Raw genomic sequence first — 57,671 nt, forward strand, 5'->3', positions numbered from 1 at the left:
GGTCAACGTGACCGATTGTGCCCACGTTTACGTGTGGCTTATTACGTTCAAACTTAGCCTTAGCCATGTTTATAGTCCTCGTTTACGTCGAACACAATTCTGAGTAAGACCCAGCATCGACATATCGCCTAAAAAATCAAACACCCAATACTTGAAAAGCAGACTAATAAGCCTGCTTTTTAAATCTTTGTAGAAAATCTACTAAACTGTATCTGGAGCTCTTATCGAGATTTGAACTCGAGACCTCTCCCTTACCAAGGGAGTGCTCTACCACTGAGCTATAAGAGCGATTATCCTTCGATGGAGCGGGAGACGAGGGTCGAACTCGCGACATGCAGCTTGGAAGGCTGCCGCTCTACCAACTGAGCTACTCCCGCACGATGCTGGTATACTTAGCACTTCAATCGAAGTTAATGGTGGTGAGAGAAGGATTCGAACCTTCGAAACTTTCGTAGCGGAGTTACAGTCCGCCCCCTTTGACCGCTCGGGAATCTCACCATATCACACTTATTTCAGTGTTATCCTTTACACAACAACTCAACACTCTTAAGATGGTGCCGGCACACGGATTCGAACTGTGGACCTACTGATTACAAGTCAGTTGCTCTACCAACTGAGCTATGCCGGCTCTTCTTAGTGTTTCGTACGTTTCGTATCGGAACGGTGTGCAGTTTAGCAAAACTTCCAAACGATGCAAGCAGTTTTTTAAAAAAAACTGCTAAAAACTCATAAAATCAATCCGTTTGATGATAATTCAACCGCTTTGATCACTGCGCGAGCTTTTATTTGGGTTTCGTTCCATTCTGATTCAGGATTTGAGTCTGCAACCAAGCCTGCTCCAGCCTGCACATACACTTTTTTATCACGGATAACACAGGTGCGGATTGCAATCGACATATCCATTTCACCATGCCACCCTAGATACCCTACTGCCCCGCCAAAAACCCCTCGTTTAACAGGCTCAACTTCATCAATAATTTCCATTGCACGAATTTTTGGTGCGCCAGATAAAGTACCTGCTGGAAAGGTTGCCTTAAATACATCTAGTGCATCGATATCATCGCGTACTTCACCTTGTACATTTGAAACAATGTGCATGACATGTGAATAGCGCTCAATGACCATTTGATCAGTCACTTGGACCTTACCAATTTTAGAAACTCGCCCAACATCATTTCGACCAAGGTCAATCAACATTAAATGCTCTGCGATTTCTTTCTCATCAGAAAGTAAGTCTTTTTCTAAAGCGATATCTTCTTCTTTAGTTTTTCCACGTGGTCTTGTACCAGCCAACGGGCGAACTGTCGCAATACCATTTTCTAGACGAGAGAGAATTTCAGGTGATGACCCTACAATATGGAATGGTTTTTTATCTGTAATTGTTTGACCCTGCACCAAGAACAAATAAGGTGAAGGGTTTAAATGACGCAGAGCACGGTAAACCTGTAAAGCCTCTCCATCAAAGTCAGAAACCATGCGTTGTCCAGGCACAACCTGCATAACGTCACCCGCACGGATGTATTCTTTAACCTTTTCTATGGTCTCAAGGAATTTCGCTTTACCCGTAATTGATTCAAAATGAGGTGGTGTATGCGGCTTAGCTTGCAAGCTAACTGGTGTAGCCAACAATTGCTCTAATTGATCTAGCTTTTGCTGAGCATCTTCGTAGGCATTTGGCTGTGCAGTATCGGCATGAACAATTAAAAATAAAGTATCTTTCAAATTATCAAAAACAATCACTGTTTTTGATAGCATCAACCACAAATCTGGTAACGCAATAGGATCAGCCGCAGGAACATTCTTTAAGCGCGGCTCTATGTAGCGAACTGCATCATAGCCCAAATAACCAACCAGCCCGCCAGTAAAACTTGGTAAGTCTGGTAAAAGCTCAGCTGATGGAACTGTAAATTGCTTCTGAAATTCACGAATATATTCAAATGGGTCTAAACAATCTTCTTGTGTGACCGAACCATCAGCATGTTGTATAGACAACACTCCTGCATTACATGAAAAAACTGTCGACTCACCTAAACCGATCATGGAGTAGCGCGCCCAGTTTTCACCACCTTCAACCGACTCAAATAAATAAGCTTGTTTTTGCTCCTTAAAACGAGCAAAAACAGATAACGGTGTTTCCGTATCTGCCAAACGCTGGCGATAAACTGGGATCGTGTTGTAACCTGATGCCTTAAGTTGTTCAAATTGCGCTAATGTAGTCATGAATTTTTCTCTAATATGGTTTCGATTTAAAACGGTGTTTTTCTAGTTTCGATTTAGACACGCCATCGAAAAACCATACGCTTATTCATGCTGATCTCCATTTCACTCATTAGACAATTAACTCAGCCAAACTATCAACCACTTGCTGAGGTTGGCAATCATAGATATTTTCTCCATGATTATAGCCATAGCTAACCACAATACAATCAATTCCCGCACGGCGTGCAGCTTCTATATCATTACTTGAATCGCCAATCATTAATGATTGCGAAGCAGATATCTTTAAACTTTGCATACAATGCAACAAAGGTAATGGATGTGGTTTTCTCTCTGGCAAACTATCTCCCCCAAGCACGACTTGAAAATAAGGAGAAAGCTCCAATGCATCAAGTAATCCTTGAGCAAGTTGCACAGGTTTATTGGTAACACATGCCATATGTATATTCAAATTTTTACAATGCTTTAAAAACTCAGTGACTCCAGGATAAATTTGAGTATTCACACAAAGCTCGGCACTGTAAATAGCAACAAATTTCTGTAGTAGGATTTTATGCTGTTCAGCATCTAATTTCCCAAAAATATGAAACAGAACACTTTCACAAAGTTTAGATACTCCTTTACCGACCCATTCTCGTATCTGGGCTTCTGTTATTAAAGGCCAGCCTAATTCTTGTAAGCTTAAATTCATTGATCTATATAAATCAGCAGCAGAATCAACCAGTGTTCCATCTAAATCAAATAAAATTAAATCGCGCTTATTTAGTTGTGCAACAGACATCTTGTTCTTCTCAAAATTAAAAAGGCATGCTTTTAGCATGCCTTGATTGTAAAAGCAGCAAAGGATTATTTAAAGAATAACCATGCCAATAAAGCTAAGATTACTAAAATAATAATAGTGATTAAACCAACCGATGCATTCTTCTGTTGCTCTTTTTCTTCAGCAACACGAGAAACTGGCTCATCAAAAGCAATAGGCGTTTGCTGTTGTGCATTAATATCCACACCTTCTGGAATCGGTGCAGGCTTTGGAATAGAAATATTCTGCGGCATACCATCGCGACGAACTTCTACTTCTGCAGCGCGCTCTGCAAGGCTCGGCATTCCTTGATCGCTTAAATCTGGAGAAGTTGTTGTATTTACAGGCTCAGCTTCAATTTCAGGTAATTCCGTGATTTCCTGTGCAGGCGCTAATACAGAAAATTTAAAACTAGCGAACTGAACAATATCACCATCATGTAGCTGCTTTTCTTGTTCAATACGAATATCGTTTACAAATGTGCCATTCGATGAATTAAGGTCTTGCACCCATAGCGCTTGATCTTTTAAAAGCAATGCCGCGTGACGTCGTGAAATTTCAGCAGCTTGTAACAACAAATCAGCATCTTGATGACGCCCTACCAACATATCACGATCGACACTAATTTCTTGGCCCGTAATTTCACCAGTAATTGCTTGTAGTTTCCAAGTCATACGTATGTCCCATTCATTTTTTATCAATCATAACATGCTACTACTGTGCTGTGTTTGGGCGCAGTGTCGTTGTTGTTACTGTATTTTTAGTACGATTAATTTCAGGTTCAGGCAACTGTAAGGACTGTTTTCGAACCGCTGGTTCTACTGCTACAGGGGTTGTTACTGTCGAGCTTTTGCCACCTGAAGGAACTTGACTGTAATTTTTTGGCTGAGAGGTAATGTTTGGCGGAGTCATTTTTTGATTATAGACATCATCAACCTGTTCAGGCAATTTGGCAAAGTTGCCATTTCTATCCATCGCCAATTGCAAGCTGTAAAGCTGGTTGTAGCGCTGCTGAGACAAACGACGCACATCATTCGCATCACCCACAATTGTTGGGTGAATAAAAACGAGAAGATTACGCTTCGTATTACTTCTACTGTCTGATCGGAATAACCTACCTACGTATGGAATACTGCTTAAACCAGGAATACCTTGACGACTCAGCTCAACATCATCAGACACCAAACCACCTAAAACAACTGTTTGTCCATGTTCGGCCAATACAGCAGTTTTAATCGCACGTTTATTGGTAATTAAATCGGCCGCTTGCCCTTTACTAGTCTGAACATTCGAAACTTCTTGCTCTACTTCAAGACGAACCGTACCGCCTTCACCGATATGTGGAACAACTTTTAATGTCACACCCACATCTTTACGTTCAACAGTTGTATATGGATTGATACCTGTACTATTCGTAGTGACTGACCCTGTTACAAATGGAACGTTCTGACCGACAACAATATAAGCCTCTTCATTATCCATCGTCACAATAGATGGGGTCGACAATAAGTTTGATTTAGTGTTGCTTTTAAGTGCTTGAATCAAGGCACCGTAAGCCTTACGGGAATTCTCAAAATTACCCAAAGCCAAAGTTGCGCCGTTACCTTTATTAGCTCCACCAGCAATAGCAGACGCTGCTCCAGCCGAGCCACCCGATAAATAACCAGCAGCAATAGAAGATAAACTAGCACCAACATTACTAAAGCTAAGCAAACCAATCCCACTAGATAAATCGCCTAGCGCCCATTGGATTCCAAGTTGATCCGCATCATCCCCTGAAACTTCAATAATTGCAGCTTCAATCAGAACTTGCTGACGGCGAACATCTAGCTGCTGAATAGCAGATTCAATTTCGCGCATTAATTGAGGATCGGCTTTAACCACTAACGAGTTTTGGGCATTATCCGCAATAATGCTCACACCATTTTGGCTAAAGCTAGAGATACTGTTCTGATTACTATTATTTGAATTACCATTTAGGTTAATAGATGGTGTAGAAATTGAGCTACCATTTGAACCAGAGGTATTTGAACTGGAATTCTGGTTATTACCCATCAAATTATTGATCGGATTCGATGAGTTAGAAGAATTATTGCTATTTGACGAAGAAACAGATTGTCCTGTTACGAGGCCTTGCAAAATCTCAGATAAATTTTTTGCACTTGCATATTTTAATCGAAAAACTTTTAAGCCGCCTAAGCGGTCTGCTGAAGGTACATCCAGCATTTCGATCATGTGACGAATACGCTTACGTGTTTCAGGGTCACCCTTTACTAAAATACGATTGGTTCGGTTGTCTGCAATAATACGGATACGGGCCCCGTTAAAATCTTTAGATGCCCCCGTTGCACTCATTGCCTCAAGTTGAGTAATGATTTCTTCCGCTTGGCTCGATTGGAGACTTATTGCTTCAATATCATTTTGTCCCGTACCGTCGAGGTTACGAATGATATTTTCAAGTTGGTAGATATTCGCAGCTCGGTCCGAAACAATCAGCGCATTCGTGCCTGCTATCGCAGCCATATGTGCGAATTGAGGCATTAAAGGGCGAAGTGCTGGGATTAAATCATTTGGATTTGTATTTTCAAGCCAAATGACTCGAGTAACGATTTGATCACCACGCACTCTATTTCTAGAGTCGTAAGGAATTCCCGAATTCTTAACATTGCTATCTGGCACCAGTTTGATGGTATTCCCAGAAGGTATTGCCACCACCCCATTTACATTTAGGACCCCAAGGAAAAGATCATAAACTTCATCTTTGTTGAGTGGCTTATTCGATATTACTGTGACATTGCCACGCACTCGCGGATCTACTGCAAAGTTTTTCCCCGTAATGTCTGCAACTTCATTAATAAATGCAGTTAAGTCAGCATCACGTAAATTGATCTTCCATGTCTGGGCATAGACGCTGCTGCTCACTGTCGCAATCAATGGGGCTGCTGCAAGTAATGCCCAAAGTGGACGTTGATGATTCAATAAAGCCATAACTTGCGATAATTCCTAACTCTTATGGTGACGTGTTATCACTAAAAATTTTGTTGTATGGTCATCACTTGATCACCACGTTTTATTTCTATTTTCACTTGCCCAGCTCGACGAGCTTGTTCAAGTAACTGCACATCCGTTTGTCCTTGCCCAACCGTTTGACCGTTTAAAGAAACAATCCGGTCACCCGGCCTTAAACCTAACTTATTTCGAAGCGCAGTAGGTGTACGTTCTGTAACTTCAAAACCTTCGCTTGAGTTCCCACTTACCCCCATATCTTTGAGGTACTGCTCTCGGTTCCCCTGCATTTGCTGAATAGCCTGTCCTAACGCCTCTTGAGTCGTATTAACAGGTGCCGATGACTGAGGAGCCGTCGCAGCTGGTTGTGAAGCATCTGGTGTCATAGGTTGATATAAACCGTTTGGCAAACCTTTAAACTGAAGCTCACGCGTACTTCCATTACCTTGACGTAATATCACGTGGTCCCAATAAACTTCTGCTAACTGGTAAGATGTAGAAGCGATTGTTTCACCCACCCGATACCGGTCAGCAGTATTATCAAGCTTAATAACAGCCGAAGAAAAACGGTTCGGATAACCCAGCATCACGCCTTGTAATTCTAGGTTGACATTTTCCTGAGCTGCATTGGCTGAAGGTTCATTAAAAAGCGAAAAAGTACTAATGTTAGGAATCTGCGGTTGCTGTGATCCTAACTCTACCCGATCAAACTGCATCATTTGAGGAGGTGCAATCACCCACCAAAATAATGAAGCCAATTTCCAACACAACCATAGAATTAAAACGGCAAATACAACCACACTTAACCGATCTAATTTTTGCCATTGTAGATGCTGTAATTTCTCAATCCACACTTTCATTAGTTACCCCCTTGTATTAAGGGCTGACGAGAACTAATGACAAAAGTATCTAAACCAGCTTTCCCATCGTAAGATGGAATATTCAGTAATAATCTTTGCGTAAGCTGTACATCAAGCATCATGTTGGCATCTAATAAAAGGTTTGCCATTTTTTGACTGCGTTGATCACGTATATCAATCTGTAATTGACCATTTTGATCCGTTAATTGCCCATTTAAAGAAGGCATGTTCATCCGGTCTTGACGGTCACCAATATTATAAATTAAAGCACCACCACCCCAATGCAATTGGCCATCAACTGCAGCAAAACCTTGCTCTTTTTTATAATTAAAATCAATATCTTTTAACTGGATGCTGTTCACAGGCCATTGCCAGTTCACAATTTGTTTTAATGTTTCAGGCGCAATTTGACCATTCATTGCTCTTACTAATACTTTTTTTCCAACACCATAGGCCATTACCCCAGATAATTGGGTATTTCCACTATGGATATCTACATCAGCAGCGAACCTTAATAAAAATAGGTCAAGAGGTCTAGTTTTCCAATGAATCGAGCCTCTCAAAGTACCGCGCCGCCAATCTGCTTGGCCTTGCCAGATATTTCCACTTACATTGTGTAGAGTTTGATTATTCTTTGAAAATTTAGAAATAAGCCACGTCGCCGGGATCTGTAAAATAATAAAAATTAAAAATGCAATGAGGGCAAATAACCACCACTTCCATTGCTTAGACTTTTTCTTCATTCAGCCTTACCAACATGCAAATTATCATCCTTATTTTGAGAGTAGCTCCCTAGTCTGACATTATGCATACTTTTTCAACATCGCCAATTCACTTCATATAAAAAAACCAAGCAATCGGGCTTGGCTTTGGTATTAAGACTATAAGGTGAACGTATGACAAAATCATGAAAACCCAGTACTAAAAGAACTAAATGCACATTTGATCTCAACAATGTATTTAAAGATGACTTTAAACACTCAATTTCTTAAATAATATTTACAGCCCGCTTTAGATATTTTCACGCATAAAAAAGCCAGACAAATTTGTCTGGCTTTTTTAAATCGGCAATACAATTAGATTAAGAAATCTTCAAGTTTTGCGCCTTTTTCAATTTCAGCAACTAACCAGCGTGGTTGTTTACCACGACCAGTCCAAGTCTCTTCAGAATTGTTTTTGTTACGGTAACGCGGTTCAACAGATTTACGTGTTGTTTTCTTACGTTTTTGAGCACCAAACTCAAGAAGTTGTTCAACACTAAAACCTACATTTTCAGCGATCTCGATAATTTGATTATAAGCATCTTCGATTGCTTGATCTTTTTTACTTGCAATTAAAGCTTCCGCTTCTTCTTGTAAGCGTTTTAACTCTTCAACAGATAATTCACTGATATCCGGTTTCATTAATAAATACTCCAGTCTTACAGACAATTCAAAATAATACAGACAAAATTTAAAAACATAAAATCAAGACCAATATTATTTATAATCTATTCAATAAGCAATAGTTTGAAAGCCGTGTTCATCAGAATAACCCAAAAAATTACCTTTTAATTACATTATCAATTATAAATGAAATATATTTTATTAATATTTATTTAAGATAAATGTATTAAGTCATGCCCAACATTTTTTTCTAGCTCAATAATTTTTTGTTTTATTTCCTGTGGTATTTCACATTTTTGTTCTGTTAATTTATTGACGCAGACCATAACCGCTTCACCAGTAGCCACAATTTGTTGTTGGGTTTCGCTCCATAATATATAAGCCATACGGAATGCACTATTGCGGAGCTCCTCCACGCGAACACCCACTTTCAATACATCTGGATAAAGAACTGGCTTTAAATATTTACATTGGCTGGAAGCTACAACGGTATATAATTGTGGGGTTAATATATTTATCGCTTCCATATATAAAATACGTGAGCTTTCAATATATCGATAATATTGGACATTATTGACATGACCAAAAGCGTCCATATCTCCCCACGCTACTTTCTGTTCATATATTATCGGGTAGACAGACAGTTCTTTCATTTTTGCCTCATATTTTAAATTTTAAAAAATTCGCATCATTTTCAAAGATTAGGTTTAACTGTTTGATTAACACCTCATCTTCATTAAGCGTAGACTTAATACGCAAATAGCTCATTAAAATATTATCTGGATATAATGTTAATAATGTTTCAGCCTCTGCTTGACGTCCAGTTGCCATATAGACATGCCATTTTGCAAAGGTTAAAACTGGCAAATTCATATATTGATTTTCTAACTCAATAATTTTTTCTTCGACATCAGCATAGTCTGGAACCTGTTTAAGCAATTGTTGCTGAAACCACAGGTAAAACACTTCTGGATCAAATTGCTCTTTTAATAGGTGTAGTGTTAAGGCTGCATGCTGCATGCTCATATCAGGCATACGCGCCAGTAATTTGAGCCATAACAACTTACTGCTATAAGGTCGAGTTTGAATCTCGGACTCTAAATCCAGATAACGTTGTTGCAAAGCATGCAAGTCATCAATAGAAGCTTCATCAAATTGCTGAAGAAGTTGCTGCAACCATAAATCACGGTGCTCAGCATCTAGCAGACCATACTTCATTGACCGCAAATATACCCATGGATGTTGCAGCGCCAATTGCCCCCATAGAGCAGTTAATCGCTGCTGGTAAGCGGTTTCTATTTCTTCAAGCCATGGTGACAACTGATGCTGGTATAAAAATTCAAGATGAGTTAAGGCACGGTCAGCTTCGTTTTGGGCTAAAAAGATTTCGATTCGCTCTAACTCTGCCAATTCAAATGCCATGGGTGGAGACTGATCTAAAGCAGCCAATGCTTTTGGATAGTCTCCACTTAAAACCAGAAACTTGGCATCAATAATATTTTTTAAAAGTCCTGATTGAGTAAAAACACGTTCAATAAATACACGCTGATCTTCGGCAGCCTCTAGTAACCACACAATACCTAGTTGTTCATAAGGATGAAGGTTTTTAAACTGGAAGATATTTTCACTTTTCCTCTGCTCACGAGAGGAATATCGTTTAATCCAAAGCCACACCAGTTGAGCAATAAAACTCAACACCACAAAAGCAAGGGTTAATCCCCAGACATTTGTTTGCAACTGCAATTGTCGCCAGTAGATATAGACATACCCCATTCCATAGCCATAACTAAATAAAGCTAAAGCTGCAAAGAGTATTAAGCTGATTACGAAATAAACCGATAGGGGGTGTTTCATATCTCCTCCTTATGAGCCAATTAGACCAAGTGTAGATAATTTAGGAACAGGTACGACAGATAAATGAGCCACTTTAGCAATACGTTTTTTTAACTGCTGACTCGCTCCATCAGGCATTTCATCTAGTTTTTGCATAACAGATTGCAACTCGTTTTGGTACTCTGTCATTTTCCCTTGATTGAGTGCCTGTTCAGCAATTAATAATCTTAATTGCACTTCTTTAAGCACCACACTTCGATTCATTAAATTAATAGACGGCGTTTCTACTTTTTCTATACGGAACCATTTTTTCCACCAAGACACAGACTCAGATTGATCCATCTCAAGCTTAGGCCGCGCTAAAGCTTGCTGAATATTTTTATCAATCGTCTGTAATAAATCGTCAATCAATTGATGGCGTTGATTTTGGGCCAAACTGAATTGTTGAACTGCTTGCTTATCCTGCTCCAGCGATTGATTTAAGCTATGTTGCAATGCTGGAGCAATTTCATAATGCACAAGAGATTGCTGTAACTGGTTTAATTGATCAACTGCGTAAATCAGCTGCTGCTGATCAATTGCAAATTGAATTAAATCTAATTTTTGTTTTATTAAAACTGTAGGGGCAATACCCATCGGCGGGGCTTCTAGATTGCCGTCAGCACTCAGCTTATTTTCTGTATTTACAGGTTGATTCTGTAATTGTCGCTGTAAAGCAACCAACTGATCATTTAGATTGGCATAGTGCTGTTCTGATTGAAGCAGGCTTTGCTTAAGCTCGGGAACAGTACGAGAAATTTGCCACATATCGTAACTGAGCTTAGCCAACCAAGCCATGCCCAGTATAATGATGATAGAAACAAGTTTTCTCATATGAATCCTTATAATGCCTGAATGAGATGAATCATCCCCGAAGGCGATAAATTTTCAAGTTGAATAATGTGAAAATGAGCATGTTGCTGATCGCGATATTCTTTAACAATTTGAAAAAGACGTGGCCCTAAAACCAAATATACACAATCAGGTTGTACATTATTTTTTGAACAAAGCTCTAACCAATACTTCCAGCTGGCCTCACTGGTAATTAAGACTAGCCATTTGTTTAAATTATAATTTGAATTGTGTGTCAGATGTTTGAATGTAGAATATGAAGCTTCTGGGCACTGCCGATGATATAAAACGAAATTTAAAATCTGAATTCCTTGCTGCTGCAAGGTCTCCATCATAAATTGACGTCCACCTTCTCCTCGCCAAAAAGCGACGTTACCTGCCTGCTTCATATTATGAAGAATAGGTAGATTTAACATCCCCTCAGAGGTTTCAACATCTGGAATATGTGCTTCTATTCCATACTCATTTAGACAATTGGCCGTTGCCTGCCCCACAGCAATCCACTGAATATGCTTCAAGTCAGCTAGTTTTAAGCCACTTTGTGCCAAATACTTCATCCCCACATCAACAGCGGTGGGGCTAACAACAACAATAGCTTGTGCCTTAACCAATCGTTGGTAAAGCTGAAGTAAATGTTCTGAAAAGGGCGTCGCAACAAGTTCTAAAAGAGGTAAAGACTCAACCTGATAACCTTCATTTTGCAAAGTATCTGTTAATTCAGCTGCACGAGAATCAGGTCGAGTATTAATAAACAACATGGTTTAATAGAGAGCCTTTAATAGCTCGCCCGCACCTTGATCAAGTAAATTTCGAGCAAGGTTTTCACCCAATTGATGAGCATTGCTGGCTTCATCTATCAGTTCAGCACGTAATAATGTTTGGCCATCAGGGCTTCCGACCCGCCCTTCAATATGGATTTGTCCATTTTGTAGTGTTGCATAACCTGCAATTGGGACCTGACAACCACCTTCAAGATAGGCATTAAAGGCACGTTCAGCACGCACACAAACGTCTGTTTCTTCGTGTAATAATGGTTGAATTAAAGCTAATACGTCTTGGTCAGCTGCACGGCATTCCAAGCCCAATGCGCCTTGACCCACAGCAGGCAAACTAATGTCTGGTGTTAAACAATGACGAATGCGTTCTGACAATCCTAAACGCTTCAAACCAGCACTCGCTAAAATAATCGCATCATATTGACCATCATCTAGCTTCGCTAAACGTGTCCCAACATTTCCACGCAAGTCAATAATTTGCAAATCAGGACGTTGTTTTAAAATCTGAGATTTACGACGCAAGCTTGATGTACCAACTTTTGCACCTTGAGGTAAGTCAGCAAATTTTTCAAATTGATTTGAAACGAAAGCATCTAATGGATCTTCACGTTCACAAATTACTGCCAAGGTTAAACCTTCTGGCAAAGCCATCGGCACATCTTTCATTGAATGCACAGCTAAGTCTGCACGCCCATCCAAAAGTGCTGCTTCCAACTCTTTAACAAACAGCCCTTTACCACCAATTTTTGCTAAAGGTGTGTCTAAAATTTTATCACCCTGCGTGACAAATTTAACCAACTCCACCGTTAAATCTGGGTGAAGCTCCTGTAATCGGGCACGAATATATTCTGCCTGCCAAAGAGCAAGTGGGCTTTGTCGTGTAGCAATTTTCAAGGTTTTCATAAATTCAAGCATGGGCTGGTCAAACAATACACCCTAAACTTAACTTGATCCCTTAAAATTGCAAGTAAAATCTCGCATGTCCAAGCTAACTCTTTTTAAGTTTAGAGCTGATGAATTCGCTCTCTAAGCGTAGATAAATGTCGACGACTCACCGAAAGTCGCTCGTCCAGACCACGTAATCGAACCTGATATTGCCCCGAACTGACCAATTCCAGTCCATCTAAATATGCAACCGCAACCAACGCATTTCGGTGAATACGAATAAATTGATCTGCAAATTCGGTTTCGAGTTCTTTTAAAGTTTCATCAATTAATACACTGCCATTTTGATGGCGCACCGTGACATATTTCTGATCTGCTAAAAAATAATAGATATTCTCAACAGGAATCAGCTCAACCCCACGATAGGTTTTTGCAGCAATTTGATGTCGCTGAGTTTTTAGATCGTGTAAAAAATCATGTTGTGGTAGAGCATTGAGCTGTGCTTGAGTAAGCTGAGTCAGTTGACTAAAAACTTGTTCAAGTTCTACTGGATCAATTGGTTTAAGAAGATAAGCTTGAGCCTGAGATTTAAATGCTTCCAATGCATGTTGATCATAGGCGGTACAAAATACAATCGCAGGTCGAGGATTTAGCTGACTTATCTGTTCTGCACAGACAAGACCATTCATACCTGGCATTTGAATATCAAGTAAAATTACATCCGGTTGATGAAGCCGCGCCTGTTCCAAGGCTTCTTGTCCATGATGAGCCGTTGATACAACTTCATGTCCCATCTTTGAAACTAAACGTGATAATCGCTCCACTGCAAGTGGTTCGTCATCACAAATCAGCACCTTCATTCATCCTCCTTGTCACCGTTAACTTGATCCATTTTTTTATGGTTAACTCTGACTAACTTATTATTTTGTTTGATATTGATAGCTCATAATGGTGGTATATAAGGCTTTACCTTTATAAACCTGAAATCTAACGGAGTTCCCATAATATGCTTTCAGGCGTTGTTTTACATTTTCAAGCGCGATTCCATGCCCTTTCCGTGAATTTATTGTATCGTCTGTATATGGGTTGGTAATGACTATACTGACCTGATTTTGCAATATTTCAACCAATACCCCTATGGTTGCTTTCCCCATCATTGGTTCTACCCCATGAAAAATACTATTCTCTAACAAAGGTTGTAATGTCAATAAAGGAATAGTGACCTGTTTTAATTGCACAGGTGAAAGCTCAATCTTCCAATCTACTTTTAAACGTTCCCCCAAACGCACCTGTTCAATCATTAAATACTGTTTACTCAGCTCGATTTCTTCATGCAGACTTACCAATTTCAACTCTTGGAAGCTGGCACGAAATAAACGTGACAGGCTAATCAACATACCTTCTGCTTTATCTGGGTCTATCGCAATTAAACTCACCACATTATTTAAACTATTAAATAAAAAATGAGGATGAATTCGCGCTTGCATGGCCTGAATACGGGCATTTAACTCTGCATTTTGTTGATGTAACCACTGTTCTCTGAGATATAAATAACGTAAGCAGAAAGCCCCTAGCAATATTCCATAGCTTAGATATAAAGGTACATTGGTAAAATAAATGCTCCAGCTCTGTGTTAAAGAAGTATGTTTATTTAAAAGACCAAACTGAAAAAAATTACTCATTAAAGTGGATAAAACAACAATACCTTGCAACATGACAAAACCGATAGCCAAGGCAAATTCTTGACGTAAGCTGCTAAAAAAATCTTGAAGGCGTTCAACCAAAGCAAAAAACGACAATATCACCCAATTAATAAAAACGATGTATTGTAAAAGGCGTCCACCGCTTAATGCTTGCCAAGACTGCGCTTCAGCCAATGCCAAAACCAGTGCCAAAACATTACTTGCAACAATTAATTCGAATAAGTGTTGCCAACGCCCGTTTTTCGTAAAAAAATAGGAAGAATTTTGATTTCGGTATGCTGTAGGAAACAACTTTGTTTGTTGAGCTTCGGCAAGTGATATACTCTTTTTTATTTTACTGAGCCACCATGACCACATCTTCAAATCCCCCTAATTCAGTAACCCCAGACCAAACCTCAGGTATGTGGGGTGGTCGTTTTTCTGAAGCGACGGATGCTTTTGTAGCTGAATTTACCGCCTCTGTTCAGTTTGACCAGCGTTTTTATAAACAAGACATCGCGGGTTCTATTGCGCATGCTACCATGCTTGCTAAAGTTGGCGTACTCACAGAAGCAGAACGCGATGACATTATTGAAGGTTTAAGCACCATTCGCTCAGAAATTGAGGCTGGAAACTTTGAATGGCGCATCGATCTTGAAGATGTTCACATGAACATTGAATCACGTTTGACTCAACGTATTGGCATTACAGGTAAAAAACTACACACAGGTCGTAGCCGTAACGATCAGGTTGCAACGGATATTCGTCTTTACCTACGTGACGAAATTGATGACATTTTAAAATTATTAGAACGCCTACAAAAAGGCTTGTTAGGCTTGGCAGCCAAAAACGTAAATACGATTATGCCGGGCTTTACACATCTACAAACTGCTCAGCCTGTAACTTTCGGTCACCACTTGTTAGCATGGTTTGAAATGTTAGTGCGTGACACCGAACGTCTTCAAGACTGCCGTAAACGTGTTAACCGCCTACCACTTGGTTCTGCCGCTCTTGCTGGTACAACTTATCCGATTGATCGTGCTTATACAGCAGAACTTTTAGGCTTTGAAGCTGTATCTGAAAACTCTCTTGATGCTGTATCTGACCGTGACTTTGCCATCGAATTTAATGCAGCTGCAGCACTGATCATGATGCATTTATCACGTATGTCAGAAGAACTTATTCTTTGGACTTCTGCACAGTTCAAATTTGTGAATATTCCTGACCGCTTCTGTACTGGCTCATCAATTATGCCACAGAAGAAAAACCCGGATGTTCCAGAACTTATTCGTGGTAAATCTGGCCGTGTATTTGGTGACTTAATTAGCTTACTTACGCTCATGAAAGGACAACCATTGGCGTACAACAAAGACAACCAAGAAGACAAAGAACCTTTATTTGATGCAATCGATACGGTTCGTGGTTCACTCATGGCTTTCGCAGACATGATTCCTGCATTGGTTCCAAATATTGAAATCATGCGTGAAGCTGCACTTCGCGGATTCTCTACTGCAACCGATCTTGCAGACTACCTAGTGAAAAAAGGCGTTGCCTTCCGTGATGCGCATGAAATTGTTGGTAAAGCTGTTGCATTAGGTGTTGCTGAAGAAAAAGATTTATCTGAGTTAACACTTGAGCAGTTACAACAATTCTCTGACTTAATTACAGCAGATGTATTTGATAAAGCTTTAACACTAGAAGCTTCTGTAAATGCACGTGATCATATTGGCGGAACTTCACCAAAACAGGTTGAAGCTGCGATTGCTCGTGCCCATACACGTTTAGAACAGTTATACGCTTAAGGATAAAACATGAGTCGCCAAGTATTTTGCCGCAAATATCAAAAGGAAATGGAAGGTTTAGACTTCGCTCCTTTCCCTGGTGCTAAAGGCCAAGATTTTTTTGAAAATGTTTCTAAACAAGCATGGCAAGAATGGTTACAACACCAAACTACGCTGATTAATGAAAAGCGCTTAAACGTGTTTGAACCAGATGCGAAGAAGTTTCTTGAAGAACAACGTGAGAAGTTCTTTAACAATGATGAAAGTGTAGAAAAAGCTGAAGGCTGGAAACCAGAATAATCGGTTTGTTTTAGCTGATTCATCATTAAAAAAGGCGGGTCTATATACATAGACCCGCCTTTTTTTACGTGAAACTTACACAAGCATAAAAAGCCTTACATAGAGCGAACAGGACTCTACATGACATCAAAAAGCTAAAAACTTAATATCAATTTATAGCAAGAAGAACACGATCCCTGTCGTGTTTATGCACTTGATTTTCTGTCCTGAACTTCCCCCCAAAGTTCGGGACATTTTTTTATCTATTATTTTAAAAATAAAAAAGCCTCGTTTTAAACAAGGCTTTTAAGTATTTCAGCTTAAGTCTTACTTTTCGTGGACCTTAGCTTCAATTTCTTCAATTTTGGTATGACGAGCATCAAAGCCTTTTGCCATATAAATCACTTGTTCGGCAATATTACGCGCATGGTCGCCAATACGTTCTAAAGAACGTAAAACCCACATAACGTTAATCACACGTGCAATATGGCGTGGATCTTCAATCATATAGGTCATTAATGTACGTGTTGCTGATTGATATTCACGGTCAATGTCAGCATCGGCTAAAAGTACACGTAAAGCTTGGTCTGCATCTAAACGCGCAAAAGCATCAAGTGCATCATGAATCATGACACGAACCTGATTACCAATATGACGTGTTTCCATGTAGCCACGAGGCGAACCGCCCTCTTCACAAAGGTTCTGTGCAATGCGTGCAATTTTTGCAGCTTCGTCACCAATACGCTCAAGGTCAGTATTGGCTTTGCTCATGGCAATAACCATACGCAAGTCGATCGCTGCCGGATGACGACGGGCCAAAATTAACGTCAAGCCCTCATCAATATCACGTTCGTATTGATTGACTGCATTATCTTTAAATTGAACATCAATCGCTAAATTTGCGTCTGTATCAAGCAAAGAATGAATTGCATTTGCGACCTGTTGTTCGACCAAGCCACCCATGGTCATAAACTTTGTGTTTACATCTTGCAAATCTTCATTAAATTGAGAAGAAATATGATGGGTTAACACCGGATTACTTGGACTCAAGGGAAGCCTCCAACATGATGGCGCAGGAATAAAATGATTGAGCATTAGAACACAGCAATCATTAAGTTTTTATGACAAAATTAAATTTCAGATAAAAGCATTTTATTACTGATACATTAACCAGCTATTGAGCTCGACCAGATCTTTTTCGCCTAACTGGCCTACCGCAGCTTTTAAACGAAGTACATTCAATAAATAGTCATATTGAGCATTAAGATAATCCTGTTTTGCAGAAAAAGCATTACGCTGCGCCAATAAAACATCAACCATACTTTTTAAGCCTTCGTTATAGCTCGCTTTCGAGGCTTGAGAAACCAAAGAAGATGAATCCATTGCAGCTTTTCTTGCTTCGAGTTTGGCTTGGTCTGTATCGACCTGCATAAAGGCACTTTTCACATCAACATTGGCACGGCGAATGGCAGCATCAAGTTGTGCCTGCGCTTTACTGGCTTCTACAGTCGCTTTTTTAATTGATGTTCGGGTCCGTCCACCATTAAATAAATTCCAGTTCATTTCTACCCCAACCTGATCAAATTTTCCATCAGTCGAGATGAGTGTCTCTGGTGTCTGTTTGGTATAACCATAACTTGCAACAGCATCAATTTGAGGATAAAGCGCTGCCTTTTCTACACGACGTTGATCTTCGCTATATTGTTGCTGTAAACGGGCTTGCTGAATCTTTAAGTTTTTTTGCTGGGCCAAAGAAAGCCAATCATTAAGCTCTGCAGGATAGGGCTTTTGAAAATTGAAATCACTTCGTAATACAGCAAGTTTATCTTGATAAGAACCAATATATTCAGAAAGCTGCTCTTGAGCTAAAAGTAATTGAACATTAGTTGAAATACGATTGGCTCTGGCATTTTGGTATTGAGCATTTGCTTCACTCACATCACTACGTGCCACCAAACCTTCTTTGAGTTTGGCATTCATCATATTGAGCTGTTCAAGCAAAGCCTTTTCTTCTTGTAAGTATGCAACACTCAACGCCTGCTGACGCAATACATTAAAATAGGCTTCTGCCACATTTAAAACATGATCTTGTTTTTGCAGTCTTAAGGTAATTTCACTTAAGGCAACCGAAGTTTTAACTTGTTTATAACCTTCCCAAGCATCCATACGAAATAGTGGCTGACGTGCAGTTAAGGTCGCTTGGCGGGTGGTTGAAGTATTACTCACTAAAGCATCTGAAAGGCCTTCTTGATCAATACCCGGAAAGTTTGAACGTTTTACAGTTTGTCGATTACGAGTAATGTTTCCAGACAGTGTAACGGTGGGTAATAACGCTCCAGTTGCCAAGCCCAAGTTCAGTTGATCTGCTTCAAATTGTTGTTGATTGGCCTGCCATGTCGGGTCATTTTGTTTTGCGCGCTCATAAGCTTCAACCAAATCTAGAGCAAAACTCGAAGACGCAAAACTCCAAAGGCCAACGGCGACCATTAATTTTATTTTCATTGTTCAAATCAACGATAAAACTTGCCCTTAAGACTAAGAAAAATTCGAATCAAACTCAAGCCATTAAAAGTTTTAGTTTTTTTAAGTGTTCTTAGTTTTCGATAATATTAAAATACAAATAAAAATCAAAAACATGCCTATCCAGCCCACCCATGAAACATGCTCACCTACCAACACAATCGCAAAAATCGCAGCAACTAAAGGTTCAAATAAAGTTAAGGTGGTCGCTTTACTAGCATTTACTGTTTTTAGTCCAAAACCGAAAAGTAAATAACCCAAAAACATAGGAATCAGCATCATATAACCAGCCACAAGTAAATTGGTTGAACTGTGTAATAACCCACCACCTGTAACCAACAAAGTAGGAAGCAAAATAACTGCCCCACCACCCATAATCATGCCCATTGCAGCTTTTGAGGCAATACCTCGATCTATTAATCTTTTTGCAGCCCATGAATAAAGTGAATAAGTTGTAGCTGCGACAAGCCCAAGAAAAATACCGAAGTATTTATTCCATTGATTTGTATCGTCTAGAACCGCATGACTTTCACCCATCGACAACATCGTTACGCCAAGCACACCGCACACAAAACTTAGGAACCAGATAGCAGTCAAAGCTTTGCGATCAAAGAATCGTTCTAAAATTGCTGCGATTAGTGGAGCAGTACCAATTGAAACCACAGTACCAATCGTAATGCCGGCATAATGCATTGAGGAATAAAAAGCCAAAGGGTAAATACCCACCGCCGCTACACCTAAAAGCAGTATTGAAAGATTTTCCCTTATAAATTGACGGTTTTCCCGTATCGCTCTTGACGCAATCAAAGCTTGTAAGAGACCTCCACCGCCCATCGCTACAGCGCCAATAGCAAGTGGGCCAAGTGTCGGAGCAAATGCGGCCGCAGTACCTGTTGTTCCCCACAAAACAGAAGCAACTAAAATCGCAATTGTGCCTCCATAGCTACTATTTTTAATGAGGCTAATCATGTGGACATTCTCTATTTAAAATGTCTTCAGCCATTTGTTTTGCTAATAGAAGTTGACGACTGTTTCCTTCTAAGCCTGCTCTTGCCATAGAACCTTCTAAAAGAAAAGAAAGCTGCGTAGCCACATAGTTAACACGCTGTGAGTCGGGTATTAATTTTTTTAAATGCTCAGCAACAATAGCCTCAACTTCTTCTTTATGCTGTCTTACCGAACTTCGCCCTGCACTATTGGCCGGAAACTCAGCCGCAGCGTTCAATAACCCACAACCTCGAAAGCCTTTTTCATAGGCGAATTCTGCATGGTCTTGATAGGCATCAAACACAGCTAAAATGGCTTGTTTCGCTGTTTTGGTTCGTTCTAAACGTATTTGGTAGAGATCAAGCCACTCTTGATGGCGCGCAGCAATGTAGGCATCGACAAGCTCACCTTTTGAAGAAAAATTATTATAAAGCGACATCTTAGCAACATCTGCTTTAGCCGTAACTGAGTTAATTCCAGTTGCAGTAATGCCATCGTTATAAAATAAAGTTGAAGCGGCATCGAGAATTTTCTGTCTTGCTGTTTTATCATTCATAGCTATAATTTAAGTAGACCGACCTACCTAATAATAAAGATTTCTAACAATGATGCAATCTTTTTAAGCGTTATAATTTGAGCAATATTAATTTCTATAAAAGTACAATGATGAAAAAAGTTTTAATGATGAGTATGTGCAGCGCACTACTTTTAGCTGGATGTAATAAAACATCAGAGCAAGATCAGGCTGTATCTAAAGAGCAAAAATCAACTGAGCAAAAGGCCACTCAAAAACAAGACAGTAGTTGCTTACAAATTATGGCGGCCATGAAAAAAATCAATCAAAACAGCAAAATAGAAGACTTAAATCAAATTAATGCAAAGCTTAAAACCTGTGTTCCTTCGTTAAAAAATGATGAGCAACTTAAGCTTATTGATGCATCAACTGCCATGTATCAACGTTTTATTAAACAAGACTACACTGAAAAAACAGGTAGAGCGTTTGAAGCATTTGGCTATGCTGTTTTAGAATATAAACAACAAGACCTTAAAAAGGTCATTCAAAGTCAGAAAAAACTCTTCGACCAACTGAGCCCACGTGATCAATATTTACTTCAACATGAAGGCCAAGCTTACATTGAACTTCTCTATCAAGGCGAAGGCATGTTTACCTATCGACGTCAGCCAAACTATTTAGTTGATGTTTTTTCTAAAGCCTTACCTGCTGACCAAAAAGAGTTTTTAACTCGTATGGCAAAAGACAATCAAAATATTTTCTATAACGATGGTGCGTTGGCTATTTCTTGGAAAGAGCTCACTGAACGTGCGTTATTTTGGGAAAAATTTATTCAAAAATATCCAAAAAGCCATTTTATTAGTGATGCAAAACTACTTTTTAACGAATATCGCTATTTTATTTTCTTTGGTTTAGATAATACGCCAGTGTCAGATGAATATGCACCGAACACATGGTTTGATAAAGAGGCGCTTCAACAAATTCGCTTTCTATCTACACAAAATCAGTCGAGTTTAGCGAAACCTGCGCAACTATTTCTTAAGTTTATTGCCACGCCTGTAGAGGAGCGCAAAGCACAATTTAAAATAGATTTAACTGATAAGAATGGTGATAAAAAATCAAATTATCAGATGACTCATGAACAACTTGAGCAGCTATTAAAATTAGACTCTCCATGGAACACTGAAGTCTATCGTGACTGCCATATGGATGCGGTTTGTATAGATACAAATTGACAATGCCACCCAACCTAAAACATGTTAGTCTGTAAATCGCTTGACGGAGCGCGAGTAATAACTCGCTGAGATTGTGTAAATTTCGTGTTATCGCAACACAAGTTTGAACATGAGTACCGTTGAACCTGATCAGGTTAAGACCTGCGTAGGAATCAAGCCATCTGAAAACTTAAGCCTTAAATTTATCTTGTAAAGATAAATCCGCCATCGTTTTTGGTCGTGCTTGATTCGTTGATGTTATTCATAAGGATCATGTAATGAACCAGTTAACGAATCTCTCTTCTGCTGAAATTTCAGCTCAACATGAACAAGATGCAAAAGATTTAACCCGCATCTTACCCGCTTCTAAAAAAGTTTATATTGAAGGCTCTCGTCCTGATATTCAGGTTCCAATGCGAGAAATTTCTTTAACAGATACTCCAACTGGTCTGGGCGGTGAACATAATCCCCCTGTTATGGTCTATGACACTTCAGGTGTTTATACAGATCCAAATGTTCAAATTGATTTAGACAAAGGTTTACCTTCAGTTCGCCAGAACTGGATTGAAGAACGTAACGATACTGACGTACTTTCTGGCTTAACTTCAACTTTTGGTCAAGAACGTTTAAAAGACATTCGTACAGCTGACATTCGTTTTGCTCACATTCAAAACCCACGCCGCGCTAAAGCCGGTAAAAATGTCACGCAAATGCACTATGCCAAGCAAGGTATTATCACACCTGAAATGGAATATATTGCAATTCGTGAAAATCAACGCCAGCGTGAAGGTGTTGATATGCGTCAACATGCTGGACAAAATTTCGGTGCAAAAAACTTAAAAGAAATTACACCTGAATTTGTTCGCCAAGAAGTTGCTGAAGGTCGTGCGATCATTCCTGCCAACATTAACCATCCAGAACTTGAGCCAATGATTATTGGCCGTAATTTCTTGGTTAAAATTAATGCCAACATTGGTAACTCGGCGCTTGGTTCTTCAATTGACGAAGAAGTTGCAAAAATGACTTGGGCAACCCGTTGGGGTGCTGACACTATTATGGATTTGTCGACAGGTAAAAACATTCATGAAACACGTGAATGGATTATTCGTAACTCACCTGTTCCAATCGGTACCGTACCTATTTATCAAGCGCTTGAAAAAGTTGATGGTGTTGCAGAAGATCTAACATGGGAAATCTTTAAAGACACCCTGATTGAACAAGCTGAGCAAGGCGTTGACTACTTCACGATTCACGCAGGTGTATTACTCCGCTACGTACCACTTACCGCAAACCGTTTAACAGGTATTGTCTCACGTGGTGGTTCAATCATGGCGCAGTGGTGTCTCGCGCATCATGAAGAAAACTTCTTATACACTCATTTCGATGAAATCTGTGAAATCATGAAGGCCTACGACGTTTCGTTTAGCTTAGGTGATGGCTTACGTCCGGGTTGTATTCAAGATGCGAATGACGAAGCACAGTTCAGCGAACTTAAAACACTAGGTGAGCTGACTCATCGTGCATGGGAACATGATGTTCAAGTCATGATTGAAGGCCCTGGTCATGTACCAATGCACATGATTAAAGAAAACATGGACCTTCAGTTAGAAGTATGTAAAGAAGCACCATTCTATACGCTTGGGCCTTTAACGACTGATATCGCTCCGGGTTATGACCACATTACTTCTGCAATTGGTGCAGCCATGATTGGTTGGTACGGCACAGCGATGCTTTGTTATGTAACACCAAAAGAGCATTTGGGTTTACCAAACAAAAAAGATGTTAAAGACGGGATTATTACCTACAAGCTTGCGGCACATGCTGCTGACCTTGCTAAAGGACATCCGGGTGCTCAAGTTCGCGATAATGCCTTGTCAAAAGCACGTTTTGAATTCCGTTGGGATGATCAGTTCAACTTAAGTCTAGACCCTGACACAGCGCGTAGCATGCATGATGAAACCTTACCAAAAGAGGCTCACAAATCTGCACACTTCTGCTCAATGTGCGGACCAAAATTCTGTTCGATGAAAATCACCCAGAATGTTCGTGACTATGCCAACAACCTCACTAATAGCAATTCAGAGGTTGAAGAAGGCCTCAAAGCCATGAAAGAGGTTTATCAAGAACAAGGTCAAAAACTGTATCATAAAGTGTAAATATTCAAAAAAAACACTTGCCTAGCCCTGATTCTCGGTTAGGATGAAATAAATAGATTTCGTCCTGATCGAATCATGAGTATTGTTGAACGTCCAAGTTATACATCTAAAGATGTCGAAGTAACATCACGCGAATCTCTATTCCGTGGTTTTATTCAAGTTGAAAAAGTCAGCCTTCGACATCGTCTATTTAATCAACCTGAATATACCCCTATATTGCAGCGTGAACTTGTTCATCGCCCAGAAGCGGCTGGCGTTCTACTCTACAACGATCAAAGACAACAATTTGCGCTTATTGAACAATTTCGGGTTGGCGCTATTAATGACGCCTATTCACCATGGCAATTGGAAATAATTGCAGGTGTATTAGATGGAGATGAGACTCCTGAGAGCTGTATTCGCCGAGAAACGCTTGAAGAGTCAGGATGTACTATTCAGCATGTACAACATCTATTCAGCTTCTATCCCTCTGCTGGGGCGTGTTCAGAAGTATTTCACTTATATGCTGCCGAAACAGATTTACCAACAGAAGGCGGGGTTTTTGGCATGCCGGATGAAGGTGAAAATATTCTTTTACACCTGTTTGACTACAGCGAAATATCAACATTATTAAGTCAAGGACGTTTGAGAAATGCCCCTGTCATTATGGCGTTACAATGGCTATCTCAACACATCACAACGATAATAAAATCCGACGAGGTAGGACGGTGACTTTTCAAGTCTCAACACTTTCACAAAAAGACCATGTCATTATACAAATTACCGATACCCACCTATTGGAGTATCCACACTTAGAATTTGTGGGTATGAATCCTGAAGAAAGTTTTCATGCCATTATTCAACAGATCCTAAAAAAACATCCTGAAGCTGATGCCATTATCCACACTGGAGATCTGGCTCAAGCACCAACGCCTATTACCTACAAACGTTATATTCAATATATGCAAACGTTAGGTCTGCCATTTTTTCAGACACTAGGTAATCATGATAACGTTGACCACTTTCCACTGCATAAAGAGAACCATCAGGAACCTGTGGTCATTTGCTTAGGAAACTGGCGCGTTATTTTATTAAATAGTGCAGTAAAAGGTCAGATTGATGGACATCTGTCGCCAGAACAACTACAAAATTTAGCGGCATTACTCGAAGAGTTTTCAGATAACCCTGTTTTGCTGGCTTGTCATCATCATCCTTTTGCAATGAAATCTAAATGGATTGATCATCACAAGTTACAAAATTCTAATGCATTACTTACAACGTTGGCTCCATTTGAAAATGTAAAAGCTTTAGTCTGCGGGCATGTTCATCAGGACTCACTAAACACTTGGCAAGGGATCGAATTTTTCTCGACACCATCGACAAGTGTTCAGTTCAAACCGTTTAGTAATGAGTTTGCCCTAGATCAAAATGCTCCCGGCTACCGTTACATTCGTCTAAAAAACGATGGTAGTTTTGAAACAGAAGTCATCCGTCTTGAAAATTTTCAGGGCCTTATAAACACTGATATTTCAGGCTATTAGCCCTATTTCTTATATGCTTATACGCAATTATGACTAGGGTAAACACGTTTTGAAAATATTTACGAGGCGGAATGACTATCATCTTGCAGGAAAAATCTATATGATGACGACCCGATGGGAAAATCCATCGATGGTTTTCTATAAAAACACTTGCATATCACCATATTTTTTGCGTATAGATAATACGTGTATGATGAGGAATGCCCTATTATGGCGAATGACAACCACAACCAAGTTTTGGATGAACATACAGAAGTTGTAGTGGAAGGTGAAAAAGCTTCTGCAAAACGTGCACGTAAAGTGAAACCTAAAACTTCTGACATAGGCACAACTGCAAGTTTATTTGGTATTGCACCTTATCAACCTAAGAAAAATGAAGAGTACATGTCTGAAGGACAGCTCGAGCATTTCCGACAAATTCTGCAAGCATGGAAAGCTGAATTAATGTCTGAAGTTGATCGTACGTTGAATACGATGCAAGACGAATCAACTGCATTGCCAGATGTAAATGACCGTGCCACCCAAGAAGAAGAGTTTGCAATTGAATTGCGTACACGTGACCGTGAACGTAAGTTAATTCGTAAAATCGAACAATCTATGGAAGCAATTAAAAACGAAGACTACGGTTTCTGTGAAACATGTGGTATCGAAATCGGTTTACGTCGTTTAGAAGCACGTCCAACAGCAACTCTATGTATTGATTGCAAAACTTTAGCAGAAATCAAAGAGAAGCAAAATAACGGTTAATTGTGACTGTTGAGAATCTTCTAGCTGAGCACAGCTCAGCTCTTGCGAATCAGCGAAACGATGTGTCGCTGATTCGCTACTCAGGTCGGTTTGCGCCATCGCCAACCGGCCCTTTGCATTTTGGATCACTCATTACTGCCGTTGCTAGTTACTGTGATGCAAAAGCTCACCAAGGCAAATGGCTAGTTCGTGTCGAAGACACAGATATCCCTCGTATTTATCCGGGCAGTGAAGATCATATCCTCACATCACTGGAAGCCTTCCAATTCGAACCCGATGCAGAAATTATTTTTCAAAAAAACCGTTTAGATATTTATGAAAGTGTATTAGACCAACTTAAAAAAGAGGGTCTTATCTACGCTTGTCAATGTACGCGTAAAATGCTGGGTTCAAATGCAATCTATGCAGGGACTTGTCGCGATCTCAATCTTGATTTTCAAGGCCAAGCAATTCGGGTAAAAGTTCAGGATCAGCAAATTTGTTTCGATGATCGACTACAAGGACTTCATTGTTCTAATCTCCAACATGACCTTGGAGACTTTGTTCTTAAACGCCGTGACGGGATTATTAACTATCAACTTGCTGTCGTTGTGGATGATTATTTGCAAGGCATCACTCATGTCGTTCGGGGTGCAGACTTACTAGATAACACCGAACGTCAGATCTGGCTTGGTGAGCTCTTAGGTTATCCTAAACTCAGCTATATGCACCTTCCCCTCGCCATGAACGATCAAGGGCAAAAGCTCTCTAAACAAAACCTTGCTCAAGCGCTCGATTTATCTAAAGCGCCTGAATTGCTGCAACAAGCAATACAAGCATTGGGACAACCTCATGTTGATTTAGACCAGCCTAAAGTTATGCTAAAGCAGGCTATAGCACAGTGGAATGTTGATTTAATTCCACACGGGCAAGAGCTCAGCGGAACCTACTTATAAATAAAAAAACCCGATATCAAATCGGGTTTTCTATGCCTAAATACTCAACTAGAAGTTTGATTCTTCCCTTTCTGGGTTTACTTCTTGAGTTGAAGCATCAATCTTTAAGATCAAGCTAATCATCGCAGCACACATCATTAAAGATGTACCACCATAACTAATAAATGGCAGAGTCAAACCTTTAGTCGGCATCAACCCCATATTCATGCCCGCATTTACCAAGATCTGGAGCAAGAAAATAATACTAATACCGTAAGCCAAATAGCCTGCGCGAAGGTAATGATGCTTCAATGCACGATGACCAATTTTGATACAGCATGCCAACATCAAGAAAGACAAACCAATGACAATCGAAATGCCAAAGAAACCAAACTCTTCACCTAACACGGCCAACATAAAGTCAGTATGCGCTTCTGGCAAATAAGATAACTTTTGGACACTGTGCCCTAAGCCTGTACCAAACCATTCACCACGACCAAAGGCCATTAATGCATTTGATAACTGGTAACCCACACCTAATGGATCTGCCCATGGGTCAGTAAACGAAATCAAACGCTGGAAACGGTAAGGCTCAAACAAAATCAAAAAGACAATACCGGTTACAATCGCACCAAGCATGATTAAGAACTGTGTTGGCGGCGCACCAGCTAAAAAGAATACCCCGACCATCATCAATACAATTACGATCGTAGCACCCAAGTCAGGCTCAGCAATAATCAAACCAACCGTAATTGCCATCACACCACTTAAACGTAATAAGCCTTTCCAATGAGTACGAACCTCTTTGGCACGGCGCACAACATAGTCTGCGGTAAAGATTGCCATCATGACTTTGGCAACCTCGGTTGGCTGTAAAGTAAAGCCACCGATCTTAATCCAACGTGTAGAACCGTTCACTTCTGAACCTACCACCAAAGCAGCAAGCAGCAGAACCATGGTCAACAGCCACAGCGGGAAAGTATTTTTAAACCACGTATTGAGTGATATCCGATAGGTCAAATATGCCACCACAGCCGCAGCAACAATCGAAATACCATGACGAATCACATAGTGAAACGGGTTTTCATGCATATATTCAGCATAGGGCATCGAAGCAGACGCCACCATCACTGAACCGATACACAACAATGCAACGACACAGAAAATCAGGACATTACGTGGCGTCACTTCCGCTGGCCATTTAGGCAATATCCGTTCATACCAATGATTGATTTTCTGGATTGTGGTCTGAGCTAAGCCTGCCATACTACATTCCTAATCATGTTTTCTTTAAACCAACGAATTGACACAGGCAACAAACTGCTGACCACGGTCATTATAACTTTTAAACATATCAAAACTTGCACAGGCTGGTGATAACAACACCACATCTTCAGCTTGTGTTTCACGTTGACACAGCTCTACAGCTTCTTTGAGTGTTGCTGCATGCAAAATGTTGGTTGCGCCCTGAATTGCTTGTTCAATCACTGGAGCATCCTCACCAATCAATACCACAACTTTGGCATATTTTTCGATAGAAGAACGTAATGGCGCAAAATCTTGCCCTTTACCCTGCCCACCTAAAATCAAGGCAACCTTACCTTTTTTAACCTCAATTGCAGCACCTAAACCGTCAATTGCTGCAAGTGTAGCACCAACGTTAGTCCCTTTAGAGTCATTATAATAACGTACATCATGTACAGTTCTCACATACTCACAGCGGTGCTCTAATCCTTTAAATTGTTTTAACGTTTCAAGCATAGATTCCATAGGCAAACCAATGGCTTCACCTAATGCCAAACAAGCTAAAGCATTGGCTACGTTGTGCATGCCTTGAATATATAAATCTGAGCTTTTAATTAAACGCTGCAAACCACGCGCAAGCCAAAGTATGCCATCACCATCTCTTAAAACACCATATTGATTTAAGTCTGGTGCATTTAGACCAAAGCTTTGCATTGGTGTTGTATCTGGAACAAGAGGGCGACTTAAAGCATCATCACGGTTAAATATAACTTTTTTAACGCCTTGGAAAATACGGTGTTTTGCTTGGTGATAACCCCACATATCGCCATGACGATCTAAGTGATCTTCACTCATGTTAAGAACCACAGCAACCTCAGCATTTAAATGTGAGGTGGTTTCCAACTGAAAACTTGATAGCTCAAGTACAAGTAACTCTGGTTGGTCTTTTAGCAAGTCTAGAGCTGGGCGTCCTAGGTTTCCACCCACAGCAACTTTTTTACCCGCATCTTTAGCCATTAAACCAATTAGAGTCGTTACTGTACTTTTGGCATTAGAACCCGTGATAGCCACAATAGGCACTTCAGTCGCACGGCGTAATAGTTGAATGTCGCCTACCACTGAAATCCCTTGAGCAATAGCTGCCTGAATTTCTGGTAATTGCGGTGCAAGGCCTGGGCTTAAAATAATTTCTTCTGCTTGTAATAATAATTCTTGGTCAAGTTGACCAAAACTAGTTTTAACACCAGCTGGAATCTGGTCATGGCCAGGAGGGGTTGGACGAGAGTCCGTTACTGCAACTTGGTAGCCTTGTTCATGCAGGAAATTAACAGCAGAAACACCTGATATTCCTAAGCCTGCGACAACTTTTAATCCACCACGTTGTATTAACATTTTTGCCCCACAATTTATCAATCGACAGAATGGCAAAAATGTTAGCACTTTGCTGTTTTGAATGCTTTTTCAGTTTGAACTTTATTCATCTTTTTTTGTGTCAGTGCGTAAAAAAGCCATCAATATGATGGCTTTTTAAACGAAACAGGAAATACTAAATTTATTGCCATTTGATCGGCTTAATTTCTTGAACTGTATTGGTAGGTTTATCTTCGCTTGAACAACCACAGCCACCAGCACAACCAAAGGTCATTTTTGGTTTAAGCCATGTTGCTAAGGTTGTCCAACCCTGCTTTTCACAAAATGTAGCGAGTGAAGAAAAGACAGAATTTGCTGTTTTTGGAAATACTTTCTTAAAAACAACAACCGCACTCCAAATCACTAAAACCGCAATAATCACATATTGAATCATATACAACCTCCTTTCTTGCCTTAACCCCAATAGTGGGAAGCAATTTGATAGGTAACAAACGATGCCAAATAAGCCAAACCGAACAGATATGCAGTCATGGCAGCAACATGTTTCCATGAACCTGTTTCACGTCGTACTGTTGCCAACGTAGCCAAACAATGTGGAGCGTAAATGAACCACACTAAAAGCGACAATCCTGTTGCCAAAGACCAACCTGTGCCATCTGCACTAATTAGATGTGACAAACCTTGAGCTACCGCATCATCACTCGTTGCAGACAAGGCATAAACCGTACCTAATGCTGCAACCACAACTTCACGCGCTGCCATTGCTGGAATTAAAGCAATACAGATTTGCCAGTTAAATCCAATTGGAGCAAATAAAGGTTGAATAAGGTGTCCGAGCATACCGGCAAAACTATAATCTATAGCAGGTAAAGTCGCCCCTTCTGGTGGTTGTGGGAAAGTACACAAAAACCAGAGCAAAATAGAAAGTGCAAAGATGATTCCACCGACACGTTTCAAGAAGATTTTTGCACGGTCCAGCAAGCCAATGCCCACACTTTTTAAATCAGGAAAACGATAACTCGGCAGCTCTAGCAGTAAAGCATGCTGAGACTTATCTTTTTGCAAAAACTTCATTAAAAATGAAACGCAAAGCGCACTCACAATGCCAGCCATATACAGGCCGAATAACACTAGACCTTGCAAGTTGAAAATACCCCAGATCATTTTCTCTGGAATAAATGCCGCAATCAGCAAAGCGTATACTGGCAAACGTGCCGAACAAGTCATTAATGGTGCAACCATAATGGTCGTAAAACGATCACGAGGGTCACTAATACTACGCGTCGCCATAATTCCCGGTACTGCACAGGCAAAGCTTGAAAGTAAAGGAATGAAAGCTCGTCCACTTAAACCAGCTTGAAACATTAATTTATCAAGTAAAAATGCTGCACGCGGTAAATAGCCCGATTCTTCTAATACTAAAATGAAGAAGAACAAGATCAGAATTTGTGGCAAGAACACCACTACGCCACCCGCACCCGCGATAATGCCGTCAACAACCAGACTATGCAGGAGTGGCTGTGTAATCACACTTCCTATTACTTCACCTAGCCAACCGAAGAAACCTTCAATGCCATCCATGAATGGAGCTGCCCAAGCAAAAACTGCCTGGAACACAATAAACATCATGAGGGCAAGGCTAAGCAGGCCTAAGACTGGATGTAAGAAAATTCGATCTAGAAAATCAGTACGCTTATCGTTTTGCTCAACATAATGAACAACATCTTTAAAAATCATATCGATTTTTTGATGATGAGTCCCGGTTAAACCACTCAATTCGGTTTGTGGCACACTGTATTTTTCTTGATCAAGGGCATGTAATAAATTTTCAATACCCGCATTGCGAACAGCAACTGTTTCAACAACTGGCACACCCAAACGTTGAGATAACTTTTGAGTATTAATTTGGATGCCACGACGACGCGCCTCATCCATCATATTCAGTACAAGTAAAATCGGACGGCCTAGCCCGATCATTTCGAGCACCAATCCTAAATGCAATTTTAAGTTAGTGGCATCAACCACACATAAAAAGGCATCTTGCTGCCCTTCTTCTGCAATCTTACCCAAACACACGTCACGGGTAATAACTTCATCAGGACTAGTTGCATTTAGACTATATGTACCCGGTAAATCAAGTACACGCACTGCTCGACCTGACGGTAACTGAAAATGACCTACTTTACGCTCAACAGTTACGCCCGCATAGTTTGCAACTTTTTGTCGAGTTCCAGTTAAATGGTTAAAAAGAGAGGTTTTACCACAGTTCGGGTTTCCCACAAGGGCAATACGTAACGCATCACTCATGCGGGTACTCCTTCGTCTACTTGAATTTCGATTTTTTCCGCTTCTGCTTTACGTAAAGCGAAACGAGTAAAGCCTATTTGGATCAAGATCGGATCACCACCAAAAACACCCTTGGTAATCACTTCCACTCGTGTGCCCGGCACAAAGCCCAGACTTTCCAAACGAATTGCGACCAAATCTTGCTGCTCAGACTCTACCGATATCCGATTCACATTGGTGATGGTCGCCGCTTGCTTCACTTTTAAAGCTGATAAACGCACCGCATCCGATCCTAAACCTTTTTTTCTAGTATACATATAAATGAGAATAATTACCAAATAAGGTTAAATTTCACTTCTTATTCAGTTTAATCGACAAACCTTAAAGTTTCTTTTACAGTACAGAGGTTTAGAGGATCTAGTGTATGTTAAATAAGAAACCGCGTATTCCAAGCCCTGTTCAAATTCCTGAACATCTAAGCTTTTTACAAGGTTTTCGCGACTATCTCGTTGCCCAGACAGTAAGTCCACATACACGAAATGCTTATTTATCCGACCTCATTCAATGCGGCGAACTTCATAAAAAAACAGCCCTTCCAGAGTGGACAAGTGATGATATTGCGGATGTACTGATTGAGTTGACCAAAGTCGGAAAAAGCCCGCGTTCGATTGCCCGCTGCTTATCTGCTCTACGTCAGTTTTACAAATTTTTACGTGAACAGAAATTACGAAGCGATAATCCTGTAGCAACCCACCACTCTCCTAAAATTGGACGAGCATTACCCAAAGATCTATCCGAAGAAGATGTCGAAGCGCTGATTCAAGCACCAGATATCAATACAGCACTTGGTTTACGTGACAGAGCAATGTTCGAAGTGCTGTATGCATGCGGCTTACGTGTTTCAGAACTGCTTAACTTACGGCTCGAACTCATTAATTTAAAACAAGGCTATTTACGTGTTACAGGTAAAGGCAATAAAGAGCGTTTGGTCCCATTAGGACAATTTGCTTGTGAGTGGGTAGAACGCTATTTGAGTAATGCTCGGCCTCAACTTTATAAAAGTTCGACTGACTATCTTTTTTTAACCCAACATGGTGGGATTATGAGTCGTCAGAACTTTTGGTATGCCATTAAACGCTATGCACTACAAGCCAATATTCAAGCTGAACTTTCACCTCACACGTTACGTCATGCCTTTGCGACGCACCTGCTCAATCACGGCGCGGACTTGCGTGTAGTACAAATGTTACTGGGTCATAGCGATTTATCTACAACTCAAATTTACACACATGTGGCACAAGTAAGAATGCAACAATTGCATGAAAAACATCATCCTAGAGGTTAAAAAATTTAAATCTTATGATTTGAAAATAAGCCTAACAATCATTTGATTTCGTTCACAAAGGTTAAGAAAGTTTTAACAATACACACTAGATTTTTTGTTATGCTTAGCAGCTTCTGACTATAAATACTGATGAAATAAGGGTTATCTATGTCTTTTACCCGATCTCAACTTTTTCTTGCCTGTGCGTTGGCTTCTAGCCTGTTATTCAGTGCTTGTTCTAAAGAAAACAAACCACAAAAAGAAGATGCGCTCACTGCGACCGCACCTGCTACAGGGGAAGCTTCAACCATTATTGAACGCAATGCTAAACAGCGTTTAATTGAAACTTTGCAAAAACAATTTAAGAGTGCAAATATCAACGCCAAAATTTTAGATATTAAGCCAACTGAGGTTCCTAATCTATATTGGGTAAATCTTGAAGGGATGACGTCAATTTATACAACCAGCGATGGTAAATACCTTATTCAAGGTGATGTAATCCGATTAGGTGATAAAGAACTTCATAATATTGGAGATAATCTTCAAGCATCAGAAAATAAAAAGCATCTTGCTGCTTTAAAAAATGAAGATCTCATTGTTTACCCTGCAAAAGGTAAGGCGAAACACGTCATCTATGTATTTACCGATGCAAGTTGTCCTTATTGCCATAAACTACATGAGCACATACCCGTAATTAATGAAAAGGGTATTGAGGTACGCTATATCGCTTGGCCACGCGGTGAACAATTTATGCCGACCATGGAAGCTGTATGGTGTAGCGCAGATCGTAAAGCTGCCTTTAATCAAGCAGTACAAGGCATCAACATCCCTCCTGCTCAGTGTAAAAACCCGGTTCGAGCGCAATATCAACTTGGCTTAAACATGGGTGTAAATGGTACACCTGCTATTTATAGTGTTGATGGTGAGTACTTGGGTGGATATCTAACACCAGATGAATTAATTAAACGTCTGGATAAATAATCCACTTAAAGTTGATGAATGATTAATCATCAATGTCTTACAAAAAGCGCTGCTCTGATTGCAGCGCTTTGTTTTTTCAATCAATAATGCTTTACCTACCTGTGTTTAAAGACTGATCTACTCTTCTTTTCTAAACATCGCACTCTAATTCATTGAACAGGCACTAAAAGCGCTAGAGTCTGGCGTTTTTTTTAGCTATGATCTAGCTTCAACTAAATGATTAAATGATGAATGGAGTGTGACGTGAAACCAGTTCGCCTGGCAATACTCGGTCTAGGAACCGTAGGTGGAGGAGCCCTTAAACTACTACAAGAAAATGCCGCTGAAATTAAACGTCGCACCGGTCGAGAAATTCAAATTACCCACGTTGGAACACGTCGCCCTCGTCCAGATCTCGAGCTAGAAGGGATTAAACAAAGCGCAGATTTACTTGATATCGTTCGTCAACCAGACGTTGATATGGTTGTTGAAGTGATGGGTGGCATACACCCTGCTTACGAAGTTATCATGGAAGCGATCAAACACGGCAAACAAGTCGTGACTGCAAATAAAGCTTTACTCGCTGAACATGGCAACGAACTATTTAAAGCAGCTGAAGATAATGCTGTACAAATTGCCTATGAAGCAGCAGTTGCTGGCGGCATTCCAATTATTAAAGTCATCCGCGAAGGTCTTGCTGCAAACCATATCGAATGGTTAGCAGGCATTATTAATGGTACAGGCAACTTTATTCTGACCGAAATGCGTGAGAAAGGCCGTGCATTTGATGATGTATTAAAAGAAGCTCAAGAGCTTGGTTATGCAGAAGCAGATCCAACTTTTGACGTTGAAGGTATCGATGCTGCGCACAAACTTACAATTTTAGCGTCTTGTGCGTTTGGTATTCCTCTTCAATTTGATAAGGTCTATACCGAAGGTATTAGCAAAATTACCGCACAAGATGTGAAATATGCCGAAGAGCTCGGTTTCCGCATTAAACACCTAGGAATTGCGCGCCGCGCTGAAAAGGGTATTGAACTACGTGTTCACCCAACCCTCATTCCAGATGAACAGCTTATTGCGAATGTAAATGGCGTTAAAAATGCTGTTTTAGTTCAAGCGAACGCCGTAGGTCCTACACTTTATTATGGTGCTGGTGCTGGTGCTGGTCCAACTGCTTCTGCTGTTGTTGCCGATGTAATTGATATTGTTCGTGACATCTCTTATACCGAAGATGGCGCAGGAACAATTCCTCAGTTGGCTTTTGAAGCATTAACAAATGTGCCAATTTTAAGCCGTGAAGAAATGACCACAGGTTATTACATCCGCTTAAATGCTGAAGATCAAACTGGCGTACTTGCAGATGTCACTACCATCTTAAGCCGCGCTGGAATTAGTATTGATGCGATCATGCAACAATCTCGTTTAAAAGATCTCATTCCAATCGTGATTCTGACCGATCCAATCGTTGAATCTAAAATGGATGATGCTCTTGCACAAATCCAAGCATTACCTGCAATTCGTGGCGAAATCGTAAGAATTCGTTTAGAATCGCTCGATAGTTAATCAGGTTGAGGGAAAGATTCCCTCTCCCGCTTCACCTCTAATTGGAACACCATCATGTCTAATGCCAATCGTTATACTGGTCTTGTAGATCGTTATCGTGACCGTTTGCCAGTTTCGGCAACTACTCGTGCTATCTCTTTGGGTGAAGGCAACACCCCACTCATTAAACTTGAGAATATTCCACGTATTATTGGCAAAGATGTTGAAATTTATGTGAAATATGAGGGTTTAAACCCAACTGGTTCATTTAAAGACCGTGGTATGACCATGGCTGTAACCAAAGCGGTTGAAGAAGGCTCTAAAGCGATTATCTGTGCATCTACTGGTAACACTTCTGCTGCTGCTGCTGCTTATGCTGCACGTGCAGGTATCAAAGCATTTGTTTTGATTCCAGAAGGCAAAATTGCAATGGGTAAAATGGCGCAAGCGATGATGTATGGTGCGATCACTATGCAAATCCGTGGCAACTTCGATGATGGTATGCGTCTTGTAAAAGAAGTCGCTGATCAAGCGCCAGTTACGATTGTAAACTCAATCAACCCTTACCGTTTGCAAGGTCAAAAAACTATTGCTTATGAAATCGTTGAAGCTTTAGGCCGTGCACCTGATTATCACTGCTTACCTGTTGGTAACGCAGGTAACATCACTGCTCACTGGATGGGTTATACCGAAGCGGTAGCAAACCAACCTGCTGATCAGTTTGAACAAGTGATTTATGATGCAGCTACTGATCAATTCACTGGTCCAAAACCTGAAGGTTTACCAACAATGGTAGGTTATCAGGCTTCTGGCGCAGCTCCATTCTTACGTGGTGCTCCAGTTGAAAACCCAGAAACAGTTGCAACTGCAATCCGTATTGGTAATCCACAAAGCTGGAACCATGCAAAAGCAGTCGTACGCGACTCTAAGGGCTGGTTCGATGAACTTCAAGACAGCGAAATTTTAGAAGCTCAACGCTTACTTTCTATGTATGAAGGCGTATTTGTTGAGCCAGCATCTGCTGCTTCTATTGGTGGTGCGATTCGTGACATTAAAGCAGGTAAAATTGCTGAAGGTTCTGTCATTGTATGTACAGTAACTGGTAATGGCTTAAAAGATCCAGATACTGCAATCAAACAATGTGCTGATGCAGTCATGTTGTCAATTGATGCAACAATGAACCAAGTAAAAGATTCGATTTTATCTAATATGTAAAATCTGAGTTTTCATAAAAACGGCTGTTCAATATAGCCGTTTTTTTATGACCTTTTTAATAGGCAGAAAAAAACGCTTCTTGATAGAAGCGTTTTTAGAATATTTAGATTAAATACGTTTTGGTAAATTACTTAACCAACCCAATAGGTTAGTCGCATCATTATTACGCGCCTGCGTACTTGGCTCACCAAGCAATACAATCACTGCTGGACGCGAATTTACTGTTGTATGCATCACAACACAACGACCTGCTTCATTGATATAACCTGTTTTAGACAAGTTAATGTTCCAACCACCATTACGCACTAGAGCATTGGTGTTGTTGGATTTCAACACGCGATAACCCAAGTTAAAATCATAAGTCGGTGTTGTTGAGAATTGACGAATTAAACCATATTGAGATGCTGTACTCGCCAAAATCCCTAAGTCACGCGCAGAAGATACATTACGTGGATCTAACCCTGTTGACTCGTAATAATGAGTTGCGTTCATACCTAAAGCACGTGCTTTAGAGTTCATTGCTGCTACAAATGCAGGACGACCGCCCGGATATGTACGTGCTAAAGCCGCTGCTGCCGGATTTTCCGACTTCATTAAAGCAAACAATAATACTTCTGCACGGTTCATCTTGTCACCAACACGGAGTGTTGAACTTGAGTTTTTACCGTTTGCTCCCGCAAAATCAATTTGCTCAAGCGTAATTTCTTCTGACATGTTTAAACGAGCATCTGCCGTTACCACTGCTGTCATTAACTTGGTAATAGATGCAATTGGTACAGAAGCGTTCGTATTTTTACTAAACAGCACCTCACCAGTTTGCGCATCCATCACTAACGCAGCTCGAGCACTTACACTCGGCTGAGCATTGTAACCAGTCGTATCACGAATTGGCGCAAGTTTAGGAGCAGATGCGATAACTTTCGGTGCGTTACCACCACGCAATGTTGTGGTTACAGATGTTGAACCTTGTGGAGTTGGTTCATCATCTTCCTCATTCAAAAATTGGCTAGCATCAGCTGCAGTCCAATTTAAGCTTGCAGTACCACTATTCCCTGAGGACGGGTTATTGACGAGTTCTGCAAAGCTTGTTGAACTCAAACTAAGCAAAATAGACATGCTTAGCACATGTATTAAAGACTTTTTAGAATTTTTCACGGCACAATACTCGACTCAGGGTGATACACATTTGCGCTTACTATAATTATGCCTTACATTTGAGGTATAAGGTATAACGCTTTTACCGACACAATTGTGCACAACTATTCGCTCACTATATAAGAATAGGATTGCTAATTTTGTCATTCCATTGCAAGCTAATTTTGCTTTATGTAACAAAAAACTTGTTTTTTGAAAGAAAGGAGGTCTTCTTGATTACAGTTTTAGTTGTGGATGACCATGAACTTGTACGTACAGGCATTTGCCGTATGCTAGAAGATCATGCCGATGTAGAGGTCATTGGACAAGCCGAGTCGGGTGAAGAAGCAATTGCTATTGTTCGTCAGAAACATCCTCAAGTTGTGCTACTTGATGTCAACATGCCAGGCATCGGGGGCGTAGAAACAACACGACGTTTACTACAAACTGCACCAGACACAAAAGTTATTGCTGTAAGTGGTTTATCAGAAGAACCTTACCCTTCACTTTTGCTCAAAGCAGGAGCTAAAGGCTACATTACTAAAGGTGCTCCAATTACAGAAATGGTTCGCGCAATCAACAAAGTTATGCAAGGCGGCAAATACTTCAGTGCCGATATTGCTGAGCAGTTGGCGAGTTCCTATCTATCGGACACACAACAATCACCTTTTGACGCCCTATCTGAACGAGAAATGCAAGTTGCAATGATGGTTGTAAATTGTATTAGTGCTCAGGAAATTGCGGACAAACTTTTTGTAAGTGTTAAAACGGTCAATACTTACCGCTACCGTATTTTTGAAAAACTCGCTATCGACAGCGACGTTAAACTCACCCATCTTGCGATCCGTTATGGTCTGATCAAGCCATAATCAAACTTATATGCAATTTCCCTTAAACTCATCGTTGTCCCATACGATTTTTCGTTTGGGCACGTGGTATGGTTTATATCGTCTTATTATTGCGGTTAGCCTCAATATTATTTTGGTTTTAACCGATGCTCAAATCGACAATAGTCTACAACAACCCGCTTTATATTCTTACACTCTGCTTAGCTATTCCATATTAAGCCTTCTTCAGCTTTTGTGTTTTAAGTTTGTTGCAACCCAGACAACAAAGCAGCTTATTTTATTTTTTGTAGTTGATGTTATCTGCCTGAGTTTACTTACATTTTCTGTAGGCGAACCAAATCTACAACTCAGCTTGCTGTATGTTATTGCAATATTTACCTCGGCAATTTTACTCAGCGCAAGAATGTCTTTGCTCATTACATTACTTGCTGTCATTGCCGTTATTTACCAACGTTTTGTCGGTAGTTTATTTGACTACAACAATCTAAATACGATTGGTAATAGTGCCTTATTAGCCTTCTTATTTTTTGTGGTACATGGCATCGGGCAAATTGCGGTACAGCGCTTTAAACTACTTGAAGCACTGACTTTCCACCAATCCATAGAACTCTATCAACTACAAAATATTAACCGCTATATTTTGGAACAGATTGAAGAAGGCTACTTGGTTCTAGATGAAAACTACGACATTGTTTTAAGTAATCCCGCTGCCTGCTCTCTGTTAGGCATTCCTCCACAATTTGCCAGTGAAAAATATCCTTTAGCGAAATGGCACCCCGATTTATTTGAAATTCTTAAGTTTGATAACTTAAAAGAAGGTGATCGATTTATTTTTGAGTCTCGGCTTTCGGCCTACTCTATTAATATTAAAGTGCAACATCTTTTAGTTCCGCAACAAGCATTGACGCTACTTATCCTACAAGATGCACAGCAAATTAATCAGCAAGCTCAACAACTCAAACTTGCTGCCTTAGGGCAACTATCGGCCAGTATTGCCCATGAAATTCGTAACCCTCTAGCAGCCATTGTTCAGGCAAATGAATTACTTAAAGATAGTGATTTAAATCAGCAAAATACTTTACGCCATATGATTGGTAAGCAAACAAAACGTATCGATAGTATTGTTCAAGATACATTAGGACTTGCCAACAGCGAAAGAACTCACCCGATCCAAATTGAATTAAACGACTTCACAAAGACACTATTAGACGAAGATCTATTAGATGTTAAACATTCTATCCAGCTTAAAATTTCTGATTCATCCTTAAAATTATTATTTGACGAGAAACAACTCAGACAGGTGCTGATTAACTTGGTCAGGAATGCTTTACGACACAATGCACCCGATTCACCCCATATTTTGATCAACATTCATTCACACACAAATAAAATCTATATTGATGTGATCGATTACGGTGAAGGTGTTGCAAAACGTGATATATCTCAATTATTTAAACCATTTTTTAGTACCGAAATTAATGGAACTGGTTTAGGATTATATTTGTCTCATAGTTTTTGTGAGGCAAACCATGCAAAGCTCACTTATGTAGAGCAAAAACAAGGGGCATGTTTCCGAATGGAATGCTCAATAATATATTGATTTTTTTATTAGGTTTTTGGGGAAATGGCAGAACAGCAACCACTGGTTTTGCTTGTAGACGATGAAGAAGATTTGTGCCTTTTAATGCAAATGACTCTTGCACGAATGGGGATTAAAACACATCTTGCTTATCGGGTTGAACAGGCCAAACAACTCTTCACTCAGTTTCATTACGATGCATGTTTAACCGATTTAAACCTGCCCGATGGTAGCGGTTTAGAATTAGTTAAACATGTTTCTCAAACTTATTCTCACACCCCTATTGCAGTTTTAACTGCATACGGCAATATGGATATTGCAATTGCAGCGTTAAAAGCGGGAGCTTTTGACTTTGTAAGTAAACCGGTTAACCAAATTCATTTAGATCAGCTGTTAAAAAAAGCGCTTAACCAGCCAAAACCAGAGCATGAGTTCGGTGAAACCACATTAGAGGATGATCTATTAATCGGGCGTTCTCCACCCATACAAAACTTACGTATTGCTATTAAAAAAATAGCCCGCTCCCAAGCTCCTGTGTTTGTTACAGGCGAATCTGGTACAGGTAAAGAAGTTGTTGCTCATCTTGTTCACCGCTTAAGTAACCGTAGTGAAGGGCCATTTATTGCGATTAACTGTGGAGCGATTCCAACCGAGCTCATGGAAAGTGAACTTTTCGGACATAAAAAAGGGAGCTTTACTGGAGCCACCCAAGACAAACAAGGTCTTATTTTATCTGCTCATGGCGGCAGTTTATTTTTAGATGAAATTGCCGAATTGCCGTTAAGTATGCAGGTTAAATTGCTTCGGGCAGTGCAAGAGAAAAAAATTCGTCCAGTAGGTTCAGACCAGGAAATCGATGTTGATTTTCGGGTGATTAGCGCCAGCCACCAAGATTTAGATTTATTAGTTCGACAAGGTAAATTCCGGCAGGATTTATTTTTCCGTATCCATGTTATGGATATCATGTTACCGCCACTGCGTGAACGTGGTGGAGATATTTTGCTCTTAGCCAATCATTTTATTCAAAAGGTTTGTACGGAATGGGGAATTCCCAGCAAACAATTAACGGCTAGCGCTGAAACTTACTTATTGCAGCAAGACTTTCCGGGTAATGTTCGTGAATTAAGAAATATGATTGAACGAGCGATTACCTTAAGTGATGATGAATGCATTGATTTAACACACTTAGCACCTCCTCTCAGAGGCAGTAGTATTAATCCTCAAATCACCACTAAACCAGTGAATGACACATCAACTACAATTGCTCATGCTCGACCAAAATTACCCATAGAAGGATTAGAACGCTACTTAGAAAATATTGAAAAAGATATTCTGCTGAACGCGTTGGACATGACACATTGGAATAGGACCTTAGCAGCTAAAAAGCTAGGAATGACCTTCCGTTCTTTACGCTATCGACTAAAAAAGTTTGGCTTAGATACCGAATTGGGAGAGGAAGTATAAAAACTACTTTCTCTTTAGAAATAAATCTGCAACGCGATCTAAATATACGTCTTCTTTCATTTCTGGGGGCAAAGGATAGGCTTGATTAGGTTGAATACCTTGCCCTTCAATCATATTGCCATTTGGCGTGTAATAGTGTGAGACTGTCATTTGTAGTGCCGCACCACTTGGCAAAGGAAATAGTTTTTGCACTACGCCTTTTCCATAACTTTTTTCACCCATGACCCACGCACGCTGGTGTTCTTTCATGGCCGCAGTAAAAACTTCGGCTGCCGATGCAGAACGATGATTAATTAATATACCTAATTTTATATTCTGAAATTCATTGCCAGGCAAAGCCTGAAATTGCTGGTTACCTTCCGAACGGCTTTTAGTTGAGACAATAATCCCATTATTTAAAAATAAATCTGCTGACTCGACTGCTGCCGATAACAATCCACCCGGATTATTTCGCAAATCAATTAAAACGGCTTTTAAACGTGGTGAACTATTTTCTTCAATTAATCGTTTAATTTCATTTGCGGTGTCTTGCTGGAATACTCTAATTTTTAATACGAGCACCTGATTATGTAGCATTACAGGTTCTATATCGGTTTCTATTTTTTTATTACGAACTAAGTTAATGTTTCCATTTAACTCTTCTGCTTGTACCTGAAGCGTACTTCCGATAGAACCATAAAGCAGCCCGAGCACTTGATCTTGGTTTAAATTTTTTAAGTCTTGATTATCAATCTTGAGAATCGTCTGACCATTTCTCAAACCTAACTTGTATGAGTCTGAGCCAGTTTTAAGATCACGAATCATCCATTTATGAACATGGACTTCTGGGCTTAATGCAAAATCAACTGACGCAAGGTCACCTTCGGTATATTGGATGAGTTGACGATATTCTTCTGCCGACAAGTAACGCGAATAACGATCTAACCCACTCACTAAACCTTTAATGGCTTGTTGAAATAAGGCATCGTCAGACTTCACGTCGACATAGTTATCTCGAACGATTCCATAGATTTGCACAAACTGTTGAATCGACTCGATCGGCACCTCTGCATAACTATGTTCCGGTTCTTCCGAATCAGAATGCAAAGGTGATAATTTCTCTTTTACAACTGGCGCTGCAAAAGCAAATTGGCTGCAACACAGCAACATACTTACAATAAGTTTTTTATATTTAATGTGTTGCAGCATCCAATCACCTTTGGCTTATGCAGATAATGTAATCAGGTTACGCCCTTGCATTTCAGCAGGAACAGGAATCTGCATTAAATTGAGAATTGTCGGTGCTACATCGGCAAGCACACCACCTTCTGCAATTGTTGCTTGTGTTGGACCAACATAGATAAACGGTACTAGTTCCGTTGTATGTTGAGTGTGAACTTGACCGCTTTCGTAGTCTTGCATTTGTTCAACGTTACCATGGTCAGCAGTAATCAACATATGGCCTTTCTTTGCCATAACTGCTTCATAGACACGACCTAAACAAGTATCAACCGCTTCAACTGCTTTAACAGCAGCATCAAAAATACCTGTATGACCTACCATATCACCATTGGCATAGTTCACAACTAATAAATCGTATTCACCAGAATTAATGGCTTTAACCAATTCATCAGTTACTTCATAAGCACTCATTTCAGGCTTAAGATCGTATGTCGCAACGTTTGGAGATGGAATTAAAATACGCTTCTCACCCGGATATTCATCTTCACGTCCGCCACTAAAGAAGAAGGTTACATGAGCATATTTTTCAGTTTCGGCAATACGTAACTGAGTCTTGCCAAGAGAAGATAAATACTCACCCAATGAATTCTTTAATGCTTCTGGCATGTAAGCAACTGGCGCATCAATGCTCGCTTGATAACGAGTAAGCATGACAAATTTAGAAAGGTTCGGTACAACTTTACGCTCAAAACCTGTAAAGTCTTTTTCTACAAATGCGCGAGTAATTTCACGAGCTCGGTCAGCGCGGAAATTCATAAATACAACGCTATCGCCGTCTTGTACTTTAGCAATATCACCAATACGAGTCGCTTTTACAAACTCATCATTTTCATTAGCTGCATAAGCTAACTCTAATCCTTCCACTGCTGTTTGCGCAGTACGAAGTGCCTCGCCTTCAGTTAACAAGCGATAAGCTTGCTCAACACGATCCCAACGGTTGTCGCGATCCATTGCAAAGTAGCGGCCAATCATAGTCGCGATACGGCCTTGACCAGGATATTGAGCAAATAATGCATCTAATTTTTCTAAAGACGGCTGAGCGCTACGTGGAGGCGTATCACGGCCATCAAGGAAAGCATGTAAATAAACTTTTGCACCACGTTTTAATGCAAGCTCACACATCGCCACAATATGGTCTTCATGTGAATGGACGCCACCTTCTGAGAGTAATCCCATAATATGGACAGCACCACCAGCAGCTTTGGCCTTTTCAACAGCGTCAATCAACACTTCATGTTTAAAAAAGTCGCCAGTGCGGATATCTTTGGTAATACGGGTAAAGTCTTGATACAACACACGCCCAGCACCAAGGTTCATATGGCCAACTTCAGAGTTACCCATTTGTCCATCAGGTAAACCTACATCTTCACCTGAACCAGAAATTAGACTATTTGGATGCTTGGCTTTCATTGCTGCCAAATTTGGTGTTTTTGCTGCAAGAAAAGCATTATCTTCAATCGCTTCACGGTGTCCAACACCATCCATAATGACCAGAACGTGAGGGATCTTGCCAGCAGTTGCATCCGTCATAATCTATTTCTCTTTTGTCTACAATTTCGTCACAATATCTTACCGAATTTTCGGTCAAGACTCTATTTTTTCCTATGGCTTTCACCAATATCCGCGATTGATGAAAACCATACATATCAATTATTACTAGCGAGCGCGGTAAAGCAAATAACTTCCGGCACCAAACATTAACAAGATAGGTACAAGCACAAACCATGCTGGAGAAGGAGAATAAACCAAGCTGGCATAGCCCAAGAAATCCTGCAAATAATAGAAACTCAAACCAATAAATAATGCGATTACCAATCGGAAACCCATCGACTGTTGGCGTAATGGCCCAAAAATAAATGAACACGCCACGAGAACCAGAGCGATCAACGAAAATGGCGAGGCAATTTTTTGCCAGAAAGCCAATTGATAGGTCTTTGGAACCTGACTATATTCATCCATATAACGCATGAAACTAATCAGCTGGCTTGGCGATAAATCTTCAGGATCTAACGTCACCATGTGCACATATTTAGGCTGTAATGCTAAAGAAAGCGATTGTTCGTCATGGTTGGTTTCGATGGCATTTCCTGCCGCCAAAATATCCATTTGTTCTGCTTTCTTCAAAGCCCATTGACCATCTTTTACGAACTGCCCTTGTTGAGCATTGATTAATGATTGCAAGTAATAGTTCTGGTCAAAATCGACCACTTGAATGTCTTTTAAATTGCCCTGAGAGTTAGCATAGTCAATATAGATAAATCGCTGCCCTTCACGTGACCAATAGCCTTTCACTTCACCTAAAGCAGCAACAGAGCGGTGACTTTTGATACTTTGTGCTTTTTCATTGGTATATGGAATAACCCATTCACTTAAAGCAAAAGACAAAATAATAAGCAGTAAAGCTGAACGCATCACCCAACCGACGATACGCCATAAACTAATGCCAACAGAGCGCATGACAATAAGTTCACTACTGGTCGCGAGTGACCCTAAACCAATGACCGCACCAATCAAGGCAGAAATAGGTAAAATTTCATATAGATAACGAGGCGCTCCCCATAACACATAGATAAGAGCCTGCCATGCGTTATAGTCTGGTTTGAGCTCACCCAACTCGCCAAGATATGTAAATAAGACCTGTAAAATCGACAAAACAACTGTGGTGCCAAACATCGCAAGCGCAGTGGTTTTCGTCACATATTTGGCGACTATTCGACGTGCTAACATTATAATTTCACTCGCTTGATCTGTTTCTTGATTTTTGGTGCCAACTTCTGTTTACGTGAAAATAAGGCGGCTGCAACGCCATAAACCACTAACACGGCAGGATAAGCCCAAATATCGAGTTCTTCTTTACTAATACGAGTCTTGATTGCAATCATTAATACGATCAGACTGGAAAAAATAAAAATCGCCGGAATAAGACGGTAATAACGACCTTGTCTTGGGCTCACTTCAGACAATGCTACAGAAAGCATTAAAGCAATAATAATAGTGAATGGTCCAAATAAACGCCATCCCAACTCACTTCTAACCACTGGATCATTTGTTTTTGAGAACAGTTTCGTCGTTGATAATGCTTCTACATCACCACTTTCAAATTTAACATCCTTATCATTTTCTAAACGCAGACGATAAGACTGAAATTCTGCTTGTGTATATTTTGGTTGTCCCGGGAATATTTCATAACGGCGGCCTTGCACCAGATCAACCACATTAGCTGTGTCATTTGCAACTTCTACACGAGTCGCTTCTTTCGCCAAGATCATGACATCTGGTTTATCTTCTTTAGCAGCGCGTTGATAAAAGAAAATATCTTTTAGATTTTTTCGATCTTCAGATAGCGAACCTGCATAAATCGTATAGGGTCCAGAAGAAATAAATTCTCTTGGGCGAACCAAATCGAAACCGGTTCGAACCGCTTGAGTGGTGGTTAATTTTTCAAACTCACGCAACCCCCACGGCGTCATCCAAAGCATAAGCACAGACTGACAAACCATATAAACAAGTGTCATTGGAATGAGTAAGCGTGCTAATTGATGACGACTCACACCACTGCCGTTGAGTACTGCCATTTCATGGTCAACATATAAGCGACCAAACACCAACATTAAACCAATAAAAAAGCCCAGTGGTAAAATGAGTGTTAGAAATTCAGGTAAACGGTATCCAATGATGCTAAACAAGATACTGGCATCTAAACGCCCCTGCGCCGCCACACCAAAGTATTTGATCAGACGACCACCCATCATGATTAAGGTCAATAAGGAAATGACCACCAATGAGGTAGAGACAACTTGCTTGACGAGATAACGCCGAATAATCAAAGTAATACTTCCAAAAGGCTAATCGGGACGAATGCTAGTTTACCCGAATGTTAAAAATATAAAACCGCACATTGCAACGCTATGCTTGAAAGTGTTTCAATGTTTTAATTCATCATAACTTTCTATAGGCAATCACGGCAGCCATGAAATTTACAACTTATACAACTTTTCCCGAACAGACATCTAATGAATCTTTGTGGGTGTTAGTTGATTCAGAACAGCTACAAAGCAACATCAACACATATCAAATCAATAACCTAGAAAGCATTCTTAGCGCTACCCAGTTTAAAGGCAACTTCAATGAAACTCTGCCACTATTTGGTCAGATTTCAAATCAGCCTCACAGCCAATTACTTGGCTTAGGAAAAACAGCCGAACTTCAGGCAGTTAAGCTCGCTAAACTTGCTCAAACGATTATCAAATCGACACAAAATAAATTTAAGCATATCGCAATTGATATTGCTGCGTTACCTGTCGAATACCATTATTTATTCGCTTTAAGCTTAACTCAAGCAGCTTATGGTTATGATGAGTTTAAATCGAAAAAAAATGAATTTGTGTTACAACAGGTTGATTTAATTAGTTCAACTACGAGTCTAGATGAACAACAACTGGCTTTAGTACATGCTGTACAATCCGGTCAGTCTTATGCACGCGATCTTGGCAACCGTCCAGGGAATATTTGTTTCCCAGAATATTTGGCAGAACAGGCACTAGCTTTAGCCGCTGAATTCCCAGACTTACTTAAAGTCACTGTTTTAAATGAACAACAAATGGCTGATTTAGGCATGTATGCTTTTCTTGCAGTCAGTAAAGGGTCTGAGCGTCCGGGTCGTATTGTTACTCTCGAATATCAAGCACAGCTTGAGCAAGCTCCAGTTGTTCTTGTTGGTAAGGGCGTAACTTTTGATACAGGCGGCATTTCTTTAAAACCAGGCCTTGGCATGGATGAAATGAAATTCGATATGTGCGGTGCAGCCTCTGTACTGGGCACCATTCGTGCACTATGCGAAGCACGCCTTCCTATTCATGTGGTTGGTGCAATTGCAGCAGCAGAAAATATGCCTTCTGGTAAAGCAACTCGTCCAGGTGACATTGTGACTACCATGAGCGGGCAAACTGTTGAAATTTTAAATACAGATGCTGAAGGCCGTTTGGTACTGTGTGACACATTGACCTATATCAAGCGTTTTAATCCAGCTGTAGTGGTTGATATTGCGACCTTAACAGGTGCGTGTGTAGTCGCTTTAGGCAAAGTACTCAGTGGGTTGTTCTCACCCGATGATGCTTTGGCAGCCGAGCTCCAACAAGCGGGTGAGCAATCATTTGACCGTGTATGGCGTATGCCGGTGATTGATGATTATCAAGAGTTACTTGATTCACCATTTGCGGATATTGCAAACATCGGTGGACCATATGGTGGCGCGATTACGGCAGCATGTTTCCTTGAGCGCTTTACACGTGAATATCGTTGGGCTCATTTAGATGTAGCAGGAACAGCATGGTTATCTGGTCCAGCTAAAGGCGCAACTGGTCGTCCAGTACCACTCCTCATGCAATTTTTAGCAAATCGTGTAAATACGAATGGCTAAAGTTAGTTTTTATCTGTTTGAAACCAGTGAAGAACGGCAAGTCGATAGTGCTTGCCGTTTATGTCGAAAAATATTACAGAAGCATCCTAAAATCTGGTGGTATTGCCCAGATGTGCAGTTACAACAGATTCTTGATGAAAGATTATGGGATTTTGACCCAGTCAGTTTCATTGCACATGGCGTTGACCAGACTGATGCTGCTGTATGTATTTCGGCTAAACAACCGCTTGAACAAGGCTTGTTAGTATTTAATTTTAACAATCATGCACTTGAACAAGTTGATCATTTTAGCCACATTATAGAAATTGTTGAAAATAATGAAACAGCCAAGCAAATTGGTCGAGAAAAATTTAAAATGTATCGCCGTTTGGGTATAGAACCGCGAACCTTTAAATTATAACGCGCTAAAATGTAAATACTGTTGATTAAGGAGAACCATGGTGGCATTAAATGTCGGGCAAGATTTTAAAAAAAGATGGTTAAATGCGCCTGAAGCTGTCCGTCATACCTATCAACAGGATCTGGCACGTATTTGTGACTTACTAGAGCCTCAAACGCCTATTCAGCTTTGGGTTTTAAATGATGAAAAAGCGCAAATAGAATCACAGCAAAAAATTGAACAAGCCTACGCAGATCTTAAAGCAGAACTTATCGAGCAAGCACGTATTCGTCGTCAACTTGCTTTAGAAAAAGCGCTTGCGGACAAACGTGCATCAGAAGCGGCCTATGCTGCGGAGTTGCAAGCAGACGAAATTCGTAAATTTAATGAACAGACTGAAACATTACAAATTTTACGTACTCATTTAGAACAGGAAGTTGCAGAGCAAACTGCGCGTTATCAGAAAAATCCTGAAACACCAGCGGTCAATTACTCTGCTGGCGTTAAACTTAGTATTACTGATGATCAAATCTTATCTGAGCTTGAAAGTTTACGCATTCGTTTAGAGCTTGAAGCTGAGAGCTTAATTGAACAGTCTGTAACGGCTTTCCGAGCGAAGCTAAATTCGGCAGCTCAAGAAGAAATTGAATACATTTTAAAGAATTCTAAGTTTTCTGATGAAAAGATAGAAAAGTAAATCTTTAAATATTTCTCTTGTCATCAAAATGACATTTAATTGTCACAAAATAGTCATACACAAAATTCTTGTAGATCAATTGATTATAAGAATGAAAAGTAGCTATTTAAGATAATTAATGAGGGTAAGAGATGGACATTCTGCATCAGATTTCAAAACAAGTTGAACAGCTTGATCAGGGTGAACAGTGGACGTTTTCAGCACAAGAATTTTATATGAGTCATAACGACTTTAACTCTTTATCTATCTTACTTACACGTGAGTCTGAAAACGGTGATTTTACAATTACCCGCACTCAGCATAACAAGCCATGGGTCGGCACAAACTCGGTTACGCTAACCAAGCAATAAGTTTTCAAAATAAAAAAACCGGAACAAGTGTCCGGTTTTTTTATTTTAACGATTTAGCTTTTTATTTTAAAAAACCATTCTCAGCTAAAAAAGCCATACTAATATTCGACTCTGTTTTTTGTTCAGCAGCTTTGTCACCTAGCAATAAACGCTCGATATAACGCGCTAAAACATCCACTTCAAGATTTACCTTGCTGCCTACTTGCCACGTTCCAATGTTAGTACGTTCTGCTGTATGCGGAATTAAGTTCAAGCTTAAAATATTTCCACGTAAGTGGTTAATCGTTAAGCTAATTCCGTCAACAGTCACAGAGCCTTTTTCTGCTAAATATTTAGCAAGTTCTACAGGTGCTGTAACTTCATAATAGATTGAGCGCGCATCTTCACGTACTACAGTAATTTCACCCACACCATCAACATGGCCACTCACAATGTGTCCACCAAAGCGTGTTGTCGGTAACATTGCCTTTTCAACATTCACACGTTGACCAACTTTCCAGTTACCTAAAGTCGTGCGATTTAAACTTTCACGAGAAACATCAGCTGCGTACCAATTATCGCCCCATTCAATGACTGTAAGACAAATACCATTGGTTGCAATTGAGTCACCCAAATGTACATCTGACATATCCAGATCAGTCTGAATACGCAAACGTACATCACCACCTACGCTTTGCAGGCTTTCAACTTTTCCTAAACTTTCAATAATGCCTGTAAACATGGCTCAATCTCCAAATCTTTTTACACTGCTTAAATTGCAGCGCTTACCAAAGTGCGAGCTGTGTACTATTACCTGAGGTATCTACACCACCTAGCTCGGCGAAGTGGTAAAGCTGGCCTAATAACTGACGTAATGGTGGTCCTGACTTGGCGTGAGTATCTGTAATTACAATAAACTCAAGCACGCGTGCACGTTCAGACTGTCGCTGTTTACTTACTCGATAGCGCGGAACATCTTGGGTTAACAAGGTCACTTTACCGCGCTCCAGATTGGCCATAAGCAAATCTTTCGGCTCGATATTACCATCAGTTGAATAACTGGTCAGAATATAGCGGGCATTGATGGTTGAAAGTAGTTTTTCATACGCATCTTTCGCATATTTAGAAGAGTTATAAGGGCTTGGACGTTCTTTACGCCATGCTCTATCAATACCACTCTTATAACCTTTGGTATCTGGTGAAGGTAAATCAACCTGATCCCATAAAGTTAATGCATTTAAAACATGGTAATTACTACTATATGCATGTTGGTTATAAGGTGGATCGAGATAAGCAACATCTACTTCAAAACCACTCATTTGATTTGCGAGATGCTGTGAATCTACACACCACATTTCAGCAGCAGGACGCTTACGATCACCAATCTCGCAAAAACGGCTTGGTGTTAACCAAAGTAATGACTCAATTCGTTCTAATGCAGTTTGTGTACGGCCACCCCAGCCTTGGTGAAAGCTTTTAAATACACCACTGGTGTTACTGACAAAACTTGCTGAATAGAGCAATGGTGCGAGCAAAGCACTCATCTCTACATCATTAATAGCACCTTGCGCCTGCCATGTTGCAATCTGCTGACGAATCGCATCAATACGCATACCATTACGGCGTTTAAAGAACAAACGGTCACGGGTTGGATCGTATACATCATCATTGCGTGGGCAAAGGTTATGCGTTACCCAGCCTTTAACCTCAGGTAAACGATTTAAATAATCGATTGCCTTCTGATATCCACCCAGCTCTTTAAAAGCAGGCGCATCAGTACAAGCTAAAATCGCATGATTTAAAGCATGGCTATAAGGTTCCCAGTCATTGGCGATCACACGGTAACCATTTTGACGCGCCAAGCGAGACACGACACCACTGCCGGCAAAGAAATCGGCAAAAATCGGAGGATTCTTTTTCTTGCTATTCAGCGTCCCTGTAATTTCAAGGGCTTCTAAAATTAGATGGAGCAATCGGCGCTTATTACCCAAATAAGGAACAAGCTGATGGAAAAGATATTCGTCTGTCGTACGGGCCGCATGACGACGTTTGTGATAAACCGAAGGCTCTGGATTCATACTTTCTCTTGCGTAGGGATTAACCTTAAGCGTATATCTTGATCAAGTTGTGTCACATCAAGAAGTGTAAAACGAAGTTGTTGTGCCATATATTCAAATTCTGCATTGAACATGGCTCTTGCACTTTTCCCCAATAATGTCGGGGCAATATAACTGATCAATTCATCGACTAAACCTTCTTGTAAAAAGGCGGTCGATAATGTTGCACCAGCTTCCACCAATACATCATAAATTTGATATTGCTTAGATAGGGTCTGTAACAGCATTTTTAAAGGCTGAATTTCTAATTGTATCACGCCTAAATCGACAAGTTCTTGACGATATGGCCCCATCACCATCACAGTTTCAGGGTTTTCTAAAATTTTAGCATTAAGTGGCAAACGCCCCTGACGATCTAAAACAACTCGTTTCGGCTGAGCAACTGTCTCAATATCAATATGTCCGAGTGAACGCACATTAAGCTGACAATCATCTGCAATCACGGTTTCAATACCTGTAATCACTGCTCCTGAAATAGCACGCCAATGCTGGACATCTTGACGGGCAGCAGAACCAGTAATCCATTTCGATTCACCAGATGCCATTGCCGTACGACCATCTAGACTTGAAGCTACTTTTAAGCGTACATAAGGCATACCCGTAGACATCGCCTTTAAAAAACCTTGGTTTAATTTTTCTGCTAAATCTTCACAAATGCCAACTTCTACTTCAATTCCGGCATCTTTCAAAATCTGCACACCTTTGCCCGCAACGAGTGGGTTTGGGTCAGGACATGCCACAACCACTTTTTTAACTTGTGCTTTAACCAGTGCTTCGGCACAAGGAGGAGTTCGCCCATAATGTGCACATGGCTCAAGCGTCACATAGGCTGTTGCATCTTGTGCTTGTTCAGCCGCCTGACGTAAGGCAAAAACCTCTGCGTGGGGTTGACCTGCTTTAGGATGAAAGCCCTCACCTATTAACTGATCATCTTTGACAATGACACAACCAACATTTGGATTCGGCTTAGTCGAATATAGACCTCGTTTGGCAAGTTCAATAGCTTGCTGCATCCAATATTGATCTTTTTTCAACTCAGACATAAAAATCTCAAATAGTTATTGTTCACGTTGCTGCATTTGCTCAATTTGACGGCGAAAAGCTTCAACATCCTGAAAATCTTGATAGACAGAAGCAAATCGAACATAAGCGACATGGTCAAGTGCAAATAAAGATTGCATGACGACTTCACCAATTGTTCTAGACTTCACGTCGCGCTCACCTAAACGGCGAATCTGCAATTGGATATCACTTAAAACAGTTTCGATCTGTTCTTGGGTGACCGGACGTTTTTGCAAAGCGTGCATTAACGAACGACGTAATTTGGCCTCATCGAAAGGTTCATTTTTTCCATTCGATTTGATTACACGGGGCATCACCACTTCATAGCTTTCAAAAGTGGTAAAACGTTCACCGCAACTTACACACTCACGACGTCGACGAATCTGACAGCCTTCGGCGGCTAAACGTGAATCGATGACTTTACTATCTGCGGCGTTGCAAAATGGACAATGCATAGCGGATTTATAGGGTCGATTACTTTGACCTAGTGTAGCAAAATTTCTACGCTTACAGAACCAGCATTCTATGAGACAAAAAAACAGTCCTGAGCAAGATCAAAGTATCGCTTTGATCATTGCGCAAGACTGTTCTTTTAAGACAGCAGATATATACGAATTATTCTATGCGTTCGCCATGTTGGCTTAAATCTAGACCCATGCGCTCATCATCGGCGTTAACACGGATACCAATCACGAGATCAATCACTTTAAGAATTACAAAAGTCGCGATACCACTGTAAATCATAGTAGCTAATACGCCTTCAACTTGTACCCACAATTGACCAGCAAATGTTGGTGCTAAGGTAACGTTGGCTGCTTTAATAATTTCGTCACTGTAGAATACGCCAGTTAAAATCGCACCGACAATACCACCTACCGCATGCAAACCAAACGCATCCAAAGCATCATCGGCTTTAAGTAAGCGTTTAAGTGCTGTAATACCCCAGAAGCACACTACGCCACCGATAAGACCCATAACTAAAGCACCGCCTACCCCAACAAAACCTGCTGCTGGCGTAATCACAACCAAACCAGCGACCGCACCAGAAGCACCACCTAATACAGAAGCTTTACCACGAATCATGCGTTCAACAACTAACCAAGAGAATGCAGCAGCGGCAGCAGCAACTTGAGTCACTAAAATTGCCATACTTGCACGAGCACCCGCGCCTAATGCACTACCACCGTTAAAGCCGAACCAACCTACCCAAAGTAAACTTGCACCAACAACAGTTAGAGTCAGGTTATGCGGAGCCATAGATTCACGGCCCAAACCAATACGTTTTCCAAGCATATAAGCAGCAACTAGACCTGCAACACCTGAGTTGATGTGTACAACTGTACCACCAGCAAAATCTAATGCGCCTGCTTTAAATAACCAACCATCTGTTGCCCAAACCCAGTGAGTAATTGGTGCATAAACAACGAGCACCCAAACCGCAATAAAGATCATGAAAGCTGAATACTTCATACGGTCTGCAATAGATCCGCTAAGAATTGCAACTGTAATAATGGCAAAGGTCATTTGGAAAATAACAAAGAGGCTTTCAGGAATTGTCCCACTCAATGCATCAAACGCGACTCCGTTGAGCATTGCTTTAGACAAATCACCAAAAAATGCACCTGTGCCAGAGAACGCGATTGAATACCCAGCAATCACCCACAGCAAACTGACTAAAATTGCAGCGGAAAGGCTGAACATCATCGTACTTAGGACATTTTTTTTACGTACCATACCGCCGTAGAATAGTGCCAAACCAGGAATGGTCATTAATAGAACCAAAGCTGTTGAAACTAAAATCCACGATGTATCGCCTGTATCAAGTTTTGGTGTTGGTGCTGGAGCTGCCGGAGTTTCAGCAACTGGTGCTTCTGCTGTGGTTGCAGTAGCTTGAGATGTTGATGTAGCCGCAACTTCCGATGTAGGAGTTGTTACAGCATCTTCTGCCCAAACGGCAGTACCACCCAAAAGAGCGCCTGATAGACTCAGCGCCATAAGTATTTTTTTCATTCGTGTCCCCCAACCTCATTTGCGAGTTATTTTGTACTCAGCAAGCTTTGTGCCAATTAGACAGCATCTGGTCCAGTCTCACCCGTACGGATACGGATTACTTGTTCCAGATTAGTCACAAAAATCTTACCATCGCCGATTTTTCCAGTGCTTGCCACACGTGTAATTGATTCAATTACCGAGTCGACCATTTCATCACTAATCGCAATTTCGATTTTTACTTTAGGTAAGAAATCAACCACATACTCTGCGCCACGGTAGAGTTCTGTATGTCCTTTTTGACGACCAAAACCTTTAACTTCAGTTACGGTAATCCCTTGTACACCAATGTCAGAGAGCGCTTCACGCACATCATCCAATTTAAACGGTTTTACAATTGCAGTTACAAGCTTCATGTTTGTTTCCTTCGGCTTCTTTTCACCAGTAAGGTTTTATGTTCAATTTTCATGCCAATATTTCAAAGGTTGGGGGAAGTGAATCTTTTGCATGAAGTTTCTTTATAACCTATTTAGTGATCAAGATGTAGATGAGCTATTAAAAATAAAATGAATTTTCAGTATGGTTAACTGCTGATTTAATGTTCTATTTATACTAAAAGAATTGAAACCTATATCCCACGTTCAAGCAGTGGTAAACTATAAACCATAAGGTAATACAACACTTTGGATATTTTATGCTAGAAACTTTATTACAGGCCATTTTGGAACAAATTGATGAGCCTAAAAAAGATTTGGAAAAAAATTTACGTGCATTATTAAATGAAGCAGTCGAAAAGTTAGATCTTGTTTCTAGACAAGAGATTGACCGCCAAAAAACTGCACTTCAATCGGCCAACCAACGTTTAGAAGAGCTACAAAAACAAGTGAGTCTATTAGAAGAAACTTTAAAGAATAAAAAATAAGCACCACCGTAGCGCACTTATACTTTACAACGATTAAAAATGAAGCACCATAATGGAACAATAAGATGTCTTTTTCTAAAATTTATACACGGGGACTTTTGGGTTTACATGCACCTCTCATTGAAGTAGAGGTACATGTGAGTCAAGGCTTACCTTCTCTGACCATTGTAGGCCTAGCAGAAGCGGCAGTCAGAGAAAGTAAAGACCGCGTTCGCTCAGCAATTATTAATAGTGGATTTCAGTTTCCGACTAAACGACTGACCATTAATCTTGCACCAGCAGATTTGCCCAAAGATGGTTCACGTTTAGATTTACCCATTGCTGTCGGTATTCTAATTGCCTCTGGTCAGCTCCCAGAAAACTGCGCCGAAGATTTTGAATTTATTGGAGAGTTAGCACTTGATGGCCATGTAAGGCCAGTGTCAGGTACTTTAACTTTGGCAATGGCTTGTCAACAAGCTAAGCATAAAATGCTTTTACCGCTTGATAATAGTCAGGATATTAGCCATTTACCTGACTTTAAATGTTATCCGGTGAGCCATTTAAAAGAAGTCTGTGAACATTTTCTGGGCACAAAATCTCTCTCTTCGGTTGAGCCTACGACCACTTCAAACCAAATGCCTTATAAATTTGATCTGGCAGATGTAAAAGGTCAGCTACGCCCACGGCGTGCACTCGAAATTGCTGCGGCTGGAGGCCACTCCTTACTTTTTAAAGGACCACCCGGAACAGGTAAGACTCTACTTGCCTCAAGGCTTCCTTCAATTTTACCGCCTCTCTCTAATCAAGAAACACTTGAGGTTGCGAGTATTTATTCTATTTCAAATACATCACATACTTTTGGTCAGCGGCCATTTCGAGCGCCCCATCATACAGCATCCGCGATTGCACTCGTTGGGGGCGGATCTCACCCTAAACCGGGCGAAATAACATTGTCGCATTTAGGGGTTTTGTTTTTAGATGAACTTCCTGAGTTTGACAGAAAAGTGCTAGAAGTTTTACGGCAGCCGCTTGAGTCAAAAGAAATCATTATCTCAAGAGCAGCTCGACAAATTACCTATCCAGCTAATTTCCAACTGATTGCGGCCATGAACCCCTGCCCGTGTGGTTATGCGTTTAATCAAGATAGTCGTTGCCAGTGTTCACCTGAAAGTATTAAGCGCTATCAAAACCGTATATCGGGGCCTTTACTTGACCGTATCGATTTGCATATTGATGTACCGCCTTTAAAAGCTCAGGAACTGCAAGATCCAACACCTGCTGAAGATTCTAGCAGCGTTCGACAACGTGTGATTTCTGCTTATGAACAACAAATGCAAAGACAAAATTGTTTAAATCAGGCGCTTTCACCGAAGCAACTTGAGCAATATGCTGTGCTTGATAGTACTTCGCAACGAATGATTGAAATGGCTCAACAACGTTTAAATCTATCGGCTCGCGCTTATCATCGTGTTTTACGAGTAGCGCGAACCATTGCCGATTTGGCTCAAAGTAAGGTGATCCAAAGTCCTCATCTTACAGAAGCGCTCTCTTATCGAGGCAATCATTCTTAAGGTAAAACAGCGGATGATGAGTCCGCTGTTCTTTTATTAAGAACTC

Annotated in this window: 56 protein-coding genes, 4 tRNA genes, 1 pseudogene and 1 riboswitch (1 of these 62 running past the window's edge); of the genes and pseudogenes, 21 read left to right on the top strand and 40 right to left on the bottom strand. The window is 40.4% G+C overall.

Annotated features, from left to right (window positions below; all coding sequences use genetic code 11):
- The 19 genes and pseudogenes from OD757_RS00005 to OD757_RS00095 all read right to left on the bottom strand — a co-directional run.
- Positions 1-67: pseudogene (locus OD757_RS00005) on the bottom strand (elongation factor Tu); the annotation flags it as partial.
- A 146-nt stretch (positions 68-213) separates the two neighbouring features.
- Positions 214-288 (bottom strand) — tRNA-Thr (locus tag OD757_RS00010).
- A gap of 13 nt (positions 289-301) precedes the next feature.
- Positions 302-377, bottom strand: a tRNA-Gly gene (locus OD757_RS00015).
- Positions 378-414: 37 nt separating this feature from the next.
- Positions 415-498: transfer RNA gene (locus tag OD757_RS00020), tRNA-Tyr, on the bottom strand.
- Positions 499-552: 54 nt separating this feature from the next.
- A tRNA-Thr gene (locus OD757_RS00025) sits at positions 553-628 on the bottom strand.
- A 98-nt stretch (positions 629-726) separates the two neighbouring features.
- On the bottom strand, positions 727-2,220 hold the full coding sequence (gene trpE / locus OD757_RS00030) for an anthranilate synthase component I (protein WP_263030459.1): 1,494 nt from the start codon (positions 2,218-2,220) through the stop codon (positions 727-729).
- 109 nt (positions 2,221-2,329) lie between these two features.
- Positions 2,330-2,998, bottom strand: a complete 669-nt coding sequence (locus OD757_RS00035) for a phosphoglycolate phosphatase (RefSeq protein WP_263030460.1) — start codon at positions 2,996-2,998, stop codon at positions 2,330-2,332.
- Between the two features lie 65 nt (positions 2,999-3,063).
- The gene (locus OD757_RS00040; protein WP_263030461.1) at positions 3,064-3,690 is read right to left on the bottom strand and encodes an FHA domain-containing protein; all 627 of its coding nucleotides are present in this window, start codon (positions 3,688-3,690) and stop codon (positions 3,064-3,066) included.
- 40 nt (positions 3,691-3,730) lie between these two features.
- The gene (gene gspD / locus OD757_RS00045) at positions 3,731-6,004 is read right to left on the bottom strand and encodes a type II secretion system secretin GspD (protein WP_263030462.1); all 2,274 of its coding nucleotides are present in this window, start codon (positions 6,002-6,004) and stop codon (positions 3,731-3,733) included.
- A gap of 41 nt (positions 6,005-6,045) precedes the next feature.
- The gene (locus OD757_RS00050; protein WP_263030463.1) at positions 6,046-6,882 is read right to left on the bottom strand and encodes a type II secretion system protein N; all 837 of its coding nucleotides are present in this window, start codon (positions 6,880-6,882) and stop codon (positions 6,046-6,048) included.
- Positions 6,882-7,625, bottom strand: coding sequence for a type II secretion system protein N (gene gspN, locus OD757_RS00055; protein WP_092709578.1), 744 nt, complete (start codon positions 7,623-7,625; stop codon positions 6,882-6,884). The genes OD757_RS00050 and gspN overlap by 1 nt, the downstream gene beginning before the upstream one ends.
- 333 nt (positions 7,626-7,958) lie before the next feature.
- Entirely contained in the window at positions 7,959-8,285 is a 327-nt protein-coding gene (locus OD757_RS00060; protein WP_002053185.1) for an H-NS family nucleoid-associated regulatory protein, read from the bottom strand.
- Between the two features lie 194 nt (positions 8,286-8,479).
- On the bottom strand, positions 8,480-8,920 hold the full coding sequence (locus OD757_RS00065) for an acyl-CoA thioesterase (protein WP_263030464.1): 441 nt from the start codon (positions 8,918-8,920) through the stop codon (positions 8,480-8,482).
- Between the two features lie 7 nt (positions 8,921-8,927).
- Positions 8,928-10,121, bottom strand: coding sequence for a heme biosynthesis protein HemY (locus tag OD757_RS00070; RefSeq protein WP_263030465.1), 1,194 nt, complete (start codon positions 10,119-10,121; stop codon positions 8,928-8,930).
- 9 nt (positions 10,122-10,130) lie between these two features.
- Positions 10,131-10,973 carry a hypothetical protein gene (locus OD757_RS00075; RefSeq protein ID WP_263030466.1) on the bottom strand — a complete coding sequence of 281 codons (843 nt, stop codon included), beginning with the start codon at positions 10,971-10,973 and terminating at the stop codon, positions 10,131-10,133.
- 8 nt (positions 10,974-10,981) lie between these two features.
- Positions 10,982-11,749, bottom strand: coding sequence for a uroporphyrinogen-III synthase (locus OD757_RS00080; RefSeq protein ID WP_263030467.1), 768 nt, complete (start codon positions 11,747-11,749; stop codon positions 10,982-10,984).
- A gap of 3 nt (positions 11,750-11,752) precedes the next feature.
- On the bottom strand, positions 11,753-12,670 hold the full coding sequence (hemC, locus tag OD757_RS00085) for a hydroxymethylbilane synthase (RefSeq protein WP_263030468.1): 918 nt from the start codon (positions 12,668-12,670) through the stop codon (positions 11,753-11,755).
- A 101-nt stretch (positions 12,671-12,771) separates the two neighbouring features.
- Positions 12,772-13,512 (bottom strand): LytR/AlgR family response regulator transcription factor, encoded by a 741-nt coding sequence (locus tag OD757_RS00090; protein ID WP_263030469.1) that lies wholly within the window; start codon positions 13,510-13,512, stop codon positions 12,772-12,774.
- A gap of 60 nt (positions 13,513-13,572) precedes the next feature.
- Positions 13,573-14,712 carry a sensor histidine kinase gene (locus OD757_RS00095; protein ID WP_263030470.1) on the bottom strand — a complete coding sequence of 380 codons (1,140 nt, stop codon included), beginning with the start codon at positions 14,710-14,712 and terminating at the stop codon, positions 13,573-13,575.
- On the opposite strand from OD757_RS00095, the gene argH reads away from it, so the two are divergent.
- A complete protein-coding gene (gene argH, locus OD757_RS00100) occupies positions 14,703-16,136 on the top strand; it encodes an argininosuccinate lyase (RefSeq protein WP_009392307.1) in 1,434 nt (477 codons plus the stop codon). The two genes, OD757_RS00095 and argH, sit on opposite strands and share 10 nt — an antisense overlap.
- Before the next feature lie 9 nt (positions 16,137-16,145).
- Positions 16,146-16,415 carry an oxidative damage protection protein gene (locus tag OD757_RS00105; protein WP_004699209.1) on the top strand — a complete coding sequence of 90 codons (270 nt, stop codon included), beginning with the start codon at positions 16,146-16,148 and terminating at the stop codon, positions 16,413-16,415.
- Positions 16,416-16,721: 306 nt separating this feature from the next.
- Here OD757_RS00105 and phoU read toward each other — a convergent pair whose 3' ends face one another.
- From phoU to OD757_RS00130, 4 genes are all read right to left on the bottom strand, one after another.
- Positions 16,722-17,444, bottom strand: coding sequence for a phosphate signaling complex protein PhoU (phoU, locus tag OD757_RS00110; RefSeq protein WP_013199117.1), 723 nt, complete (start codon positions 17,442-17,444; stop codon positions 16,722-16,724).
- Positions 17,445-17,549: 105 nt separating this feature from the next.
- Complete coding sequence (locus tag OD757_RS00115; protein ID WP_263030471.1) at positions 17,550-18,881, bottom strand: TolC family outer membrane protein; 1,332 nt, start codon at positions 18,879-18,881, stop codon at positions 17,550-17,552.
- A gap of 96 nt (positions 18,882-18,977) precedes the next feature.
- Positions 18,978-19,883, bottom strand: a complete 906-nt coding sequence (locus OD757_RS00125) for a DMT family transporter (protein ID WP_009392327.1) — start codon at positions 19,881-19,883, stop codon at positions 18,978-18,980.
- Positions 19,876-20,457 carry a TetR/AcrR family transcriptional regulator gene (locus tag OD757_RS00130; protein WP_009392294.1) on the bottom strand — a complete coding sequence of 194 codons (582 nt, stop codon included), beginning with the start codon at positions 20,455-20,457 and terminating at the stop codon, positions 19,876-19,878. Before OD757_RS00130 ends, OD757_RS00125 begins: the two co-directional genes overlap by 8 nt.
- Positions 20,458-20,564: 107 nt before the next feature.
- Between OD757_RS00130 and OD757_RS00135 the strand changes: the two genes are divergently transcribed.
- The 6 genes from OD757_RS00135 to gluQRS all read left to right on the top strand — a co-directional run bounded on the left by OD757_RS00135 (position 20,565) and on the right by gluQRS (position 26,987).
- Entirely contained in the window at positions 20,565-21,650 is a 1,086-nt protein-coding gene (locus OD757_RS00135) for a hypothetical protein (protein WP_263030472.1), read from the top strand.
- 34 nt (positions 21,651-21,684) lie between these two features.
- Positions 21,685-21,819, top strand: a riboswitch (TPP riboswitch).
- Between the two features lie 88 nt (positions 21,820-21,907).
- Entirely contained in the window at positions 21,908-23,785 is a 1,878-nt protein-coding gene (gene thiC / locus OD757_RS00140; RefSeq protein ID WP_004795134.1) for a phosphomethylpyrimidine synthase ThiC, read from the top strand.
- Positions 23,786-23,860: 75 nt separating this feature from the next.
- On the top strand, positions 23,861-24,496 hold the full coding sequence (locus OD757_RS00145) for an NUDIX domain-containing protein (RefSeq protein WP_263030473.1): 636 nt from the start codon (positions 23,861-23,863) through the stop codon (positions 24,494-24,496).
- Positions 24,493-25,305: a 3',5'-cyclic-AMP phosphodiesterase gene (cpdA, locus tag OD757_RS00150; protein WP_263030474.1), complete on the top strand. Its 813-nt coding sequence runs from the start codon at positions 24,493-24,495 to the stop codon at positions 25,303-25,305. Before OD757_RS00145 ends, cpdA begins: the two co-directional genes overlap by 4 nt.
- 210 nt (positions 25,306-25,515) lie before the next feature.
- A complete protein-coding gene (gene dksA / locus OD757_RS00155) occupies positions 25,516-26,052 on the top strand; it encodes an RNA polymerase-binding protein DksA (protein ID WP_004640678.1) in 537 nt (178 codons plus the stop codon).
- Between the two features lie 2 nt (positions 26,053-26,054).
- Entirely contained in the window at positions 26,055-26,987 is a 933-nt protein-coding gene (gluQRS, locus tag OD757_RS00160) for a tRNA glutamyl-Q(34) synthetase GluQRS (protein ID WP_263030475.1), read from the top strand.
- Positions 26,988-27,035: 48 nt separating this feature from the next.
- Here the strand turns inward: gluQRS and ftsW are convergent, their stop codons facing one another.
- The 5 genes from ftsW to OD757_RS00185 all read right to left on the bottom strand — a co-directional run bounded on the left by ftsW (position 27,036) and on the right by OD757_RS00185 (position 32,149).
- Complete coding sequence (gene ftsW, locus OD757_RS00165) at positions 27,036-28,232, bottom strand: putative lipid II flippase FtsW (RefSeq protein ID WP_004795141.1); 1,197 nt, start codon at positions 28,230-28,232, stop codon at positions 27,036-27,038.
- A 24-nt stretch (positions 28,233-28,256) separates the two neighbouring features.
- The gene (murD, locus tag OD757_RS00170; protein WP_263030476.1) at positions 28,257-29,603 is read right to left on the bottom strand and encodes a UDP-N-acetylmuramoyl-L-alanine--D-glutamate ligase; all 1,347 of its coding nucleotides are present in this window, start codon (positions 29,601-29,603) and stop codon (positions 28,257-28,259) included.
- A gap of 160 nt (positions 29,604-29,763) precedes the next feature.
- Positions 29,764-30,015 carry a DUF6587 family protein gene (locus tag OD757_RS00175; RefSeq protein ID WP_262144967.1) on the bottom strand — a complete coding sequence of 84 codons (252 nt, stop codon included), beginning with the start codon at positions 30,013-30,015 and terminating at the stop codon, positions 29,764-29,766.
- A 20-nt stretch (positions 30,016-30,035) separates the two neighbouring features.
- Positions 30,036-31,889 (bottom strand): ferrous iron transporter B, encoded by a 1,854-nt coding sequence (feoB, locus tag OD757_RS00180; RefSeq protein ID WP_263030477.1) that lies wholly within the window; start codon positions 31,887-31,889, stop codon positions 30,036-30,038.
- Positions 31,886-32,149, bottom strand: a complete 264-nt coding sequence (locus OD757_RS00185; protein ID WP_009392243.1) for a ferrous iron transport protein A — start codon at positions 32,147-32,149, stop codon at positions 31,886-31,888. Before OD757_RS00185 ends, feoB begins: the two co-directional genes overlap by 4 nt.
- 143 nt (positions 32,150-32,292) lie before the next feature.
- Between OD757_RS00185 and xerD the strand changes: the two genes are divergently transcribed.
- The 4 genes from xerD to thrC all read left to right on the top strand — a co-directional run bounded on the left by xerD (position 32,293) and on the right by thrC (position 36,912).
- Positions 32,293-33,213, top strand: a complete 921-nt coding sequence (gene xerD / locus OD757_RS00190; protein ID WP_009392373.1) for a site-specific tyrosine recombinase XerD — start codon at positions 32,293-32,295, stop codon at positions 33,211-33,213.
- A gap of 147 nt (positions 33,214-33,360) precedes the next feature.
- Complete coding sequence (locus tag OD757_RS00195) at positions 33,361-34,173, top strand: DsbC family protein (protein ID WP_263030478.1); 813 nt, start codon at positions 33,361-33,363, stop codon at positions 34,171-34,173.
- A gap of 243 nt (positions 34,174-34,416) precedes the next feature.
- On the top strand, positions 34,417-35,718 hold the full coding sequence (locus OD757_RS00200; RefSeq protein WP_009392339.1) for a homoserine dehydrogenase: 1,302 nt from the start codon (positions 34,417-34,419) through the stop codon (positions 35,716-35,718).
- A 54-nt stretch (positions 35,719-35,772) separates the two neighbouring features.
- Positions 35,773-36,912, top strand: coding sequence for a threonine synthase (thrC, locus tag OD757_RS00205; protein ID WP_009392265.1), 1,140 nt, complete (start codon positions 35,773-35,775; stop codon positions 36,910-36,912).
- A 108-nt stretch (positions 36,913-37,020) separates the two neighbouring features.
- Here thrC and pbpG read toward each other — a convergent pair whose 3' ends face one another.
- Positions 37,021-38,067, bottom strand: a complete 1,047-nt coding sequence (gene pbpG / locus OD757_RS00210) for a D-alanyl-D-alanine endopeptidase PBP7/8 (RefSeq protein WP_155757901.1) — start codon at positions 38,065-38,067, stop codon at positions 37,021-37,023.
- 212 nt (positions 38,068-38,279) lie between these two features.
- Here pbpG and OD757_RS00215 point away from each other — a divergent pair, with 212 nt between their 5' ends.
- From OD757_RS00215 to OD757_RS00225, 3 genes are read left to right on the top strand one after another with little or no spacing between them, the layout of a single operon-like run.
- Positions 38,280-38,915, top strand: a complete 636-nt coding sequence (locus OD757_RS00215) for a response regulator (protein ID WP_003654436.1) — start codon at positions 38,280-38,282, stop codon at positions 38,913-38,915.
- 10 nt (positions 38,916-38,925) lie between these two features.
- The gene (locus tag OD757_RS00220) at positions 38,926-40,494 is read left to right on the top strand and encodes a sensor histidine kinase (protein WP_263030479.1); all 1,569 of its coding nucleotides are present in this window, start codon (positions 38,926-38,928) and stop codon (positions 40,492-40,494) included.
- Positions 40,495-40,518: 24 nt separating this feature from the next.
- Positions 40,519-41,937, top strand: a complete 1,419-nt coding sequence (locus OD757_RS00225; protein ID WP_263030480.1) for a sigma-54-dependent transcriptional regulator — start codon at positions 40,519-40,521, stop codon at positions 41,935-41,937.
- Between the two features lie 3 nt (positions 41,938-41,940).
- On the opposite strand, the gene OD757_RS00230 is transcribed toward OD757_RS00225, so the two are convergent.
- The 4 genes from OD757_RS00230 to lptF form a co-directional block, all read right to left on the bottom strand.
- Positions 41,941-43,125, bottom strand: coding sequence for a S41 family peptidase (locus OD757_RS00230; protein WP_263030481.1), 1,185 nt, complete (start codon positions 43,123-43,125; stop codon positions 41,941-41,943).
- A 15-nt stretch (positions 43,126-43,140) separates the two neighbouring features.
- Complete coding sequence (gene gpmI, locus OD757_RS00235) at positions 43,141-44,688, bottom strand: 2,3-bisphosphoglycerate-independent phosphoglycerate mutase (RefSeq protein ID WP_263030482.1); 1,548 nt, start codon at positions 44,686-44,688, stop codon at positions 43,141-43,143.
- A gap of 126 nt (positions 44,689-44,814) precedes the next feature.
- Positions 44,815-45,885: an LPS export ABC transporter permease LptG gene (lptG, locus tag OD757_RS00240; protein WP_009392309.1), complete on the bottom strand. Its 1,071-nt coding sequence runs from the start codon at positions 45,883-45,885 to the stop codon at positions 44,815-44,817.
- The gene (lptF, locus tag OD757_RS00245; RefSeq protein ID WP_009392370.1) at positions 45,885-46,985 is read right to left on the bottom strand and encodes an LPS export ABC transporter permease LptF; all 1,101 of its coding nucleotides are present in this window, start codon (positions 46,983-46,985) and stop codon (positions 45,885-45,887) included. Before lptF ends, lptG begins: the two co-directional genes overlap by 1 nt.
- A 143-nt stretch (positions 46,986-47,128) precedes the next feature.
- Here lptF and OD757_RS00250 point away from each other — a divergent pair, with 143 nt between their 5' ends.
- From OD757_RS00250 to OD757_RS00265, 4 genes are all read left to right on the top strand, one after another.
- Positions 47,129-48,577, top strand: a complete 1,449-nt coding sequence (locus tag OD757_RS00250) for a leucyl aminopeptidase (protein ID WP_034678733.1) — start codon at positions 47,129-47,131, stop codon at positions 48,575-48,577.
- Positions 48,570-48,977, top strand: coding sequence for a DNA polymerase III subunit chi (locus OD757_RS00255; protein WP_009392261.1), 408 nt, complete (start codon positions 48,570-48,572; stop codon positions 48,975-48,977). Before OD757_RS00250 ends, OD757_RS00255 begins: the two co-directional genes overlap by 8 nt.
- Before the next feature lie 37 nt (positions 48,978-49,014).
- On the top strand, positions 49,015-49,653 hold the full coding sequence (locus OD757_RS00260; protein ID WP_009392355.1) for a hypothetical protein: 639 nt from the start codon (positions 49,015-49,017) through the stop codon (positions 49,651-49,653).
- Positions 49,654-49,784: 131 nt separating this feature from the next.
- Positions 49,785-50,003 carry a hypothetical protein gene (locus OD757_RS00265; RefSeq protein WP_263030483.1) on the top strand — a complete coding sequence of 73 codons (219 nt, stop codon included), beginning with the start codon at positions 49,785-49,787 and terminating at the stop codon, positions 50,001-50,003.
- Positions 50,004-50,064: 61 nt separating this feature from the next.
- Here OD757_RS00265 and OD757_RS00270 read toward each other — a convergent pair whose 3' ends face one another.
- From OD757_RS00270 to glnK, 6 genes are all read right to left on the bottom strand, one after another.
- Entirely contained in the window at positions 50,065-50,724 is a 660-nt protein-coding gene (locus OD757_RS00270; protein WP_004710964.1) for a riboflavin synthase, read from the bottom strand.
- Between the two features lie 43 nt (positions 50,725-50,767).
- Positions 50,768-52,060 carry a DNA adenine methylase gene (locus OD757_RS00275; RefSeq protein WP_009392290.1) on the bottom strand — a complete coding sequence of 431 codons (1,293 nt, stop codon included), beginning with the start codon at positions 52,058-52,060 and terminating at the stop codon, positions 50,768-50,770.
- Positions 52,057-53,142 (bottom strand): bifunctional diaminohydroxyphosphoribosylaminopyrimidine deaminase/5-amino-6-(5-phosphoribosylamino)uracil reductase RibD, encoded by a 1,086-nt coding sequence (gene ribD / locus OD757_RS00280; protein ID WP_263030484.1) that lies wholly within the window; start codon positions 53,140-53,142, stop codon positions 52,057-52,059. Before ribD ends, OD757_RS00275 begins: the two co-directional genes overlap by 4 nt.
- Before the next feature lie 15 nt (positions 53,143-53,157).
- Positions 53,158-53,616, bottom strand: coding sequence for a transcriptional regulator NrdR (gene nrdR / locus OD757_RS00285; protein WP_003654416.1), 459 nt, complete (start codon positions 53,614-53,616; stop codon positions 53,158-53,160).
- Between the two features lie 160 nt (positions 53,617-53,776).
- A complete protein-coding gene (locus OD757_RS00290; protein ID WP_263030485.1) occupies positions 53,777-55,171 on the bottom strand; it encodes an ammonium transporter in 1,395 nt (464 codons plus the stop codon).
- A gap of 56 nt (positions 55,172-55,227) precedes the next feature.
- Positions 55,228-55,566, bottom strand: a complete 339-nt coding sequence (gene glnK / locus OD757_RS00295; protein WP_009392365.1) for a P-II family nitrogen regulator — start codon at positions 55,564-55,566, stop codon at positions 55,228-55,230.
- A 278-nt stretch (positions 55,567-55,844) separates the two neighbouring features.
- Between glnK and OD757_RS00300 the strand changes: the two genes are divergently transcribed.
- Positions 55,845-56,072 (top strand): accessory factor UbiK family protein, encoded by a 228-nt coding sequence (locus tag OD757_RS00300; protein ID WP_009392348.1) that lies wholly within the window; start codon positions 55,845-55,847, stop codon positions 56,070-56,072.
- A 65-nt stretch (positions 56,073-56,137) separates the two neighbouring features.
- Positions 56,138-57,625 carry a YifB family Mg chelatase-like AAA ATPase gene (locus OD757_RS00305; protein WP_263030486.1) on the top strand — a complete coding sequence of 496 codons (1,488 nt, stop codon included), beginning with the start codon at positions 56,138-56,140 and terminating at the stop codon, positions 57,623-57,625.
- Here OD757_RS00305 and OD757_RS00310 read toward each other — a convergent pair.
- Positions 57,622-57,671, bottom strand: partial view of a PLP-dependent aminotransferase family protein gene (locus OD757_RS00310; protein ID WP_263030487.1) — the end only. It continues 1,402 nt past the right edge of the window; 50 of the gene's 1,452 nt are visible here — the last part of the coding sequence; the start codon falls outside the window, past its right edge; the stop codon is at positions 57,622-57,624. The genes OD757_RS00305 and OD757_RS00310 overlap by 4 nt on opposite strands.

The sequence above is a fragment of the Acinetobacter sp. AYS6 genome (assembly GCF_025630795.1).
Classification (GTDB): domain Bacteria; phylum Pseudomonadota; class Gammaproteobacteria; order Pseudomonadales; family Moraxellaceae; genus Acinetobacter.

Excerpts from the sequence above, each read along its gene's own strand:
- glnK (WP_009392365.1), bottom strand. The coding sequence starts at position 55,566 with ATGAAGCTTGTAACTGCAATTGTAAAACCGTTTAAATTGGATGATGTG.
- OD757_RS00265 (WP_263030483.1), top strand. The coding sequence starts at position 49,785 with ATGGACATTCTGCATCAGATTTCAAAACAAGTTGAACAGCTTGATCAG.
- OD757_RS00050 (WP_263030463.1), bottom strand. The coding sequence starts at position 6,882 with ATGAAAGTGTGGATTGAGAAATTACAGCATCTACAATGGCAAAAATTA.
- OD757_RS00175 (WP_262144967.1), bottom strand. The coding sequence starts at position 30,015 with ATGATTCAATATGTGATTATTGCGGTTTTAGTGATTTGGAGTGCGGTT.
- nrdR (WP_003654416.1), bottom strand. The coding sequence starts at position 53,616 with ATGCATTGTCCATTTTGCAACGCCGCAGATAGTAAAGTCATCGATTCA.
- feoB (WP_263030477.1), bottom strand. The coding sequence starts at position 31,889 with ATGAGTGATGCGTTACGTATTGCCCTTGTGGGAAACCCGAACTGTGGT.
- dksA (WP_004640678.1), top strand. The coding sequence starts at position 25,516 with ATGGCGAATGACAACCACAACCAAGTTTTGGATGAACATACAGAAGTT.
- trpE (WP_263030459.1), bottom strand. The coding sequence starts at position 2,220 with ATGACTACATTAGCGCAATTTGAACAACTTAAGGCATCAGGTTACAAC.
- OD757_RS00195 (WP_263030478.1), top strand. The coding sequence starts at position 33,361 with ATGTCTTTTACCCGATCTCAACTTTTTCTTGCCTGTGCGTTGGCTTCT.
- OD757_RS00040 (WP_263030461.1), bottom strand. The coding sequence starts at position 3,690 with ATGACTTGGAAACTACAAGCAATTACTGGTGAAATTACGGGCCAAGAA.
- OD757_RS00060 (WP_002053185.1), bottom strand. The coding sequence starts at position 8,285 with ATGAAACCGGATATCAGTGAATTATCTGTTGAAGAGTTAAAACGCTTA.
- hemC (WP_263030468.1), bottom strand. The coding sequence starts at position 12,670 with ATGAAAACCTTGAAAATTGCTACACGACAAAGCCCACTTGCTCTTTGG.
- OD757_RS00290 (WP_263030485.1), bottom strand. The coding sequence starts at position 55,171 with ATGAAAAAAATACTTATGGCGCTGAGTCTATCAGGCGCTCTTTTGGGT.
- OD757_RS00115 (WP_263030471.1), bottom strand. The coding sequence starts at position 18,881 with ATGGTCGCCGTTGGCCTTTGGAGTTTTGCGTCTTCGAGTTTTGCTCTA.
- lptG (WP_009392309.1), bottom strand. The coding sequence starts at position 45,885 with ATGTTAGCACGTCGAATAGTCGCCAAATATGTGACGAAAACCACTGCG.
- OD757_RS00275 (WP_009392290.1), bottom strand. The coding sequence starts at position 52,060 with ATGAATCCAGAGCCTTCGGTTTATCACAAACGTCGTCATGCGGCCCGT.
- OD757_RS00270 (WP_004710964.1), bottom strand. The coding sequence starts at position 50,724 with ATGTTTACAGGCATTATTGAAAGTTTAGGAAAAGTTGAAAGCCTGCAA.
- xerD (WP_009392373.1), top strand. The coding sequence starts at position 32,293 with ATGTTAAATAAGAAACCGCGTATTCCAAGCCCTGTTCAAATTCCTGAA.
- OD757_RS00035 (WP_263030460.1), bottom strand. The coding sequence starts at position 2,998 with ATGTCTGTTGCACAACTAAATAAGCGCGATTTAATTTTATTTGATTTA.
- thiC (WP_004795134.1), top strand. The coding sequence starts at position 21,908 with ATGAACCAGTTAACGAATCTCTCTTCTGCTGAAATTTCAGCTCAACAT.
- OD757_RS00125 (WP_009392327.1), bottom strand. The coding sequence starts at position 19,883 with ATGATTAGCCTCATTAAAAATAGTAGCTATGGAGGCACAATTGCGATT.
- gpmI (WP_263030482.1), bottom strand. The coding sequence starts at position 44,688 with ATGACGGATGCAACTGCTGGCAAGATCCCTCACGTTCTGGTCATTATG.
- OD757_RS00080 (WP_263030467.1), bottom strand. The coding sequence starts at position 11,749 with ATGTTGTTTATTAATACTCGACCTGATTCTCGTGCAGCTGAATTAACA.
- OD757_RS00220 (WP_263030479.1), top strand. The coding sequence starts at position 38,926 with ATGCAATTTCCCTTAAACTCATCGTTGTCCCATACGATTTTTCGTTTG.
- gspN (WP_092709578.1), bottom strand. The coding sequence starts at position 7,625 with ATGAAGAAAAAGTCTAAGCAATGGAAGTGGTGGTTATTTGCCCTCATT.
- OD757_RS00230 (WP_263030481.1), bottom strand. The coding sequence starts at position 43,125 with ATGCTGCAACACATTAAATATAAAAAACTTATTGTAAGTATGTTGCTG.
- OD757_RS00105 (WP_004699209.1), top strand. The coding sequence starts at position 16,146 with ATGAGTCGCCAAGTATTTTGCCGCAAATATCAAAAGGAAATGGAAGGT.
- thrC (WP_009392265.1), top strand. The coding sequence starts at position 35,773 with ATGTCTAATGCCAATCGTTATACTGGTCTTGTAGATCGTTATCGTGAC.
- argH (WP_009392307.1), top strand. The coding sequence starts at position 14,703 with ATGACCACATCTTCAAATCCCCCTAATTCAGTAACCCCAGACCAAACC.
- OD757_RS00130 (WP_009392294.1), bottom strand. The coding sequence starts at position 20,457 with ATGAATGATAAAACAGCAAGACAGAAAATTCTCGATGCCGCTTCAACT.
- OD757_RS00090 (WP_263030469.1), bottom strand. The coding sequence starts at position 13,512 with ATGAAGGTGCTGATTTGTGATGACGAACCACTTGCAGTGGAGCGATTA.
- OD757_RS00305 (WP_263030486.1), top strand. The coding sequence starts at position 56,138 with ATGTCTTTTTCTAAAATTTATACACGGGGACTTTTGGGTTTACATGCA.
- gspD (WP_263030462.1), bottom strand. The coding sequence starts at position 6,004 with ATGGCTTTATTGAATCATCAACGTCCACTTTGGGCATTACTTGCAGCA.
- OD757_RS00135 (WP_263030472.1), top strand. The coding sequence starts at position 20,565 with ATGATGAAAAAAGTTTTAATGATGAGTATGTGCAGCGCACTACTTTTA.
- OD757_RS00225 (WP_263030480.1), top strand. The coding sequence starts at position 40,519 with ATGGCAGAACAGCAACCACTGGTTTTGCTTGTAGACGATGAAGAAGAT.
- OD757_RS00075 (WP_263030466.1), bottom strand. The coding sequence starts at position 10,973 with ATGAGAAAACTTGTTTCTATCATCATTATACTGGGCATGGCTTGGTTG.
- OD757_RS00300 (WP_009392348.1), top strand. The coding sequence starts at position 55,845 with ATGCTAGAAACTTTATTACAGGCCATTTTGGAACAAATTGATGAGCCT.
- ribD (WP_263030484.1), bottom strand. The coding sequence starts at position 53,142 with ATGTCTGAGTTGAAAAAAGATCAATATTGGATGCAGCAAGCTATTGAA.
- OD757_RS00065 (WP_263030464.1), bottom strand. The coding sequence starts at position 8,920 with ATGAAAGAACTGTCTGTCTACCCGATAATATATGAACAGAAAGTAGCG.
- OD757_RS00255 (WP_009392261.1), top strand. The coding sequence starts at position 48,570 with ATGGCTAAAGTTAGTTTTTATCTGTTTGAAACCAGTGAAGAACGGCAA.
- OD757_RS00095 (WP_263030470.1), bottom strand. The coding sequence starts at position 14,712 with ATGTGGTCATGGTGGCTCAGTAAAATAAAAAAGAGTATATCACTTGCC.
- ftsW (WP_004795141.1), bottom strand. The coding sequence starts at position 28,232 with ATGGCAGGCTTAGCTCAGACCACAATCCAGAAAATCAATCATTGGTAT.
- OD757_RS00145 (WP_263030473.1), top strand. The coding sequence starts at position 23,861 with ATGAGTATTGTTGAACGTCCAAGTTATACATCTAAAGATGTCGAAGTA.
- OD757_RS00260 (WP_009392355.1), top strand. The coding sequence starts at position 49,015 with ATGGTGGCATTAAATGTCGGGCAAGATTTTAAAAAAAGATGGTTAAAT.
- murD (WP_263030476.1), bottom strand. The coding sequence starts at position 29,603 with ATGTTAATACAACGTGGTGGATTAAAAGTTGTCGCAGGCTTAGGAATA.
- OD757_RS00250 (WP_034678733.1), top strand. The coding sequence starts at position 47,129 with ATGAAATTTACAACTTATACAACTTTTCCCGAACAGACATCTAATGAA.
- OD757_RS00070 (WP_263030465.1), bottom strand. The coding sequence starts at position 10,121 with ATGAAACACCCCCTATCGGTTTATTTCGTAATCAGCTTAATACTCTTT.